Raw genomic sequence first — 57,671 nt, 5'->3', positions numbered from 1 at the left:
CGATCTCGCACGTGCGGTTCGCCGAGAGGTAGGCGTCGTGGTCGCCCGCCAGGACCTCTTCGGCCTCATGCGCCGTGGCCGACTCCGCCAGCTCCTTGTGGAGCATGCCGCGGTCGCCGGCGAATCCGCAGCACTCCGCGTAGACCGGGACGGTCACCTCGTGGGCCACGAACCGGGCCAGCTCGTCGAGCTGCTCCACGTCGCCCAGGTGCCGCATGGAGCACGTCGGGTGGATGACCGCGCTGTCGACCTTGCGGGCGGCGGTGAGATGGGGCAGGAGTTCACCGGCGGCCCATACCAGTGAGTCGATCACGTCGAGCTTCTCGTGCTTGCGCCTGTTCTCCGGCGTCAGGTACGGGATGATCTCCCGTCCGATGCCCAGAGTGCAGGACGAGGCGTCGACGACGAGGGGCAGCCTGCCGCCGTCCGTCCACTCCCATGCCCGTTCGACGGTCTGGTTGGCCATGAACCTGTTGCCGTCGTCGTAGCCCTTGGAGTGCCAGATCGTGGCACAGCAGGAGCCGACGATGTCGGAGGGGACCCAGACGGGGCGGCCGGCCCGCTCGGAGAGCTTCACCACGGCGTCCGGCAGGGAGAGATCCTCCCCGCCCTCCGGTCCGGCGAAGATCCGGTTGACGCAGGCTACGAAGTAGACGGCGACGGCTCCCTCACGCTGCGTCAGGGGCAGGCCGGAGGAGGCGGGTCCGGGGATCGCGCTGATCCACTCCGGCACCAGGTCGGGGGTGACCGCCTTACGGGCCACGGCGGTGGCACGGGTGAGCACGCCGTCCTTGACGTGCCCGGCGACGCCGAGCGCGGCGCGGACGGCCTTCTCCACGGTCGCGAAGTGCTCGGCGACCCGCTCGGCGTTCCGCTCGGCGACGTCACCGTGCCTCTGGTGCCGGAACTCCTTCATCATGGCGCCGGTGTCGATACCGACCGGGCAGGCGATCTTGCACGTCGAGTCGCCTGCGCAGGTGTCGACGGCGTCGTATCCGTACGACTCCAGCAGGCCGTCGGTGACGGGTGAGTCGGCGGGCTGGCGCATCATCTCGCGTCGGAGCACGATGCGCTGCCGCGGTGTCGTCGTCAGATCGCGGCTGGGGCACACCGGTTCGCAGAAGCCGCACTCGATGCAGGGATCGGCGACGGCTTCGATGGTCGGGATCGTCTTCAGGTGCTTCAGGTGAGCGCGGGGGTCCCGGTTCAGCACCACCCCCGGCGCGAGCACTCCGTGCGGGTCGAGGGCCTGCTTGACGCGCCACATGATCTCGGTGGCCTGGGAGCCCCACTCCGACTCCAGGAACGGTGTCATGTTCCGACCGGTGGCGTGCTCCGCCTTGAGGGAGCCGTCGAACCGGTCGATGACCATGGCGCAGAACTCGTCCATGAACGCCGCGTACCGCTCGACGTCTTCGGGCCGGGCCGCGTCGAAGGCGAGCAGGAAGTGCAGATTGCCGTGGGCCGCGTGTCCGGCCACCGCCGCGTCGTAGCCGTAGCGCCGCTGCATCTCCAGCAGCGCCTCGCACGCCTCGGCCAGATGAGTGGGAGGAACGGCGAAGTCCTCGGTGATCAGCGTCGTCCCCGTGGGCCGGGCCTTGCCCACGGCTGTCATGAACGCCTCTCGGGCGTGCCAGTAGGTGCGCACGGTCCGCGGGTCGGTGACGAAGTCGTTCGTCACCGACGGTACCGGGGTCACCAGGGTGAGCCCCTCGGCCACTTCGGCGGCGGCCCGCCGTTGGGCGAGGTGGTCCTCTTCGGTCGCGGCACGGAACTCGACCAGGAGCGCGGTGTTCTCCTGCGGAATGTCCCGCCAGTCCCCGGGTACGCCGTCCACCTCGGCGCAGGCACGCAGGGTGTTGCCGTCCATCAGCTCGACGGCGCGCGCCCCGGCCCGGTTGAACTGCTGCACCGCGGCGGCGGCGGCAGGCAGGTCGGGGAAGAACAACAGCGCCGTGCAGGTCTTCCGGTCCAGCGGGACGGTGTCGAAGACGGTCTCGGCGATGAAGCCCAGAGTTCCCTCGGAACCGACCATGAGACCGCGGAGGATGTCCACGGCGGTCGTACCGTCGAGGAAGGCGTCCAGCCGGTAGCCGCTGGTGTTCTTCAGCTCGTACTTGGCACGTATGCGGGCGACCAGCCCGGCGTCGGCCTCGATCTCCTCCTTGAGCGCGAGCAGAGCCGCGTGCAGGTCCGGTTCGGCGGCCCTCAAGCGGGTCTCGGCGTCCGGGCCGGCCGTGTCGACGACCGTTCCGGACGGCAGGACCGCGGTCAGTGAGGACAGCAGACGGTAGGAGTTGCGGGTGGTGCCGGCGGTCATGCCGGAGGCGTTGTTGGCCACGACGCCGCCGACGGAAGCCGCGATGGAGCTGGCGGGGTCGGGGCCCATGAGCCGGCCGTGCCGGGAAAGCGCGATGTTGGCCCGGCCGATGGTGGTGCCCGGTTTGATCCGCGCCCTGGCACCGCCGTCGATGACGTCCACTCCGGTCCAGTGACGGCGGACGTCCACCAGGATGTCGTCCCCCTGGGCCTGTCCGTTCAGGGAGGTGCCGGCCGCGCGGAAGACGACGTGCCGACGGTTCTCCCGGGCGTAGCGCAGCACGGTGGACACATCGCCGATGTTCTCGGCGATGACCACGACGCGGGGCACCAGGCGGTACGGGCTGGCGTCGGACGCATAACGCACCAGGTCGGAAATCTTGTGCAGGACCTTGCCCGCGCCCAGTTCCGCGAGCAGCGCGTCCCGCAGCCCGTCCGGCGTACCGGACGCCTGGTCGTCGGCCACCCGGTCGACGGACGGTCCCTCCACGGTGTGGGGGCGCAGCATTCCAGGCTTCGGTTCGAGCAGCGGCATGGGTGTTCTCTTCCTCCCGTTTCGTTGGCTGGTGCTGTGGCCCCGTGCCGGTCGCGGCCCGGCCGGCGGGGCGGCCGGCCGGCGCGGAGCCGCCCGGGTGCCCGAAGCGAACTCCTTCGGACACCACGGATACGGCGCGGCTCACCACGGACGGTGCGGGCGCGCGGGTGTCGCCGCGGAGGGCACGTGCCGCTCCGGTCCGTCCGGTGGGTGGTCAGTGACCGGTGGAAACGGCGTGCGCGGCCTTGTCGAGCAGGTCGGCGACGGCGCGCGGGTCGCTCACCGTGGCGGCGTGCGGTGCGTGAACGGTGACCGTGTGCGCCTTGGCGCGCGCGGCCATCCAGCGCTGCGCCTTCGGCGGGATGTTCCGGTCCTCGGTGGCGATGAGGTACCAGGTGGGCACGTTCTTCCAGGCCGCCGCGGTGGCCGGTTCGTTCAGCGCCGCCACGGTGATCGGGCGCTGTCCGGCGGCCATCGTCCGGGCGGTGGCCTTCTCGACGCCGGCCGCGAACTGCTGGGGGAACAGGTCCTGCCTGATGACCAGCTCGTCGCCCTCCCCACCGCCGGGCAGCGGGTACTTCTGGACGACGGTGGTGTCGCCGAGCGAACTGCCCGGGTACTTGCCGCTCAGCTCGGCGGCGCTCTCGCCGGTGTCCGGGACGAAGGCCGCGATGTACACCAGCCCCTTGACCTGGGCGGAACCGACCGCGGCTCGGCTGATGACGGAACCGCCGTAGGAGTGGCCCGCCAGCAGGACCGGACCCTCGATGCTGTCCAGGACGCTGCGTACGTAGGCGGCGTCGCCTGCCACGCTGCGCAGCGGGTTCGGCGGAACCACGACGCGGTGGCCCTGGCGCAGGAGTCGCTGGACCACGGGAGCCCAGCTGGAGGCGTCGACGAAGGCGCCGTGGACCAGCACGATGGTGGGGAGCTGCTTCTTGTGCTTGGCCGCCTCGGCGGTGGCCGAGGTCTCGGCGGAGGCCGAGTGGCCGATGCCCGTGACGCCGAGGGCGGCGGCGCCGGCCACCACGGACCGGGTCATGGTGCGACGCGAGATCGATGTGCTCATCGTTGTCTTTCTGCTCGGGACGGCTCGCCCGCAAGCGATGCGGGCCCGCTGTGGGCACGGCAGGTGAGCCGTGCCGGGAGGGACAGGGAGAGTCGTGGAAGGGACTACGCGGAGGTGGTGTCGATGGCCTGTTCGATGAAGGCGACGACCTTCTTGGGGTGGGCGAGCATGACCAGATGCGAGGAGTCGACCTCGATGGTGGTCATGCCGGCACGCTGGTAACCGAACCGCTCGACATCGGGATTGATCGTGTGGTCCGAGGACGACACCAGACCGAACGACGGCTTCGTCTTCCACGCAGCCGCCGGAGCGACATCCGCGAACGCCTGCGCCGCCAGCGGACGCTGCGAGACCGCCAGCACCCGCGCCAGCTCCGGATCGACATCCGCCGCGAAGATCGCCGGGAACTTGTCGACCTGCACCGACACATCCGTACCCGGAGTGTCCGAACCCTCCACCGGGAACGGCGTGTACACCAGCGCCGCCGCCAGATCCGAGTCCGGGAACCGCCCCTGCAGCTCACCCAGACTCTCGCCCACCTCAAGCGCATAGCCCGACAGGTAGACCAGCGCCTCGACGTTCTCCTCCACACCCGCCACCGTGATCACGGCACCACCGTAGGAATGACCCACCAGCACCACGGGACCGTCGATCTGACGCACCACCGACGCCACGTACGCCGCATCCCCGATCAGACTCCGATTGGGAACAGCCGGAGCCACCACCCTCAGCCCACGCCGCAGCAACTCGGGAATCACAGCGGAATAACTCGACGCGTCGGCAAACGCGCCATGCACCAGAACAACGGTCGGCTTCTCGGAACGCGACATCATCGGGCTCTTTTCTCTTGCTGGTCAGTGAGATCGGTGGATACGGGGAGCCAGGCGGGGCCGGCGAGTCCGACGGCTTCCGGATCTCGCGTCGGTGCGTCCGGAAGCGGGCCCGGTCCGGTGACCGGGGATGCCGATCGGTTGGCGAGTGCCCCGGTTCTCGGCTCCCCGAGCCGGATTCGGCAGCGGGGCCGTCCCTGGGTGAATCCCGCGGGTATGGAAGTAAACGTACTGTTCGCACGGGAGGGGAACTTGCCTCTGTGTGCCCCGGACGTTATCCCTGAGCGCCGCGACGCCCGCCGCTCGCAGGAGAGGGCTGTGGGCATGCGAAAAGCGGCAGCGGCCGGTGACGCACCGCTGCCGCGGGCAGGTGTTCCACGCCTGCCGGTCCGTCGCTCCGGGCAAGGAGGCGTAACGGCCGATCAGCCGTTCCAGCCGTCCAGGAAAGACAGGACTGCCGCGTTGACGACCTCGGGCTTCTCCTCCTGGCAGAGGTGGCCGCACTCGGGGATCGCCAGTCCCCGGACATCGCGGGCGATGCCCTTCCATACGTCCAGGACGTCGTAAGCCTTGCCGACCGCGCTGAAGTCCTCCCCCCACATCGTCAGCACCGGGCAGTCGATGAGCTGGTCCTCGTCCTCGCGGTCCTGCGCGACATCCTCGGCGGCCGCGCGGTAGTCCATGCACGAACCGCGGACCGCGCCCGGCTGCCGGTAGGCACGCACGTAGACGTCGATCTCCTCGGCCGACAGCATGTCCGGGTTGTACGACCAACTCCGGTAGAAGTGCGTGAGCCAGGCTTCCTCCTTGCCCGCGATCAAAGCCTCGGGCAGATCAGGAACTTGGAGAAAGGTGAAGAACCAGTAGCCGGCACGGGCCATCGCGACGTCATAGGTGTCCGCGATGACTCGCGTCGGAATGTTGTCCATGGCGACGAACCGGTCGACCCGGTCGCGATGGTCCTTCGAAAGCCGCGTACCCACACGCGCTCCGCGGTCATGGCCCACCAACGCGATCTTCTCGTGGCCCAGGTGATCCATCAGAGCGATGGTGTCCTGGGCCATGGTGCGCTTGTCATAACCGGACGCCGGCTTCTCCGTGTCGCCGTAGCCGCGGAGGTCGGGCGCGATCACGGTGTACTTCTCCGCCAGAACCGGAATCTGCTTCCGCCAGCCGTACCAGGTCTGCGGGAATCCGTGCAGCAGATAGACCGGCGGGCCCTCACCCGCGGTGACCCAGTGCTGGTTGATTCCGTTGAGCACCGCGGTGTGGTGCGTGATTTCCATCGGAACAGTCATGCTGTCTCTCACGTTCTGGAGGAGGGGTGGCGGCTAACACGCCTCAGGCTTCGACGGTGTCGACGGCCTGTTCGATGAAGGCGACGACCTTCTTGGGGTGGGCGAGCATGACCAGATGCGAGGAGTCGACCTCGATGGTGGTCATGCCGGCACGCTGGTAACCGAACCGCTCGACATCGGGATTGATCGTGTGGTCCGAGGACGACACCAGACCGAACGACGGCTTCGTCTTCCACGCAGCCGCCGGAGCGACATCCGCGAACGCCTGCGCCGCCAGCGGACGCTGCGAGACCGCCAGCACCCGCGCCAGCTCCGGATCGACATCCGCCGCGAAGATCGCCGGGAACTTGTCGACCTGCACCGACACATCCGTACCCGGAGTGTCCGAACCCTCCACCGGGAACGGCGTGTACACCAGCGCCGCCGCCAGATCCGAGTCCGGGAACCGCCCCTGCAGCTCACCCAGACTCTCGCCCACCTCAAGCGCATAGCCCGACAGGTAGACCAGCGCCTCGACGTTCTCCTCCACACCCGCCACCGTGATCACGGCACCACCGTAGGAATGACCCACCAGCACCACGGGACCGTCGATCTGACGCACCACCGACGCCACGTACGCCGCATCCCCGATCAGACTCCGATTGGGAACAGCCGGAGCCACCACCCTCAGCCCACGCCGCAGCAACTCGGGAATCACAGCGGAATAACTCGACGCGTCGGCAAACGCGCCATGCACCAGAACAACGGTCGGCTTCTCGGAACGCGACATGACAATCCTTCGGTAGGGGCTCGGAAGCGGGATGCGGCTCGTCCCCGGCGAGAGGGCGGCGGCCGCCAGCCGGTTTCGCGGGGAAGGCCGGTGGTACGGCTCCACCGCCTCGTCGGCGGCGCGTCGAGCACACTGACCTGACTCTGTACGCGATCCGGGGTTCGGCTTGCCCGGGTGTGCATGCGCCCTGGTCTCTCCGTGCCCTCGCACCACCGTTCGCCGAGGACCTCCCGGTAGGTGGCACACAGGCGTGCGGTCAGGGGAGAAGGACCGCCGTCATGTCGCGGCGGTGAGGCGTGCGAGCCGCGTGCGCGCCTCGCAGAGACGCACCGGGTCCGCGTCGGGGCCGAGAGCCACACAGGCCCGGAAGGCCTCGTCGGCCTCGTCGTCCCGCCCCTGGGCCAAGAGGGCCTCTCCCAGGTAGAGGAGGTGGGTGCTGCGCACGGGGAGGTTGCCCAGAGCGTCGCAGAGGCGCACCGCGTGCTGGATGTGCGTGACAGCGTCGTCCCACCGCTCCAGCAGCGCGTGACTTCTCCCGATCCCGGACACGATGCCGATGCGCGCCCCCGCGGCGATGTGCGGTTCGACGAGGTCTCCGGCCTCGTCCAGGACCGTCAGAGTCTGCTGGTACGCCTCGAGAGCCGCGGCGCCGTCGCCCTGCGACAAGAGGTTGCGGCACAGGCCGTGCCGGGCCTGCAGGACGCCGTGCAGATCGCCCACCGACGCGAACAGCCCCGTGGCGCGCCCGTAGTGTCCGGCGGCCTCCACGAAGCGCTTCATGCTCCGGTTGGCCCAGCCCTGGTAGTAGTGACCCCACGCCTGCTGCCCGACATCGCCCGTCCGGTGCGCCACCGCCAGCGCCTGAGCGGCCACGGGCAGACCGGCCTCGGGACGGCTCTCGCACACGATGAGCGCCCAGGCGTAGTAGTTGAGATGAGTGGCTCGCATGACTTCGTCGCCGAGGAGACCGGCGCTCCGGGCGGCCATGTCGAACACCTCGGTCCAGTGACCCCAGAAGATCCACTGATCCGAGAACCAGTGCAGGGACTCCGCCACCCGCACCACCATCGCGTGTTCTCCGGCCTGGGCCGCGGCACGCAGAGCGGCCAGCCAGTTGGTCCCCTGTATCTGCAGCCACTGCCGGGCCAGTTCGGCGGAGGACAGGTCCACCAGCCCACGCCAGTCGGCAGGAGGCGCCCCGTGGCCGGGCTCGAACCAGAGGCCGGCCACGATGGTGGTCTCCAGCAGCCAGCGGTACAGGCCGGCCCGTACCCGCTCCGTCTCCTCGGGCCCCTCCTCGGCCCTGAGGCGGCCGTTCGCGTACAGGCGCAGCAGGTCGTGCAGGCGGAACCGGTCGCCCTGAGGTCCGAGCAGACCGGCCTCGACCAGCTCTTCGAGGGTGTCCTCCGCCGACGGGAGATCCTGTCCGATGAGCTGCGCGGCACAGGCCACCCCGGCATCCGGACCGGGCACGAGGGACAGCCTTCTGAACAGCCGGGCCGCGTCGGGGGTGAGCTGCCGGTACGACAGGTCGAAAGCGGCCGAGACCTTCCGGCCTCCCGCGACCGGCGAGTCCAGGCGGTGCTCGTCCAGGGCGAGCCGGTCGGCCAGGCGGCGTACCGTCCAGCCCGGCCGGGTCGCCAGCCAGCTGCCGGCGACCCGCAGGGCCAGCGGAAGACGGCCGCACCGGTCGGCCACCTCACGAAGCGCTGCCGCCTCTCCGGAGGCGCGCTCCTCGCCGATCGCGCCGGTGAGGAACGCCACGGCCTCGTGCGGGGCCAGCTCACCCAGGTGGATCCGGTGCACCTTCCGCAGTCCGGTGAGCACTCTGCGGCTGGTCACTATGACCATGCTCCGGCCGCGCTCGGGCAGCAGCGGCGCCACCTGGGCTTCGTCACAGGCGTTGTCGAAGATCAGCAGGCAACGCCGCTCGGCGAGGAGATCCTGGTAGAGCGCGGCGTGTCCCTCCGGGCCGGCTTTCACGAGCTCGGCGTCGGCGACGCGGAACGCCTTGAGGACGCTCAGCATGAGTTCCGTCGCCGAGGCAGGGACCTCGTCCATGCCACGCAGGTCCAGCACCATCTGGCCGTCGGGAAAGTGAGGAACCAGCCTCTGCGCAGCGTGCAGAGCCAGCGCTGTCTTCCCCATGCCGGGTGGACCGGACACTGTCGCCACCATGGGCTGCGACCCGTCGCGCCCTGCGCCGGCCGCAGCAGCCGGGTCCTCGCCCGCCGCCAGTGCCGTCAGCGAGACCAGCTCGGGCAGGCGTCCTACGAAGTCGTCGGTCCGCCGGGGAAAGGTGTGCACGGGCAGGGTGGCAGCGTCGGGGCCGCGTCCCCTACGGGCCGCCGCGAGCAGCCGGTCGCGCTGTTCCGCTTCCAGTCCCAGGCCGTCGGCCAGAGCCGTCAACGTGCGCCGCTGCGGGGCGGCGCGCCGTCCGCGCTCCAAGTCCCCGATGCCCCGGGCGCTCACACCCGACAGCTCGGCCAGGCCCTGGATGGTCAGGTGCGCGTTGAGTCGGAGCCGTCGTAGCAGCGCTCCGAATTCCTGCTCCTCGCCGCTCACCCTGGCCGTCTCCTTCGTGACCGGGCCGTGGTCCGGCTTCGAAGGACGATCTCAGTGGCACCGCGAGCGCTGATCCGAAGTGCGCCGTGACAGGGACCGGCGGCCTCGTCCGCAACTTTAGCTCTCGCGACTTCGCGACGTCGTATCCTCCAGGTCCGCTGTGATCAGCGGCACAGCGTGCCGCTTGCCTGGCGGCGCCTGGATTCTTGCCCCAGGGCGCACAATCGGCGCGGCGCGGGTGCCCGGTCCTGGTCCCTGACCGAGGCAGGTCAGTCGCTGCGACCCGTGAGCAGGGCGAGTTCGCTGTCGATGTCCACGTACGCGCTTTCCGTCCCCGGAGGCACCAACGCGTCGGCGTTCTGCAGGAAGCGCGTGACGTCGGACGCCGGGAGCTCGACCAGCGCGGCGCCCGCGAGGGTTCGCAGGACTATGCGCATGGTGTCCGGAAGACAGCGGTGCCGGGGGAAGACCAGCACGTCTCCGATGCCGGCCGGCCGGCGCAGTCCCTCCGCCAGCAGCGCACGCGCGAACACCCATACGACCGACTCGGCCGCGGGCGCCCCCAAGGAGAGGTGGACGGCATAGGGATCCGCCGCGTCGTAGCGAAGTCGGCTGGGCAGGGGAACCCGCCGGTCTTCCGAGACGCTGACGAAGGCCATGACATCGCACGTGACGGATGTGAGCGGTTGACTCATGGGGTCTCCTGGGAAGCAACGGAGTGGTTGTCTGCGCCTCACCCTAGAAACATGCGCACGTCACTCGTTGTCGCTCAACGCATCCACCATTGCTTCTGGGAGTACGGGTTTCGGCCACTCGTCCGACGAGCGAGGGTCCGGCCGTCCGACGAGCGAGGGTTCGGCACCCTGCGTGATCACGCCTGCCCCGGGCGCCGGCGTCCACACCGCCCCGACGGGCACGCGCATTCGCCCCGCGTAGGGGGAGGAGCCCCTGAGCGCGTCCGGGACACCCCTACGGCCGGCTCTCCCGCTCCGCTCACGACCGGGTGACGCCTTTCTGCCTCCTAGCTGCCTGGAGTCGGACGCCACGGGCGGCTTTGCTGGTCAAAGCGGAGAACCGGACCACATGTCCCCTTTGCGGGGGTGTGGTCCCGGTTCCCCGCTCTTGCCACGCGGCGGGCATCCGCCCGGTCCGTGCGCAGGACGGCTGGGCGGCGGTTTCCGCCTATGGCAGCGGTTCGAGAGGAGGCCGGGTGAGCCCGGTCCTGTTGACTTCCCAGATTCCCGAGGAACAAAGACTCGTCTCCTGGCACAAAGCGGTGGACCGGGAGCTGGTGCCCGTGACAGTCGTGCCGCACGACGCGGGGCCGTTCACCGGGCGGCTCGTCACCGATCGCGTGGGGACCCTGCGGGTCACCACCGTCGAAGCCGACGCCCATCGCATCAAGCGGACGAAGACCCACATCGCGCGCTCGCCGGAACCTCTGATCGCCGTCGGTGTCCAGGTGACAGGCCGGACCGTACTGGTCCAGGCAGGGCGTCAGGTCACCGCCGACCGAGGTGACCTCTTCGTCTACGACACGTCACGCCCCTACTTCCTCGAACGCCCGGAACGCTTCGCCGTCCACGTGGTCCTCATCCCACGCCGGACGCTGGACCTGTCGGACGAGGCGCTCGACAGCATCAGTGGCACCGCGTTCGGCACCGCGCAAGGATGCGCCGCCGTCCTGAAGCCCGTACTGATGACGGTGGTCTCCTCCGCTCACGAGTACTCGGCCGCCGCGACGGGCGGGCTCGTCAACGGTCTCGTCGATCTCTTCTCCACCCTGGTCACGGAGCGGTACGAAGGCCTGATCGAGGGTGCCGGGACCACGCGGGATCATCTCGTGGTGCGCATTTATGAACACATCGACCAGCATCTGGGCGACCCGTCCCTGTCGCCCGATTCCGTGGCGCGGGCGCACCAGATCTCGGTGCGCTATCTGCACCGGCTCTTCGAGGACGAAGGCATCACCGTCGGCCGGCTGATCCAGCGACGTCGGTTGGAGAGGTGCGCGCTCGAGCTGGCCCGCCGCGGCCGGACCATGCCCACCGTGTCGGCCATCGCCCAACGCTGGGGCTTCGTCAATCCCGCGCACTTCAGCCGAGTGTTCCGGGGAGCCTACGGCCTCTCACCCCGCGAGTGGCGCACTCAGCGTCTGGAGAGCGGCGTGACGATGCGTGCGGCGGAGCAGCACGCGGACGGGTGACCGGTGTTGGCCCGCGAGCAGGAAAGCTCCGGTCCCCGCCGCACCGGCGTCGGCGAAGAAGGCCGAGGTCAGCCGTTCAGACGGTCGGCCCAGTCGGCCGGTACGCGTCCGGCGGGGCCGGGCACGGGCTGGTCGGCGGAGTGGCTGTGCGGCGGGGCCAGCCGCGGACCCTCCTCGTACAAGGTGGACGTGTCGTAGTCCCAGAACCAGCTCTCCCCGGGTTCGAAGCTCTGGATGACCGGGTGGCCGCTCGTCCGGGCGTGTGCGGTCGCGTGCTGGGAAGGGGAGTCGTCACAGCAGCCGATGTGGCCGCAGTTCGCACAGCGCCGCAGGTGGAACCACCAGGTACCGGCGGCCTCGCACTCGACGCAGCCGGTGCCGCTGGGCGGGGCGTCCGGGTCGATCGCGTTCGGCGTGCTCATGGGGGTCTCCCTCTGTCGTGGGGTGGGGTGCCGTGGCTGCCTTGCCAGGGCAGGGCGCGGAGCCCTGATGTCGGACCGCGGTGCGGCCGCACCGCCGAGGGATGCCACGGCATCGCGCAGCGTCCGCCGAGGATCGTCACCGGGTGTCGCTGCGGTCTTTCGACGGCGGACCCGAGTTTCCGGGTTCCGGCGGCTCACGGACTCAGCGCCGCCTTCGTCTCGTCCAGGCACGGTCAATCTAGGGACGCCCCTGGCACGAGAGTTGTCCCGGAACGCACTCACGTACGCCCGTCAGCGCACAGCGACCGAGGCGGGCCCGCCGGCGTCCGCGGTCGGAACACAACGGGCCTCCCCGCCGACATGCCCGTCATCTCGCTTGGCGTGGGCGCCCGCGTTCTGCCTGAAGGCCTGCGTGACCCGATGCCTGGCCGGCCTGAGCGAGGTACCGGGCCGCACCGCAGCGGCCCGGCGCCCATTCCGGAGAGTCTCATCGAGTGGCTTCCGCCATCGGACAGCCGTCGGCCACGAGGTGATCCCCTTCTTCTTCCGCGACCGCATCGATCGCGTCGAGACGCGTGATCGCCTCGCGGACGGTCTGTGGATCGGCGTAGGGCCCCAGGGAGACGATGCGGGCGTAGGCCTCCCGTGCTTCCGAGGTCCGCCCCAGGTCGAGCAACATACCGCCGAGCGCATTGAGGTGACGGCTTTCCATTCCGGTGTTACCGGTCTGCCGGCTGAGATCGGTGGACTTCCGCATGGAGGCGACCGCCTCGTCCCACTCTCGCAACTCCTTGTAGGCCGACGCCATACCGCTGTAGATGCCCGCCAGGGCAAAGGTAACGATATGCACCTCCAGGCGGTCGCTCTTCTCTTCGATGAAGGCGAGGGTGTCCTGGAAGGCGCCCAGTGCTTCTTCACTGCGGCCGGACTGCAGAAGGACCAGAGCTCTTCCGTGCAGCGTGGTGAGGCCGCCGTGCAGGTCGTCCGCCGACGCGAAGAGGCGACTCGCCCTGGCCATGTGGTCGGCTGCATTCTCGTATGCGCTGAGCCTTCGGTAGGCGCTTGCCTGGTAGAAGTGCGCCCACGCCTGCTGGCTGGTGTCGCCCGCACGTTCCGCGAGGGCCAGGGCCTGGGCGGAATCGACCAGGCTGTCGCGGTAGCGGCCCTCACATATGAGATGCGCCCACGCCAGGTAGTTGAGCTGGGTCGCCTCCTGGACCGTGTCGCCCAGGGCCTTCGCGCTGGAGGCGGCGGCGGCGAAGACCTCGGGCCAGTGGCCCCAGAAGATCCATTCGTCCGAGAACCAGTGCAGGGACTCGGCCACTTCCACCACCGCAGCGTGATCGCCGGCCTTCGCGGCCTCGCGAAACGCCGCCAGCCAGTTCGCACCCTCCGCCTGCAGCCACGCGCGTCCCTTCTCCGCGGAGGACAGGTCGACCTCTCCCGGCGAGGCGGCGGTCGGGGCCCCGTAGCCGGGCTCGAAGCACCGGCCGGCCACGACCGTGGTCCGAAGCAGCCACTCACGCACAGCGGTCCTGGCGTACGCGACGGCGTCCGGGGCCTCCTCGGCACGCAGTCGCGTCCCGGCGTAGAGCCGAAGCAGGTCGTGCAGTCGGTACCGGTCCCCCGCCACGCCCAGCAAGCCCGTCTCCACCAACTCCTCGAGGGTGTCCTCCGCGTCGAACAGACCCTGCCCGGACAACTGCGCGGCCCCGGCCGACGAGACGTCCGGGCCCGGGATCACGGCAAGCAACCTGAACAGGCGGGCCGCTTCGACGCTGAGCTGCCGGTAGGAGAGACCGAACGCCGTGGATACGCGGGTGTCGCCGACGTCGAGAGCCTGCAAGCGGCTGTCGTCAGGGGCGAGCCGCTCTGCCAGCTGACGCGCGGGCCACGTCCTGTGCGCCGCGAGCCAGCTGCCGGCCAGACGAAGCGCGAGCGGCAGGTACCCGCAGTACCGGGCGATCTTTTCGAGCTCGCCGGCGTCGGTGGACGCGCGTTCCTCGTCGAGGAACGTGCTCAGGAGCGCTGTGGCCTCGCCCGGTTCGAACCCGTCGAGGGGCAGCCGGTGCACCCCCTCCAGGTCGGTGAGCATGCGTCGGCTCGTGACCACCACGATTCCGGCGCCGGAGCCCGGCAACAGCGGACGCACTTGGGCCTCGTCGCGTGCGTTGTCGAGTACGAGCACGAAACGTCGTGCCGCCAGGGTCTGCCGGTACAGGTCGATGCGGCCCTGCGCGCCGACGCGGAGCAGTTCCTTGTCCGGGACCCGCAGAGCGCGAAGCACACCGGTCATCAGTTCGCCCGCGTGCGGTGGTTCCGCGTCCAGTCCCTGCATGTCGACCACGACCTGACCGTCGGGGAAATGGTCCGCCAGCCGGCGGGCCGCGTGCAGGGCCAGCGTCGTCTTGCCTGCGCCGGGCGGCCCGGAGACCGCTGCGAGCACCGGCTGGGCACCCAGGCCGTCCGCCGCCCGGCCGCTGGACATCTCCTCCGCGAGCCGCACCAGCCGTGCCAGCTCCCGTTGCCTGCCGACGAACTCGGGCATTCCTTGCGGTACGGCCTGCACGCCGACGGGCGTGTACCCGTCGCTGCGGCCCGCGCGGGCCGCAGTGAGCAGCTTCTGCCGATCGAGGCCGGACAGGCTCAGCCCCTCGGCAAGCGCGGCAGCGGTACGCGGTCGTGGCGCCGCTCGTCTTCCCCGCTCCAGGTCACCGATGGCACGGACACACACCCCTGAAGCCTCGGCCAGACCCTCGAGGGTGAGCGTCGCCTCCAGCCGCAGCCCACGGAGCAGGGAACCGAAGTCCGGCTCGTCCGCCGACGTCACTGACTCCCCCGCCACCACGCTCTTCGTACCTCGCCCTCTGTCCGACCTGCCTGTCCCCCGCGGACATCGGCCGGTCAGCCCGTTCCCGGACTGTCCTCGGGGATGGGTGCGAGGTCCGGAAGAACTGCCTCGGTTCCGGAGGCCCGCGCGTCGGTGGTGCGGTCACTCACCTCAGCAGACGCGCTGGTCACCGGCCTCTTCGGTTCTCCCGGTCGTGCCCTCACTCCCGAATGCCACGCGGGGGCGGTATGTCGGAATCCTACCGAGACACCACACCCCGGACGGAGCCCGGACCGGATCAGTGCGCTCTGCGACAAGGGGCTGTGCGCTCTCGATCAACCGGTCCGCCGCCGCCCTGTCGGCGCGAGGAGGTCCCGTTTCATGTCCCCCGGGCGCCGGGGCCTCGCTCACCGTGCGGGGACGGCCTGGGCCGGTGCTCCTCCGCTTCCGACTACTGACGCGATGGTCACAGGGGTGCACGACGGCCCCGAGCGGCGGTCGCCCATTCTTCCCATCAAGTGCCTGTACGCCCGCCCGACCTGTTGCTTGACTGATCAAACGGGGAACGGGGCCGCAGAGTGGCTGCCCCGCTCCCCTCATGGCGCGAGACGTTCCGCGCATGAGGACAACCGCACCGCCCAGGTGTCAGCCGGCTCCCGGCGGGTGCGCGCTGTGCGGTACCGCCGGTTCCCGGAGGTACCGCACGGGGGGAGAGGAGAGCCGAATGAGTCCGGTCCTGACAACTGCCTTGGCTCCTGCGAAACACACACTGGAGTACTGGCGTGAGGCCGTGGGCCAGGCTCTCGTGCCGACGACCGTCGTCCCTCAGGGTGACGCCGCATTCGCTGGACGCATCGTCTGCGGCCACGTGGGTGGCCTGCGTACCGCCTCCGTCGAAGGCGTCGCTCAGCGGATGCGTCGGACGGCGGCCCATATCGCGTGCTCACCGGAGCCGCTCGTGGCCCTGTGCCTCCAGGTGGCCGGGCGAACGGTGCTCACGCAGGACAGCCGTGAGGCCACCGCCCACACGGACGACCTCTTCGTCTACGACACCAGCCGCCCGTACCTGCTGGATCATCCGGAACGCTTCCGCACGCACGTGATCCACATCCCGCGCCGCATGATGGCCGTCAACGACGCGGACCTCGGCCGGGCCTTCGGAAGCGCGTTCAGCACGCGGCAGGGATGCGCCGCGGCGCTGAGGCCCATGCTCGTCAACGCGGTCGCCTCCGCACACGAGTTCTCGCCCGCTGTCGCGCATGGACTGGCCAACAGCGTGATCGACCTGCTCACCGCTCTGGTGACCGAGCAGGCGGCGGAACCCGGGCCGAGAAGCGACGCCCCGCGGAGCCACCTCGCGCAGCGCGCCCGGGCGTACATCAACCAGAACCTGGGCGATCCGGCTCTGTCGCCGGACTCCGTGGCGCGGGCCCAGCACATATCGGTGCGTTATCTCCACCGGCTCTTCCAGGACGAGGGCATCACCGTGAGCCGGCTCATCCAGCGCCGGCGACTCGAGGAGAGCGCGTACGAACTGGCCCGGCTCCGGCGTACGGCGCCCACGGTGTCGGCGATCGCCGAGCGTTGGGGCTTCGCCAATCCCACCCACTTCAGCAGGGCGTTCCGGGAGGCTTACGGCCTCTCACCCCGCGAATGGCGCACCGTGCGCCTGGACGCGGGGCGTGAGCACGCCCAGGGACGGTCCGGCACGTGAGCCTGGCAGAACAGGGACCAGTTCCTCACGTCGGCGACGAGAGCCGGCGTGGATCCTGCCCCCCCACCTCCTTGCGCGCCCGAGCCGATGCCGGCCCCCTTCGTCCGCACGGCTGAGTCGGGAGCCGGTGCCGCCACCCCGGCCCGGCGCCTGAGCGCTCGTGGAGAACGAACGTGAGCGTCCGCGGATGTCGCCGTTGGGACATGTCGCACCTGTGCCAACGGAATCGAGTGACAGCGATGTCATCGCCGTCTGATTCTGGCGAGCGAATGAACATCGCATCACGTGTGGGGGAAGGCATGGCAGTGAGAAGACGGATCCGCCTGGCGGCAGCTGTGTCGGTGGGCCTGGCGCTGATCACCGGATCGGTGTCCCCGGTGATCGCCGGCGCCACGGAACCGACGGCGGGGTCCGTCACCACGACGACGTCCGCCGACACGGCTACCGTGCGCCTGATCACGGGTGACAAGGTCGTACTCACCGCAGTCCCGGGCAGCGGACGGCAGACGGCGAGTATCGAACCGGGCCCCGGACGGCGGGGCATCGTGTTTCGCACGGTGGAGCAGGACGGCCATGTGAGCGTCCTGCCTTCGGACGCCGCGGAACTGGTGTCGGCGGGACGGATCGACCCGGCCTTGTTCGACGTGACGGCCCTCGTGGCACAGCACTACGACCAGGCGCACACCGATGCCCTGCCGCTGATCATGAGCGGCTCCGTCGGCGCCGGGAAGCCGTCCGCCCGGGAGCTCGCCGCTTTCGCCGACGACGGCTCCCCGGTCCGTGAGCTGCGGAGCATCGAGGCCCGGTCGGTGCGGGTCGGGCAGGAGCGTCTCGGCCAGTTCTGGAAACGGTTCGCCCCGGACGCCGACGCGGTGACGGCCGGCCAGGTCGCCGCCACCCCGCACGTGTGGCTCGACGGACGGGTGCGACCGGTTCTGGACCGCAGCACGCGGCAGATCGGCGCTCCGGCCGCGTGGGAAGCCGGTTACCGGGGCGAAGGCGTGAAGGTCGCGGTCCTGGACACCGGAGCGGACGCCTCGCACCCGGATCTCGTCGGCCGTATCGCGCAGGCCGAGGACTTCTCCGGCAGCGCGGGAACGGGAGACGTTTTCGGGCACGGCACCCACGTCGCGTCCATCGTCGGGGGCAGCGGAGCGGCGTCCGGCGGCAGCCGCAAAGGAGTCGCCCCGGCCGCCGGCCTCCTCATCGGCAAGGTACTCGGCGACGACGGCTACGGCTCCGAGTCCCAGGTGATCGCCGGCATGGAGTGGGCGGCCTCGGAAGGCGCCGAGGTCGTCAACATGAGCCTCGGTTCGGACCAGGCGACGGACGGCACCGATCCGATGAGTCTCGCGGTGAACGAGTTGAGCCGCGTCACGGGCACGCTGTTCGTCGTGGCCGCCGGCAATTCCGGCGAGCAGGGAGCACGCACGGTCGGCTCGCCCGGCGCGGCGGACGCGGCCCTCACCGTAGGGGCCGTCGACCGGGACGACTCACTGGCGGCGTTCTCCAGTCGTGGGCCCCGACTCGGCGACGACGCGGTCAAGCCCGACGTGACCGCGCCTGGCGTGGGCATTGTCGCGGCACGGGCGGCCGGCACGACGATGGGTGACGCCGTCGACGAGGAGTACGTCGCGGCGTCCGGTACCTCGATGGCCACACCGCACGTCGCGGGCGCCGCCGCGCTGCTCGCCCAGCGCCACCCTGACTGGGACGGTCCCGCGCTCAAGAACGCCCTCATCAGCTCGGCCGTCAGGATCACCGGGCAGGAAGCCACCGAGCAGGGGGGCGGGCGCATCGACGTCGCCGCCGCCCTGGGCCCGGTGTCCGCCACGGGGACCGTCGCCTTCGGCCCCTTCGAGGCCGGTGCCACCGTGCCGCAGACCGCCCCGGTCGCGTACACGAACAGCTCCGCCGAAGACGTCACGCTGACGCTCACGCCCAACTGGTCGGCGTCGGACGGCCGCCCTGTGCCGGCCGGCGCCGTCCGCCTGGGCTCAGCGACCGTTCGCGTTCCGGCCGGCGCGACGGTCGAGGTACCGCTGACGGTCGACCCGGAGCGGGTGCCGCAGGGCAAGTACTACGGATACCTCATGGCCACCGGTGCGGACGGGTCGGCAGCGGTGCACACGACGCTCAGCCTGATCGTGCACGGCCCCGTCCACAAGCTCACGGTCAAGACCTATGACAAGGACGGCAAACGCGTCCAGGCCCTGCCGTCGATCTGGGGAACCGAGGGCTTCGTCACCTACCCGGACCCCACCACGGCCGTCACGGAGGTCGAAGAGGGCGTCTACTCGGTCTCGCACACCTCGCTCGACACCGCCGGTGACGGCGAGGAGTTGCGCGAGGTGATCCTCCCGGAGGTGTCCGTCACCAAGGACACGGTCATCACGCTGGACGACCGGGACGCCCGCGAGGTCGACATCCGGACCCCGAAGCCGGCCGAGCAGCGCGGTGTCCTCAGCTACCAGACGTACCGAGAACTCGACGGCCGCAGTTCCCTGCAGGGCACGATGTACTTCGACAACGCCAAACGCCTCTACGTCAGCCCGACTGCGAAGGTCGAGCACGGCACCTTCGAGTTCTCCTCGCGCTGGCAGCTGGTCGCGCCACTCCTCGACGTGACCGTGCGCGGCTCCGGCGGGAAGCTGGACGCCTACTACATGCCCGCGTCTCCGCTCCTGGACGAAGGTGGAGCCACCCTCAAGGCCGTCGCCGCCGGGGACGTCGGCGCACCCCGTCTGTCCCGCGCCCGCGGAAAGGTGGCGCTCCTGACCAACGACGAGGGCGTCGACGTCGTACCGGCGATCGAGCGAGCTGCGAAGGCCGGCGCCCGGGCCGTCGTGCTGGTGCACAGCGAGGACAACGCGTGGACGCGCTGGACGCCGGACGGGGAGCGCTGGGCCCTGCCTGCGATCCGCATAGGCGCCCGGGCGGGCAACGATCTGCTGGCCCGCATCGCGCGCCGCACCACGGAGTTGTCGTTCGCCGGCACGGCCCTCAGCCCTTACCTCTACGACGTCATGCAGGTGTCCAGGCAACGCGTTCCCGCTCACGTCCGTTACGACGTCTCCGCCGGGAACAGCGCGATCGTCCGGACCACGTACGCGGACAACGGAGGCCCTGGCTGGGCGGCCGAGCAGCGCTTCGGCTGGCGACCGTCCCAGAGCACCGCGTGGCTTCAGTACAGCCGGTACGTGCCGACCGGCTTCGCTCGCACCGAGTACGTCAGCGCCGGAGACACGACGTGGCAGCACCTTGTCCACCACCGCTTGGTGTACGACGTCGACCTTCCCCTGGCTCACGGCATGCGGGACCTTCCTCAGACCTACAGGCCCGGCACCCGTTCGCAGGAGACGTGGCAGGGTGCCGTGGTCCGGCCGTCCATCCCGGCGGGCACCACGACCCCGACCGTCCGGGACGGCGACGTCCTGCGGCTGCGCATCCCGGAGTTCACCGACTCCCAGGCCGGTCACTGGTCACGCCTGGTACCTCCCGACGGCGGAGGGGTGGGTACCTCCGCCGCGCGGGCGTCCGGGGACGCGGTCAAGGCCACGCTGTACCGGAACGGCAAGAGGACTCGTGATCTCACCGACGCCTGGCAGGACGTGGAGGTGCCGGCCGGCTCCGCGCGATACCGGCTCGATCTGACGACGCGGCGCGAAGCCGAGGACTGGCGGTACGGCACGGCAACCGAGACCTCCTGGTCCTTCCGGTCCGCCGCCACGCGCACTCCCTCCGGTCTCGATCTGCTGCAGCTCGACTACGAGGTCCCGGTGACGGCGGCCAACGCGGTCGTGACGGGCGGGAAGTACGGCTTCGTCGTGAGGGTCCGCGCCCAGGACGGGCTGCCGGCCCCCCGCGGCGTCAGAACCCGCGTGGAGACGTCGTACGACGACGGCAGGACCTGGCAGCCCGCTCGTGTCCGGGACGGCGGTCACAACGAATTCCGGGCCACCGTCCCCCGGCCTCCGGCAGCTCACGGCGACACCGCGGTGAGCGTGCGGGTCACCGCCGAGGACGCGGCCGGCAACTCGGTACGTCAGACGGTGCAGAGGGCGTTCCTGCACAACAGGTAGCCCCGGGTTCTTCCCCGGGCGGCGGGTGGGTGAACGGTCGCGCCGTTCACCCACCCGCCGCCCCCGTTTCTCTGCAGTACGCTTTTCAACTGTCTGGTGTGCTGCAGTTCGGGAAGGTGTCCGAGGTGTTGGAAGCGGTGGGGGTCCCGGAGCCGGCGGAATCCGTCTACCGGCTCCTCGTCGTCTCCGGCCGCGCCAGCGCCGAGGATCTCACCCGCCGCACCCTCATGGACCTCACCGAGACCCGGCGAACTCTCAGCCTGCTCGCCTCTCTGGGGCTGGTCAGCCACACCGACGGCGAACCTCGCGTCTACCGTGCCGTCCCGCCTGATGTCGCGCTGCTGCCCCGCATCAAGAGCAGCACCGACGCGCTGGACCAGGCGCGCGCGGAGGCGGCCAGACTGATCGAGTCCTACCAGGAGACGGCCCGACGCCACCACGCGGGCCACCTCCTGGAGGTCATCACGGGAGCCGAGGCCCTGCGCCAGCACCTACGGCAGATACAGACCTCCGCGCGCGAGGAGATGCTGTGGTTCTGCAAGGCCCAGTACGTGGCCATGCCGTCCGGCAGCAACGCGGAGGAGTTCGCCGCTCTGGCACGTGGCGTCGAGTATCGGGTGCTGTACGAGAAGGCGTTTTTCGACGACGAGGGCGCCGTGGACAACGTGGTGGCCGGCGTGCGCGCCGGCGAGACAGCCCGAGCGGTCCCTCATCTGCCGCTGCGCCTGGCGATCGCCGACCGCTCGGTCGCGATCTTCCCGCTGGTCCCCGGTGGCCCGGGTGGAAGCCCCGACGAACCCACCACCGCCTTGGTCCGGGACAGCAACCTGCTCAGCGCCCTGCTCGCCCTTTTCGAACGCTACTGGGAAGACGCCGTTCCGCTGAACGTCGACGACACGGCGATCAGCGGCCTCGACGGCGCAGCCGAAGGCTTCTCCCTCTCGGCCACCGACCGCCAGCTGCTCTCCCTGCTGGTCGCCGGCGTCGCCGACAAGGCGATCGCCTCCCACATGGGCCTCAGCAGACGCACGGTACAGCGGCACATCCAACGCGTGATGGAGCGCGCCGGAGCGGGCACGCGCATGCAACTCGCGTGGCAGGCAGCACGTCGAGGGTGGGTGTGACGCGGCTCCAGGCACGTGTCCGACCAGGCGAGCCGCGGGAGAGTCCAGCCCCGGGTCGAGCCGCCGGGGGCACGAAGACCTCCGTACGGCGAGGCGCTGTCGCGCCGCACACGGAGATCTCCGTCCGTGGCCGAGGCCCGCGTCGACCACGCACGTGGTCGACGCGGACGCCCCTTCCCACCGCCTGCGCTGTGACTGCCGGCGGCTGGTGGCAGCCCTTCGCTCCCGAGGACAGTGCCCGTACGCCGGCGCGTGCCGGTCGGACAGGGTGGCGGGACGAGCTGGTCAGCCGGTAGCTCGCGCAGCCGCGATGACCGTGTCCGTGACCGTGTCCGGACGGGTGATCAGGGACAGGTGACCGGCCGGCACCTTGACGATGTGAGAGCCGGCCCGCTGGGCCATGGCGAGCTGTTCGGCCGGGGGGATGACGTGGTCCTGGGTACCGACGACGGCCCAGGAGGGCAGCGTCTTCCACGCCGGAGCACCGGAGGGCTCAGAGCCCGCGCTCACGGCGAACGGACGCTGGCCGGCCGCGAGGAGGCTCGCCTGATCGCTGGGGACCCCGTTGGCGAAGCACGAGTCGAACCCCTGGTAGACACCGTTGGGCGCGGTCTTGAGATAGGCGTCGGCGTCGCCGGAGGCGGCACCCGGGTAGGGAACCAGATTGAGGAACGCCGAGGGGTCGACGTTGACACAGGACCCGGGTTCGGCGGCGTTGATCTGGAACACCGTCTCGTTCTGGGCGGGAATGTAGGCGTCGTCGTAGACCAGCGCCTTGACGTTGGGCAGCGAGGTGGCGGCGTTGGTGATGACCATGCCGCCGTAGGAGTGGCCGACCAGGACGACCGGGCCGGGGATGGTGGCCACAAAGTCGGCGACGGTCTCCGCGTCGGAGGCGACGCCACGCAGCGGGTTCGGCGGCGCGTAGACGGTGTAGCCGGCGCGCTGGAGACGGGACATGACCGGGTTCCAGCTGGAGGCGTCGGCCCAGGCACCGTGTACCAGCACGATCGTCGGCTTGGCCGCGGAACCGGCCTGGGTGGCCTTGGCCGCCACAGCGGTACGCGGCGCCGCGGTGGTGGGGACGGCGAACGCGAGGGATCCGGCCGTGACAGCCGTGAACGCGGCGACGAGGACGCGTCGGGAAGGACGAGGCATGGTGTGTCTCCTGGAGAGAGGTGGTTCGTGCGACTGGAGGATCGCGGAATCAGGTCGTGCGGTCGGTTCGTCGAGGCGCAGCCGGACGCTGAGGCCTGGGCTGCCTTCAGGGCGCCATGCGACACGGTGCGGTGTCTGGCGCAATGGCCCTGCGGCCGGTGATCGGCGTGGGCTTGGGACATGAGAAAGGGCCGCCCCGAAGAGGGGCTGCTCACTCGTGTTCCCACGCATTCCCGGGTGTTCCGTCGACCCCTGAAAGTTAGGACCTCACGAGGCGGACGAGTAGCCCCTTTGTGTACACCCTTTTGTTCTCCGAGGAACAAAGCGACGTCCGCAGATCAGTCGACGCGCGAATAGCGATGCAGCTTCAACCGAATGACGTTCACGCCAGGGCCGCCCAGGTTTCGCGATGCAGGTGCCCGGATGGTTGCCCGCATCCGGGAAATCAGGGAAGAGCAGCTGGAGAAACCCTGCGCATTTCATGGCGCAGCCAGCTTCGGACATACAGCCTGTACCGCTTACGCACGCCCATGGGCTGTGCGTCTCTTTGTGCGCTTTGCGGACAGAGCGAGTGCGCGTGCGGAACACGTACGGCCGTTCCTGCTTTTAGTGTGGAGGGACAACACAACGCACCGACAGCAGCAGGAGATATCCGTGTCCGACATCATCGAGCCGGTTCCGCCGGTGCTGGAACCCGCCGCCCAGGCGTTCGCCGAGGCTACCGCCAATCCGCCTTATCTCTTCGACCTCGGCCCCGTCGACGGACGCAAGGCCGTCGACGAGGTGCAGTCCGGGGACATCGCCAAGCCGAGCGTGGACGAGGAGTGGATCACCGTCTCGGGCGGCCCCACGGGCAACGTCCGGGCCCGGATCGTCAAGCCGGCCGGCGCCGAGGGAACCCTGCCGGTGATCCTCTACATCCACGGCGCCGGCTGGGTGTTCGGCAACGCCCACACCCACGACCGTCTCGTACGCGAGCTCGCCGTCGGCGCCCGCGCCGCGGTCGTCTTCCCCGAGTACGACCTGTCGCCCGAGGCGCGCTACCCCGTCGCCATCGAGCAGAACTACACCGTCGCCCGGTGGATCGTCGAGCAGGGCGCCACCAAGGGCCTGGACGCCACGCGCCTCGCCGTGGTCGGCGACTCGGTCGGCGGCAACATGGCGGCCGCCCTCACCCTGATGGCCAAGCAGCGCGGCGACCTGCCCCTGGTCCAGCAGGTGCTGTTCTACCCCGTCACCGATGCGAACTTCGACACCGGCTCCTACCACCAGTTCGCGACGGGTTACTTCCTGCGCCGCGACGGCATGCAGTGGTTCTGGGACCAGTACACCACCGACGAGAAGCAGCGCGCGGAGATCACCGCGTCCCCGCTGCGCGCCACCACCGAGCAGCTCACCGGACTGCCTCCGGCCCTGGTCATCACCGGTGAGGCCGACGTCCTGCGCGACGAGGGCGAGGCCTACGCCAACAAGCTCCGCGAGGCCGGCGTCCCCGTGACCGCGGTCCGCCTCCAGGGCATCATCCACGACTTCGTGATGCTCAACACCCTGCGCGAGACCCACGCCGCCCAGGCCGCGATCACCCTCGCCGTCGCGACGCTTCGCACCGCCCTGCGAACCGACTGACCGACGGCGTGACGGTCGCCGTGGCGACCACGCGAAGAAGGCGGCACCACCGGCTCGTACGGTGGCGCCGCCTTCTCGTACGTCTGCTGCCGCACCGGGCGAGGTTCGCCCGGTCGCGCAGGCCCGCACGGCGCACGAGGGCCTCGACGGCGACGTCCTGGCCTCGTCAACGAGGAACTCGGGTACCGCCTGATCCGCGATGCCGGCCCCGTACGTCTCCTCCCCCTTCGCGCGAAGGGGGAGGAGACGTACGGGGGCCTGCCTACGCCTCTGCGATGCTCGCCCGGTCCTGGTCCGCGGTGGCCGTGACCACGGGGCCGGCCGACGCGTCGAAGGCATGCGTCACTTCCGGGTGCGTATCCGGTACGAGGAGGCGGCGGACACGCTCTTCGATGTGGCGGTCGGTCGCTGTGAGACGGCCGTGATGCTGAGCCAGGTGCTCCGACCACGACGCGACCAGATAGTTCTCGGTGAACCGTTCGGGACGCCGGCCGTCCTGGTACAGGCCCCAGGTGAGTGCGCCCGTGCGGCGCCGTGAACGGGCGAGGTCCCTCATGCGGTCGGTGAAGGCGGCCTGATCACCGGGAGCGACCTGGTAGGTGAGGGAGACGAGCACCGGGCCGTCGGCCGGTCCCGGCTCGAACACCAGGGGCGGGGTGGGCCAGTGGTCGGAGAGCTGCGGATCGATGCCGGCGGTCGTGTGCAGCGGCCAGCGCCGCACGCTCACGGCCGCTGCGAGCAGCAGGACCGTGCCGGTGAGCAGAGAGACCGTCAGCCCCAGTCCGTCGGCGAGCGCACCCCACAGCGGTGCCGTCAGCGCTTGCCCGCCTTGGAACACCACCAGGTAGAAGGCGAGCCCACGGGCCCTGACCCAACCGGGCAACCGCTGCTGGATCGCCGCGTTGAGGGTGGACAGGACCCCGATCCAGGCAAGGCCCGCGGGCAGCAGCGAAGCGGCCGCGATCCACGGGGAGTGGACCACGGCCAGCACGGCGAGGCAGACCGCGAACACGACCGCTCCCCCGGCCAAGGTGCCGTTGGCTCCCAGCACCCGACGGATCCTGGGCAGGACGAAGGCTCCGCTCACAGCGCCGATCCCGACCGCCCCGAGCAGGAGTCCGTAGCCTCCGGAGCCGAGCCCGAGAGAACGGCTGGCCACGAGGGGGAGCAGCGACCACAACGCCGCCCCACCAGGAATGAACAAGAGCGTACGCACGAGGACCCGACGTACGCCGGGCGCGTGCCAGACATAGCGCCGGCCCGCGAGCACGGCCGCCAGCAGTCTCTCGTCCCCGGCAGGTGGCCGTTGCGCACGTGGTCGTTTCCACAGCAGCAGGACGGCGGCGATGCCGAGGTAGGAGAGGGCGTTGAACGCGAAGACCCAGCCCGCGCCGGCTGCCGCGACCAGGGCACCGCCGAGGGCCGGCCCGACCGCGCGAGCCAGGTTCATGTTCACGGCCCCCAGTGCGGCGGCCTGCCCCAGCTGGTTCCGTTCGACCAGTTCCGGCTGGATGGCCTGCCAGGCCGGCCCCATCAGGGCGGTTCCACACCCCAGGAGGAAGGTGAGGGACAGCAGCAGGGGGGCGGTGAGCGCGTCCTGGAAGGCCAGCACCGTCAGCGCGGTGGAGACGACGAGCATGGCGAACTGGGCGGCCAGGATCACCGACCGGCGGTCGTAGCGATCGGCCAGCACACCGGAAGGCAGGGCGAACAGGACGACCGGGAGGCTCGCCGCGGTCTGCACGAGCGTCACCAGCGCCGCGCTGTGGCCGACGAGCAGCCATTGGGCGCCCACCGTCTGCATCCAACTGCCGGTGTTGGAGACCAGTTGTGCGATCCACAGAGCACGAAAGACCCGGGCGGCCAGCGGGGCCCAGGCTGAGGCCTCGACGCGCTTCATGACCGCGGCCGTGCCAGGAGACCGGTGGGCTGCGGGAGCACACCGCCGGTGACCCCCGCCACGACCGGTGTCAGGGGCGGCAAGAGGCCACGAGGATCATCCTTGGGCGGCCCCGAGGTGCGGATACCGTCGCTCAGCAGCCGGTGCATGGAGGGTCCTTTCGTCTGTGCGCGCCGCGGCCATCGGCTGCCGCAGCACCGTGCGAGCGAGCTGCCTCCGCGTGCGGGCGGACCACCACACCGCTGGTAAGGGCCACAGCGGCCAGGAGCGCCGCTGACGACGCATGCCGACCGGGGAACGACCGAATCGTGTGCTCGGGAACGGCGAAGACGGCGACGCGTACCGGCGCTTGCCCGCACGGTGCGAACTCGTGGAAACGTTGCAACGCCAAGCTATGCCGGACTACTCGGCCGGATGTCCGGTGAGCGCACCGGGCCATCACCGACAGCGCACTGATCGACGCCGGGCCGGCCGGAGTGCGTCCTCACCGCCGTGCGGCTCGTCCCGCCGGCGCGCTCTCCGCGTCCGGCCGGACATGCGCAGGGCGCGGCCGGCCCAGCGGATGGTCGTGCGTGCCCGACGGGCCTGGATCACCGCATGAGGGATTCCAAGGGGGAGGTACGACGAAGCGGGCCCCCCGGCGCGCAAGCGCCGAGGGGCCCTTCGGAGGACTCCCGGATCAGCCGGTCAGCCGGCGTACTGGGCGAACACCTTCGTGTATTCCCAGGGTTGCTGGGAGACGCCCGAACAGGTGTCGGCACCGCCGCCCGTGCACGGGCGGTCCCGGTTGACCGACCAGAAGGTCAGCCGGGCGAGGTGCCGCTGCTGCGCGTACCCGAGGATGGTGCGGAAGTCCGCGACCGTCACGGTCTCGCTGTTGTCGGTGATGCCGTTCATCGACGAGATGCCGGTGTGCCGGTAGGCCTGGTCGTCCGAGTAGCCGTAGGCGCTCTTGACGGTGTTCTTCAGCCCTTCGGCCGCGCTGACGGTGAGGGCCCCCATGTTCTGGCCCGCCCCGCCGAAGTCGAACGGCATGATCGTCCAGCTGTCGACGGTCAGGCCCGACGCGGCGGCCTTGCCGATCAGGCTGCCGTCGGGGCCGTTCTGACCGGTGCCGAAGGTGACGTAGACCTTGAGCCCGGGATTGGTGGCCTTGACCGTCTTCAGCGCGTCGACCGTGCGCTGCTGGACCGTGGCGCTGGCGTACGCCTCGGCCTCGATGTCGATGTCGATGGCCTTGAGCCCGTAGGCGTTGATGACCTTCTGGTACGCGGCAGCCAGCTCACCGGCGCTGGAGCAGGAGCTCTCCAGCTTGTTGCCGCTCCAGCCGCCGAAGGACGGGATCACGTCGCCGCCCGCGGCCCGGACGGTGTTCACCGTCTGCTGGTCCACCCCTCCGGTCAGCGGTCTGCCGCCGTCCCACTGGGGGTTGCAGTAGCCGTTGCTGAGGACGAAGGCGAGGGTGAACCACTTGACGCCGGTGGCGTTCATGACCGTGGTCGGACTGGGCGGGCTGCCCCAGCCGTTGTAGAGGTACGGGGCGACGGCCATCGCACCGGCGGGCGGCGTCGGGTCTCCCCCGCCGCCGGTGGGCGCGGTCCACTTCTGGTTGGCCGCGCCCGTGCACGTCCAGATCTGGAGCCGGGTGCCGTTGGCCGAACTGTTGCCGGTGACGTCCAGGCACTTGTCCGCCTGCGGGTTGACGATGTCGTGCGCCGCGGTGACGGTCCAGCGCTGGGCGGCGGAGCCGTTGCACTCCCACAGTTGGACGGCGGTGCCGTTCGCCGTACCGGCCGACGTCACGTCCAGGCACTTCCCGAGGGCCTTGACGCTTCCGTCCGAACCGACGTCCCACTGCTGTGCGTTGGTGCCGTTGCAGTCGTAGAGCTGCACCGGCGTGCCGTTGGCGGTGCTCGCGCCTGCGACGTCGACGCACTTGCCGGCGAGGCCCGTGATCTGTCCGGTCGCCGCGGCGGCGCCCAGGGCAGGGGATCCGGTCAGGCCGGCCATCAGCACCGCGGCGACCCCCGCGCCGAGCAGGCTCCGGACGGCCGGCACGCGCTCACCCGAGAGACGACCGCGCATCAACGGGTCACCGTCCACTTCTGGTTGGCGGTCCCGCCGCACGTCCAGATCTGGAGCCGGGTGCCGTTGGCCGAACTGTTGCCGGTGGCGTCCAGACACTTGTTCGCCTGTGGATTGACGATGTCGCGCGCCCCGCTCACGGCCCAGCGCTGAGCGGCCGAGCCGTTGCAGTCCCACAACTGCACGACGGTGCCGTCGGCCGTTCCGCCCGAGGCCACGTCGAGGCACTTGCCGAGGGCGCGGATCGTACCGTCCGCGTTCACACTCCACCGCTGGGCGTTGGTCCCATTGCAGTCGTAGAGCTGTACGGGGGTGCCGTTGGCGGTGGCCGCCGCTGCGACGTCCACGCACTTGCCGCCGATACCGGTGATCTGTCCGCCGGTCTGCGGCTGGGTGTCGCTGGTGGTGACGCGCACGTGGTCGACGACGAGCTGCTGGGGGAAGGCGGTGTTGCCGTCGGGGTCGCCCGGCCAGTAGCCGCCGACCGCGAGGTTGAGGATGAGGAAGAAGGGCTTGTTGAACGCCCACGTGTTCCCGCCGGTGTCGGCGGGCGTGCGGTGCTGGTAGACGGTGCCGTCCACGGACCAGCTCACCGAGTTGGGGGCCCAGTCGATGGCGAACGTGTGGAAGGCGTCGGCGAATGCCTGCCCGTTCGGCAGGGTGTATCCGGCGCCGATGCCGGCGGAGCCGGAATAGCCGGGACCGTGCAGGGTGCCGTGGACGGTGGAGGGCTCGAAGCCGACGTTCTCCATGATGTCGATCTCGCCGGAGTTGGGCCAGCCGACCTGTCCGATGTCGTCACCGAGCATCCAGAAGGCCGGCCACATGCCCTGCCCGCGCGGGATCTTCATCCGCGCCTCGACATGGCCGTAGGTCTGGGTGAACTTCCCCGAGGTGTTGAGCCGGGCGGAGGTGTACTGACACGTGCCGTACCAGCACTGGTAGTTGTTCGGGTTCTCCTTGCGCGCGGTGATGACCAGATGGCCCTGGCCGTCCAGCGCGGCGTTGCTGTTGCCCGCCGTGTAGTACTGCCGCTCATGGTTGTTGACGTTGTCGCCGGTCTCGATCTGCCACTTGCTGCCGTTCACCGCCGAGCCGGCGGCGCCGTCGAACTCGTCGGCGAACGTCGTGACGGCGGCGGCCGCCGCGGTGTCGGCCACCGGGGCGGCGGATGCGGGTCCGCCGCCACCCGCGAGGGTGGTGGTGACCAGGGCAAGTGTGAGAACCGAGAGTACGGAGTGCAGCAGGCGCCGCGTACGGCGTGGGGAGTCCATGACTCTCCCTTCCGGTGCGTGAGGGGGGAAAGGGAAACTGTCATGCATATGACAGACATATCCGTGACAGACACAGGGCGCGGGGGGACATCGGAGAGCTGCGCCGACCGGGGTGGGGGTGGCACGTGAGGCACGCGCGCGGATGTGACGGTGGAGCCGCTTAGTTCACTCGGTGATTTAAGAAGTGAACTAAGCGGGTGTCAAGACCTTGGTCCATACCACTGGCCGAGGCGGCCGATACACGCCCCCGGAATGCGGCGAAACCTCCACGCAACCCGGCCGCCGCGCGTCCGGGACCCCCGGCCGGGAGGGCCCTCCGGCCAGGCGCCACCCGCCGGGACACCGCGCCCGCGGCCGGCCCCGGACCGCCGCGCTTCACCCCTGCCGGGGGAGCCCGCGCCGTCGAGCCGTCCCCGGCGGATTAAATCGACTCAGCCCCGGCGTTATGCCTGGTCGGAGCGGATTCGTAAGCATACGGACCGGCGGAAGTGGAGGCATGGCTGTGCACGGTGAGTACAAGGTCCCCGGCGGCAAACTGGTCGTGGTGGACCTGGACGTCCGGGGTGGGGCCCTGCGCGACGTACGGGTGGCGGGTGACTTCTTCCTGGAGCCGGACGAGGCCATCCTCGACATCGACGCGGCGCTGGAGGGGGCGCCGGCCACCACCGACACCGCGGGCCTGGCGGCCCGGATCGACGCGGCCCTCCCCGGGTCGACGGTGATGCTCGGGCTCACGTCGGAGGGGGTCGCCGTCGCCGTACGCCGCGCGCTGGCGCACGCCACGGAGTGGAGCGACTACGACTGGCAGCTCATCCACGACGCCCCGCAGTCCCCCGCGCTCCACATGGCCCTCGACGAGGTCATCACGGCGGAGGTCGCCGCCGGCCGGCGGCCCCCCACGCTCCGGGTGTGGGAGTGGGACTCCCCCGCGGTGATCATCGGCAGCTTCCAGTCCCTGCGCAACGAGGTCGACCAGGCGGGCGTCGACCGTCACGGTGTCACGGTCGTGCGGCGCGTCTCCGGCGGGGGCGCGATGTTCGCGGAGCCCAGCAGCACCATCACCTATTCGCTGGCGGTGCCTCAGAGCCTCGTCTCCGGCCTCTCCTTCGCGGACAGCTACGCCTATCTGGACGACTGGGTGCTCGAAGCACTCGGCGACATGGGGATCAAGGCCTGGTACCAGCCGCTGAACGACATCGCGACCGAGGTCGGGAAGATCGCGGGGGCGGCGCAGAAGCGCGTGGTCGGGCCGGACGGCGGCCCCGGCGCGGTGCTGCACCACGTGACGATGTCGTACGACATCGACGCCGACAAGATGCTCGACGTCCTGCGCATCGGCAAGGAGAAGATGTCCGACAAGGGAACGAAGAGCGCCAAGAAGCGCGTCGACCCCTTGCGCCGGCAGACGGGCCTGCCCCGGCAGGCCGTCATCGAGCAGATGATCGAGTCGTTCCGCAAGCGCCACGGCCTCACCCGGGGAGACGTGACCCCCGAGGAACTGGCCCGGGCCGAGGAGCTCGTCCGCACCAAGTTCGGCACGGCCGAGTGGACCGCCCGGGTGCCGTAGAGCCGGTTGCGGCGCCCCAGAGACGGTGTCCGCTGCGGGCGGCGGCGGGCACGGCGGCCAGCACGGGGAACGCGCCCCGTACCGGATCACGGACGAGGACGTGGCCGCCTGGCTCGCACCGCCGTTCACCGACCACTGCCTGGTCCATCTGACCGCGTTCGGCGCGACCTGTGCCGTGGGGCGCGTGGAGGCCACGCTCACCACGGGGACGAAGGAGCGCGCCTGACATCCGCAGGGGTGAGGGGTGACCGTCCGCCGGGCCGTGCGGCCGTCAGTACCTGGCCGGCGGGCGGTGCTCGTACCAGCGCCGGTCGGCCTCCAGTTGGGCGGCGAGCGAGATGAGCCGTTCCTCGCTGCGGGAGGGGCCGAGCAGCTGGGCCCCCACGGGGAGGCCGTCCGGGGTGAAGCCCGCCGGGACGTTGATCCCGGGCCAGCCGAGGACGTTCCACGGCCAGGCGTACGGACACGCCTCGGTGATCGCCACATCGGTGCGCCAGGCGCTCAGCCCGTCGAACCTGCCGATCCGCGGGGGCGGCAGGGCGGTCGTCGGGGTGAGCAGCACGTCGAACCCCGGGCGTCCCGATCCGGCTCTGCCACGGACCGGGTGGAACAGGGCGCCGATCCGCCGGTGCTGGCGCACCTCCCGCTCCCTCGCCGCCCTCAGCACCCGGCCGCCGAGCCGGGTTCCGGTGCGCAGGGCGCTGCGGGTGCGGGCGTCCAGGAGCGCGGGTTCCGGGTGCAGGGCGGCGAGTTCGGCGATGCCGGCGGTGGCCCGGGGGAGGAAGCCGAAGCCGATCAGCCCGTAGCGGGGCCGGGCCTCCTCGACGTGGTGGCCGAGCCGGGCCAGTGCCTCGGCGACTTCGGTGACCGCCCGGCGGACGTGGGGATGGGGCGCCGTGCCGGTGAGGGTGAGCGGGGGGCGCCAGGCGAGGGCGATCCGCAGCCGGCCCGGATCACGGCGGGCGGCGGCCGAGGCCTGGACGGGCGGCGGGCGGTGCGGGTCGTCGGCGTGCGGGCCCGCGACCGCGTCGAGCAGGAGGGCGGCGTCGGCGACGGTCCTGGCCAGGGGGCCGTTGACGGTGAGCCCCTGGAAGGCGTCGCTGTGGGGGTGCACGGAGATCCGGCCGCGCTGGGGTTTGATGCCGACGAGATGGGTCCACGCGGCGGGGATGCGGACGGACCCGGCTCCGTCGGAGCCGAGCGCGGCGGGCACCAGTCCGGCTGCGACGGCCGCCGCCGAACCGCCGGACGAACCGCCCGGGGTGTGGGCCGTGTTCCACGGGTTGCGGGTGGCGCCGAAGGCGGGCCCTTCGGTGAACGGCCACTGGCCCAGTTCGCAGGAGTTGGTCTTCCCGACGATCACGGCCCCGGACGCGCGCAGCCGGCGTACCGACTCGCTGTCGGCGATCGCGTCGGGCCGCTCCCCCGCGCAGCCGAAGTGGGTGGGCATCCCGGCGACGTCGGTGTCGTCCTTGACGGCGACGGGCACCCCGAGCAGCGGCAGCCGCTCCCCCGCCGCGAGCCGGCGGTCGGCCTCGGCGGCCTCGGCGAGCGCGGCATCGGCGCGCAGGTGCCGGAAGGCGTTGAGGGTGTCCTGGCTCGCCTCGATCCGGGCGAGGGCCTCGGTGACGAGCCGGGTGGCGGTGGTGCGGCCGTCCGCGAGGGCCCGTGCGCTGTCGGCCAGGCCGGCCGGGGTCTCGACGTCCGTCCCGGTGAATTCCGTTGAGGACATGGGCTGCCCGCCTTCCTCGTGCCCCGTCAGGCGTGCGCCTGTCCGACATCCGACCGAACGAACTTACTGGAGGGTAACGAGTCGGGGCCGCTCGCTCAACCGCTCGGCGGAGAGCGACGGGGCCGGGTCGCGGGACAGCCGCCCGCGCGGTGCCGCTCCCGCTCGAACGGCACCACCCGAACGCCGCAGGCCCTACGGCTGGACGGTGATCTCGCCGATGCCCGTGCCGATGCCGGCACAGTGCGCGGTCGACTGGCCGGACTGACCCGGGTTCAGCGTGACGTGCTCACCGTCGACGTCCGGGGACCAGCCGCAGACCAGGTGCACCCAGAAGGTCTGGGCGGCGGCGCCGTTGTTCCGGCACAGCGCGTAGCCGGTGTAGTCGTCGACGGCGTGCTTGCCCGTGTCGCAGGAAAGCCCGGGCGGCGTCGCCGCCGGAGCGGCGGCCGAGGCGGCCGTGGCCAGACCGGTGGCCACCGCGAGCGCCGTGGTCAGCCCGGCGACGGCGGCGCCCCGCACGACGGCCCTGGACAGACTCCCCATGGACTTCTTCATGTTTCCCTCTCGGTCGTGACTCGGGCGTGACGAACGGCCGTGATCCGGACGTCACCAAGGCGGTGCCGCGGCAACCGTCCCCCGGCCCCCTTCAGCGAAAACACCGCAGAACATCACGCTGCGTACATACGGGAAGCGCTCCGCACGCAGGCGCCAGGCCTTTTAGGGACCCCGCTCCGCCGGGCGACCGCCCCTCCTGCGGCGTACGCTCGGATGACCGGGCCGCAGACCCGGGCAGCCCCGCCACGACCCTTCGAGGAGGCGACGTGACCGGTCCACACCTCGGCACACGTCCGGCCGCGTGGACTGCGGCGATCGTGCTCTCCGTCACCGGCGGCGGCCTCATCGGCAGCGGTGTGGCGCACGCGGAGGACATCGACACCCTGACCGCGCAGCAGATCGCCGACCGCTCCCGTGACGCGCTGCTCAGCGCGCGTTCCCTGCACCTGAGCACGAGGGGCGACCTCGGCCGGGGCAGCACCCCCATGTCCCTGGAACTCACCCTGGACCGGGACGGCGACTGCAACGGTTCGGTGGACCTCGGCAACAGCCAGGGATCGGCGCTGATCGTGAAGCGGGGCGACGACATCTGGATCAAGCCGGACGCGGACTTCTGGAAGAACCAGGTCCCCAACGGCGGTTCCGCCTTCGCCGCGATCGTGGGCGACCGCTACATGAAGGGGTCGGCCGACGACCCCCGGCTGAGCGCCCTGACCGAGACGTGCGACCTCAACACCTTCCAGAAGCTGGTCAGCGACAACGCGAACGACGACACGGGCACGCTCAACAAGGGCGCGAAGACGACGCTCGGCGAGGCGTCCGTCATTCCGCTGACCAGGATGCGGGACGGGACCACGCTGACGCTCGACGTGGCGGCCACCGGCAAGCCGTATCCGCTGCGCCTCGCCGTCAAGGGTGACGGCGCCGACGCGGTCGTGGGCTTCTCCGCCTTCGACCGGCCGGTGCCCCGGTCCACGCCGCCACCGGACGAGACCTTCGACGTCAGCGCGCTGCTGGGCCGCTCGACGAGCCCGGTGTGACGCACCGGGCGTCCGGTGGCACCCCATACGGCACCGGTGCGGCCTGCGGCTCGAAAGCGAGCCCCCTTCCGGGAGCGGCTCAGGATCGCAGCGGTGCGGACAGCGGTGGCAGGCGGCTGTTCCGCCGGTGTGCGGCGGTCCTCATCTGACCGGCCGTGCGGTGATGATCACGGCGACAGCAGCTGGCCGGGCGGGCTTTCGTCGCGGAAGCCCGCCCGGCCTGACGGTGTGACTACCGGACCTCGTAGGCCCGGGTGATGGTCTGGCTGACCGCGTTGCCGTGGGCATCGGTGAAGCCGGCCTTGATCGTGACCTGCTTGCCGCCGGCGCCGGAGTGGTCCAGGACGGCCGTCCACTTGCCGTCCCGCTGCTGGGCCGGCGCCTGGGTCCAGGTGGCGCCGCCGTCGTAGGAGTAGGACAGCGAGGCCGCCGTGATCGCGCCCGGGGTGTAGCCGGCGTGGCCTTCGACCGACAGGCCGACCTCGATGCCGCTCCGCGCCAGCAGGGTGTTCATGCCGTCCACCGGCATGTCGTAGACCGGGAAGAGGATCGGCAGGCCGCGCGAGAAGACGTCCGGTTCCAGGTGGGAACGGAAGCTCCAGGCAGTGGTGACAGCCGTGGAGCGCAGCCAGTTCCGGTCCGAGGAGGGGATCTTCTCCAGGTACTGGGTCAGTTCGTACGCGGAGTCCTGGTCCGGCACGCTGAACACGCCGTACGGATACGCGCTGGAGGCCACCTGCTGACCGTCGCGCTTCAGCGTCAGTTTGCCGAGGTCGCCGAACGATCCGCCGTAGGACCAGTGGTCGCCGGATCCGTCGAGCCAGAGGGCGGTCTGAATGCCGATCAGGCCGGCCTGCCGCTCGGCGGCCAGCACCGGCTTGCCGTCGGCGTCGCGTGGGGCGGCCGGGCGCACGGGCCCGCCGTACCACTCCTCGGCGCCCCGTTGCCCGGCCCGGTAGACGCGGTCGCGGTCGCCCAGGGACGCGGAGAACGGGAAGCTGGTCATCGCGCTGTGACTCCAGGCGGTGTCGCCCGTCGTGTAGTAGGCGGTGCGGGTGCCGGGCACGTGGACCGTGCCGAACGGGCTCACGGGGATGTAGGCGCCGCCGCTGTCGGCGGGGCGGGCGAACATGGCGTCCAGGTAGTCGGCCTCCTTGCCCATGGCGTGCCACGTCTCGGTGACCTGGGCCAGCTCGGAGTCGTCGGGCTCGTAGACCTGGTCGGCGCGGAGCGGGCCCTGCGTCGGGAAGGACACGTTGTAGACGTAGGACGAGCCGCCCTCGGAGCCGGTCGCACGCCAGCTGGGCCGGAACTCGAAGGTGCCGTTCCGGGCACGTCCGTCGATGTCGGCGTAGAACTTCTGGACGGTGCTGCCGGCCATGAGCGATCCGGAGATCAGCCAGGTGTCGTCCCACGTGCGGGTGTAGCTGAACGTGGTGCTGTCCACCGTCGAGGCGTGTGCGGTGCACAGGCTCAGCCGGTGGGCCTTGCGGGCGTCGAGGACGACGGTGGTGTCACGGGTGATCCGCAGCTGCGGGTTCGCGAGGTAGCTGACCGACTCCGGCGCGTCGGCCGCGTCGTAGCTCCCCACGAAGCTGCTGAGGGCGTAGTCGCCCGGGCGCACGCGGTACGTCTGGTCGGTCGCGCCGCTGTTGCGGCGGCGCTCGCCCTTGTCGGTGTCGAGGCTGACCAGGTCCAGGGAAGAAGAACCGGCCGCGGGCTTGCCGTTGCGGTCGATGACCTTGACCCGGAGGGTGACCGTCTCCGGCTGGACGTGGAGCGTGACGGGCACGGAGACGTGCGCACGGCCCGCGGTGGCCAGGATCCGGCCGGTGACCGCACCGTACTGGGCGTCCTTCAGACGGGCGGTCGGGTCGATCCGCAGCGGCACCTGAACGGTGCCCCCGGCGGGGACCTTCACCTTGCTCCGCCCCAGCTTGACGATGCCGGAGTGGACATCGCTGCCGTCGTTGCCGTGCACACCGCTGACCTTCAGGTTCAGGGTGACATCACCGGCGCCGGTGTTGGTGAACGGCACCTGCACGGTGGTGCGGTCCGAGGCGTCCTGCGGCCAGTTGTAGTCGCCGGCCTGGACGGCGGGAGCGGAGAGCACCTGCTGGTTCACCGCGCCGAACACGTCGAGGACCCCGCCGCCGGTCTCGTCGGCGCCGGCCACCTTCCCGCCGACGCGGGCGGAGGAGACCAGGGCGGCCTTGACCTGCTGTGCGGTCCAGTCGGGGTGGGCCTGGCGGACGACGGCGGCGGCGCCCGCGACATGCGGTGTGGCCATCGAGGTGCCGGACATGGTCCGGTAGGCGTAGACACCCCGGCCGCCCGCGCCGGCCGCCGAGATCTCGACGCCGGGGGCGGCGATCTCGGGCTTGAGGGTGTGGGTGACGGCCACGGGACCGCGGCTGGAGAAGGGCGCCGTGGTGTCGTCGCGGTCGACGGCGCCGACGGTCAGCACGCCGGGCACGCAGCCGGGCGAGGAGACGGTCTCCGTGCCGGAGCCGGCGTTGCCGGCGGCGACGACGAACAGCGTGTGGGTGTTCTGAGCGAGCTGCCGCGTCGCCTGGGCCATCGGGTCGCCGCAGTCGCCGATCGAGGGGTTGCCCAGGCTCATGGAGACGACATCGGCCCGCTGGTCGACGGCCCACTGCATACCCGCGATGATCCAGGAATCCAGGCCGTAGCCCTGGTCGTTGAGGACCTTGCCGACGAGCAGCGAGGTGCCGGGGGCGACACCCTTCTTACGGCCGTCACTGGCCGCTCCGGACCCGCCGACCGTGGAAGCGGTGTGCGTCCCGTGGCCTACGTGGTCGTCGGTGCTGTCGGAGTCGGTGAAGTTCTTGGAGCCGGCGACCCGGTTCACCAGGTCCGGGTGCTCGGCGTCCACACCGGTGTCCAGCACGGCGACCTTGGTGTGCGAGCCGTCGTAGCCGGCCCTCCAGGCCTCCGGCGCGTGCACCTGTGCGGTGGACCGGTCCAGCGTGGCCTCCACCTTGCCGTCCAGCCACAGCTTCTTCAGCGTGGCGGCGGAACGTGAGCGGGGGTCGGTGACGTCCTGCCAGAAGGTGGCGGCCGTGTCCTTGCCCGCCTTGAGCGCGACGCCGTCCACGACGGGCAGGCTCAGGCCCCGCTCGGAACCCCGGGGGGCCGCCGGCGTGCTCGCGGCGACGTTCACACTGCTGCGGTAGGTGGCGATGAGCGGCAGCGTGTCCGTGTGGGTGTCGTCGTATCCCTGACGGATGAGCCCGGTGACGTTGAACAGCTGCTCGTCGACTCTGCCCTCGGCGATGGCCTGGGAGGCGTCCTCGGGGTAGACGTAGAGGTCCGTGCCCCTCTGGTAGGTCTGCACCATCGGCTGCGTGCCGTCCGCACGGGGCAGTACGGCCGCCGAACTGCGGCCCGACGGGTCCGTGGTCACGAGCACCTTGTCGCCGGTGACGAGCGTGACCGGGACCTGCTTGCCGGCCGTCGCCGCCGCCCCGCTGCCGATGACGGGCCTCTTCCCGGGGGCGCCGCCAGGCGGCGCATCCGCCGCCCCGGACGGCGCGACCGCCGTGACGCCCAGGCAGGCGGCGGTCGCCACACCCAAGGCTATATGCGTGATGGAACGCATGAATCTCCCCACTCGATACCGTGCACAAGCCGTGCTGACGCGCAGCCTGGCAGACCCGCGGAAGGCGTGGGGACGCCGCGTGTGACGGGTTTCCCGCATGTCGGTTACCCGTCACGCGGTCACCTCCGCGCTGGTTCGTCAGCTCCATGGGGCACCCCGCGACGGCCGTGCTCGCCGGGCCGCGGGCAGGGGAAAACGACTCACGCCGGGCGGAAGCCGGGTGGCCCCCGGGCTGCGCGGGAGAAGGTCAGAGCCAGCCCGCACGCGCGGCGTGCCACCCGAGCTGCAGGCGTGAATCCGCTCCGGCAAGGACCATCAGGCGGCGGGTCCGCCGCTCCACGGTGCGTATCGAGAGGCCGAGTTGGGAGGCCGCCCGCCGGTCGGAGATCCCCGCCAGCAGCAGTGCGAGGACTTCCAGTTCCTTCTCGGTCGGCCGCTGATCGGCCGTCGCCTCCGCGCGTACCCCCGTGGTGGTGGTGTACAACGGCCGCGCCTGGGCCCATTCCTTCTCGAAGAGCTGGACCAGGGCGGCCAGCAGACCGCTGCGGTGCACCACGATCGCGCTCGGCTCGCCGCCGGAGTCCGCCAGGTCCAGGGGCACCATGGCACGCTCCCGGTCCGACACGAGCATCTTCAGCGGCAGCGTTTCGGCCACGCGCAGCTCGATGCCCGCCGTGATGCCCGCCCGCACGTCCCGCGTCACGTCGGGATCGTCCAGGTAGTCCTTGGTGGCCACGATCCGGAAGTCGACTCCCCGGTCCAGCGCGGAGCTCTCCGACATGTCGGTGTCCTCGCGCGGCACCGCGGTGGGCTCGCCGACCAGGAAGCTCAGCAACTCCCGTTGCGCGCCGAGCTGCAGTTGGTGGAACCGGTGTGCGACCTGTTCCACGCCGACGACCACCTCCACCACGCTGCCGGCGGGGTGGGCGGCGGTACTGCGGTACTGCTCGGTCAGCATCGAGAACGCGGCCTCGGCCCGCTGCAGTGCGCTGCGCTGCTCGACGAGGAGCGGGGCCAGGGCCACCGAGGGCGGCGTGAGCCGGTAGCGGTCGGCCGACCCGGGCGCCCCGTTCCCCGCCTCGGGGGCGGTCGCCACCAGACCGCGGGCGGCCAGGTCGAGCAGGATGCGGTCCGTCTCGCCCCTGTCGAGTCCGGTCTGCCGGGCGAGATCCTGAGCGGAGCCTGTCGGGCGGGCCAGCAGGGCGGTGTAGACGGCCTCTTCGGCAGGGCTCAGTCCCAGTGCCTGCAGCATCCAGCTCCCCCTTCGGGCGGCCGCCGTGTCTGGCCTCGTAGCAGCTCAGGTGGACCGAGCAGAGTCTTCGTCGTCGCACGGTATCCCACGGTCCGGGCGGCCCCCTGAGCCGTGTGCACCGCCGTGCGCCAGGGACGTGTCCGCCGGTTCACGGCTCCTCCTCAGAGGGAACGACCACGATCTCGCGCTTGAGGATCTTGCCCGTCGGACCCTTGGGAAGCTCGGCCACGAACGTGACGATCCTCGGGTACTTGTACGCCGCGATCCGCTCCTTGACGTAGTCGCGGATCTCGTCGGCCGTCGCAGCGGCGCCGCCGCGGAGGGCGATCACCGCGGCGACCTCCTCGCCGTGCGCGTCGTGGGGCACACCGATGACCGCGACCTCGGCCACGGCGGGGTGCTCGTACAGCACTTCCTCGATCTCGCGCGGGTACACGTTGTAGCCGCCGCGGATGATCAGGTCCTTCTTGCGGTCGACGATGAAGTAGAACCCTTCCTCGTCGACGCGGGCCAGGTCGCCGCTGTGGAACCATCCGTCGCGCATCGCCTCGGCGGTCGCCCCCGGCTGGTTGACGTATCCCCGCATCACGTTCTCGCCGCGGATCGCGATCTCGCCGACCTCGCCCGGGCCTGTGCGGGAGCCGTCCTCCGCGACGAGTTTCATCTCGACGCCGCGGATCGGCACGCCGATGGAGCCGGCCTTGCGCGGCCGGTCCGGGTGGTTGAACGAGGCCACCGGTGACGTCTCGGAGAGGCCGTAGCCCTCCAGCACCGTGGCGCCGAAGCGTTGTTCGAAGCCGCGCAGCACCTCGACGGGTATCGCGGCGCCGCCCGAGACGGCCACCCGCAGCCGGGAGGCGTCGAAGCCGTCAGGGAGTTCGGCGTGGAGCAGCGCCGCGAACATGGTCGGTACGCCGAGGAACACGGTGACCCCGTCGCGGTGCACCACCTCCAGCGCCCGTTGCGGATCGAACCGCGGCAACAGGGTCAACGTGGCTCCCGCGGCCACCGATGTGTTGAGCGCACAGGTCTGCCCGAAGGCGTGGAACAGTGGCAGACCGCCGAACAGGACGTCGTCGGGGCCTGCCTGCACCAGTGTCCCGGCGGTGGTGGCCGTGTTCGAGACCAGGTTGCCGTGCGTCAGCTCTGCGCCTTTGGGCGTGCCCGTGGTGCCCGAGGTGTAGAGGATCAGCGCGGGGTCCGCGTCTTCCCGGCCGACGGCGCCGGACAGCGGGGCGGCGGCCGTGAGCAGGTCGTGGAACTCCCGGGGTTCCGTCACCAGGCACTCGGCCCCCGCTTCCGCGGCGGCGTGCGCGACCTCGTCCGCGAAGAGCGGGAACGCCACCGCGACCCGGGCGCCGGAGTCACGGAGGACGTACGCCGCTTCACGGGCCTTGAGCAGGGGGTTCATCGGCACGACCACGCCCCCGGCCCGCAGGATCCCGTAGTAGACGACGGGGAACAGCGGCACGTTCGGCATGGTCATGGCCACGCGGTCACCCGGCCGCACGCCGCGGTCCCGCAGCACGGCGGCGAACCTGGCGCTCAGGTCGTCCAGTTCGGCGTAGGTCAGGGCGGTGTCGTCGTGGCGCACGGCGACGTGGTCGCGGCGGTTCGCCGCGGAGTTCAGCAGAAATGCGGCGAGGTTCGTCATGGGCGGCAGTCTCCCTCTGTTCGTCTCAGCCGTCGGCACGGTGCCGACGGCGGTCCTCGCATGGGCCGGCGGGGCGGGCGGGGCGCAGATTCCGGGGCCGGACGATGTCGAGGGGGGTGACCCCACGGCGGATCTCCAGGGCGCGGGGACCGCGAGCGCCCGCACCCGGCGGTCCGGTGTCCCCGCGCCGGGCCAGCCACATGCGCAGCAAGTGACGGCCTCGCCCGGGTGGACCGACGTCCTCGAACGCCGAACGGGCGTGCAGGACGGCGTGGTTGTCGACCAGCAGCAGGTCGCCGGCTTCGAGGCGGAGGTCGAGCCGGAGCCGGGAGGAGCGGGCCAGGGCGTCGACCAGGTCGTAGAGTTCCGTGTCCGCCTGCTCTGGCCCGGGCACACCGGCGAGGTCTCGCGCGGCCTCCAGCCGGCCGCGGTCGTAGCGCAGGCTGAGTTCCGCGCCGTACGTGGTGGCGAGCGGGGCGGCCGCGTACGGAGGCTCGCCGGGGGCGTGCGCGTCACGCCGGTCGAAGAAGTGGGTGCGGTACAGGCGCTCCGCGAGGTCGGGTCGGCGGTCCACCACCGCGTTGTGGAGCGCGGCCGAGCTGACGAGGGAGGTGTCTCCGCCCGAGCGGGCCGGCCTGAGACAGAGCAGGCCGAGCAGGTCCGCCTCGTCGGTGTGGAAGGGCACCCCTGCCCGCGACCGGAGGACGGACACCGCGGGGCCGGCCGCGGCGGCTGCCGCGTCGCGGACGTGGCAGAGCGTGCGGCCCTCCGCGTCCTGGGGCACGGGCCGCCCCAGGTACTGGCAGATGCCTCGCAGGACGGTGCCGGCATCGCGGTCACTGAGCTCGCCGACCCCGATGCCCTTGACCAGGACGAACCCCCGTCCGGTCGCCAGCTCCGCGGCGGCGCCCGCCAGCTCATCGGCGAGGGTGGGGAGCGGGAAGTCGGCGATGGTCATCCTCAGCAAGGGGGTACCGCGTCCGCGTGCCGTCCGCAGTGCCGTCCTCAGCTCACCGATCCGCCGGGGCGAGAGCCGGAGGACCCAGTCCTCGCGGCCCGCCAGATCCGGGCCGCGCCAGACGGCCGGGCCGGTGAACGGCCTTCGCGCCAGATCCCTGATGTTCGGTATGCCGGGCATGTGTGCCTCCGTGTCATGACAAGCGGGTCCGAACCATGGACCGGCTTCCGTCCCCTGACGCGTCCGGGGACGTCGCGTGCCGGGACCGCATGGAGGGGATGCTAGAGCGCGCACACCCCTGATGCTTGACGTGAGGGGACGGGAAACTTAACTTCTGGGGACCGAGCACCTGGAGTGGTCATGAGGCCCCTTGTCCGCACCGCAGCGCTGAACGGCTACGTCGAGCTGAGCCGCTCCCTCGGCGTCGACCCGCGCGCGCTGATGAAGCGCGTGGGTCTGGACACCGCGGACCTGGCCGTCCAGGACCGGTGGATCTCCGGTCCGGCCGCCGTCCGCCTCCTGGAACTCTCCGCGGCCGCCTCGCACCACGACGATTTCGGCCTGCGCATGACCGAGCTGCGCCGCTTCTCCAACCTCGGCCCCATCAGCCTGGTCGTCCGCGAGGAGCCCGACGTACGCAGCGCGCTGGGCCTGCTGCTGCGCCACGAGCACATGTACAACGAGATCCTGCACGCCCGCCTGTCCGAGCGGAACGGCCTGGCCACCATCAAGGTGGAGCTCCGGCTCGGCGAAACGGCGCCGGCCCGGCAGGCCACGGAACTGATCGTGGGCGCCTTCACCCGCATTCTGCGGGGCTTCCTCGACACGCGGTGGCAGCCTCTCTCGGTGTGGTTCACCCACAGCGCTCCGGCGGACTCCGGCAGGCACCGCCGCCTCCTGGGCCCCGGCCTCGAGTTCGACCGTGAGTTCAACGGCATCGTCTTCTACGCCGATGCCCTGGACGCCCCCAACGCCATGGCGGACCCGCAGCTGCGGAACTACGCCCGGCAGTACTTCGGCGCCATCACCGCCACCCCCAGGGACACCTCGGCGGCGGATCGTGTGCGCGAGCTCATCGAGGCCCTGCTGCCCACCGGCCGGTGCTCCATCGAGCAGGTCGCCCGCAGCCTCGGCGTCGACCGGCGCACCGTTCACCGTCATCTGGCCCACTCCGGCGAGACGTTCTCGTCCATGCTCAACGCCACACGCATGCGGCTCGCGGGGCAGTTCGTGGCCCAGCCCCGTCGATCGCTGACGGAGATCTCCGACCTCCTGGGCTTCTCGTCCCTGAGCGCGTTCTCCCGCTGGTTCCACCAGCAGTTCGGGTGTAGCCCGAGGGCGTGGCGCAAGGAGAAGGGCCGGGAGCAGCACTCCGGCCTGGGCTGACGCCCACAGCACCACGAGGCACCACGGCACGCCGGCTGCATAGGCCCACGGTCGCCGGTCATGACGGCACGCCGGCCCTCCAGCCCCACGGCCGCCGGTCACCGCTGTCCCCAAAGGACAAGTCATCCGTCACCAGGGGTCAAGCACCCGTGCTCGGCCGGTCCTACCTTTGCTGCATCGCACACGGCGGTCGGCTGCCGGAGGTGAGCCGGGGCGTCCCCCCGCCCCGCGCTCCCTCCGGACCAGTCGGTCGCCCCCGGGCCCATGCGCCCGGCGTTCTCCCCGGCCCGCCCGCGCCGGTCCCCGCCCTCCCCGGCCCCGACACCGCGGCCGCCGACGGAACGACCGGTGATCATCCGTACGCGAAGGAGAAGGACCATGCACTTCCACGACGACTCACTCTTCCCCGAGAACCAGGAGAAGCTGGTCATCCAGGCCGCCCCGTACGGGCCGGAGTGGCTGCCCGGCGACGCCGACGACCTGCCCCTGACCATGGACGAGCACGTCCAGGCGGCCGTCGACTGCTACAACGCCGGTGCCACGGTGCTCCACATCCACGTGCGTGAACTCGACGGCAAGGGTTCCAAGCGGATGTCCATGTTCAACGAACTGCTGGGCCGGCTGCGTGAGGCGGTCCCGGACATGGTCCTGCAGATCGGTGGCTCGATCTCCTTCGCACCCGAGGGCGAGGGCGGGGACGCCAAGTGGCTCGCCTACGACACCCGCCACCTCCTGGCCGAGCTCACGCCGGCTCCCGACCAGGTGACCATCGCCATCAACGCCAACCAGATGAACATCGTCGAGATCATGACCGACGACGACCTGGAGGGCACCTCGATCGCGAAGCCGGAGTACTACCGCGCCTACCGGGACATGGTCGTCGAGGCCGGTCCCGACTTCTACCTCGAACACCTCGAGCGACTGCACGCGAACGGCGTCCAGCCCCACTTCCAGCTGGCCACCATCGCCCAGCTCGAGACCGTCGAGCGGCTCATCCGCACAGGCGTCCACACCGGCCCGCTGGTCCTCAACTACGTCGCGATCGGCGGCGGTTTCGCCGGGCGGCACCCCGCCGACCTGATCGAGTTCATCCGCCGCGTACCCGACGGCGCCGTCCTCACCATCGAGAGTTCGATGCGCGCCGTGGCGCCGATGAACGCGATCGCCATCGCACTCGGCGTGCACGTCAGGGTGGGCAACGAGGACAACCTGTGGCGGCGCAAGGGCGAGCCGATGTCCTCCGTCGAGCAGGTCGAGCAGATGGTACGGATCGCGGACTCCCTCGGCCGCGACATCGCGACCGGGCCGGAGGCCAGGAAGATCTACAAGATCGGCGAGTACTACGCGGACGCCGACGAGGCCATCGGCCGTCTCGGCATGGTCCCGAACCGCCGGGCCGGACAGCGCGGCTTCATGCTGCGCGATCTCACGAGCTGACCCGGCCACTCGCCGCCCGCAGTCCCCCGCCCGCCCAAGCAAAATCGGAGCAACCCTGTGGCCCACGCCGTCCGCTTCTACGAAACCGGTGGACCCGACGTCCTGACCTGGGAAGAGGTCATTGCAGGCGACCCGGGTCCGGGCGACGTGCGCATCCGGCACATCGCCGTCGGCCTCAATTTCGCCGACACGTACTTCCGTACGGGTCTCTACCCGGCCCGGCTGCCCGAGGGAATCGGCGTCGAGGCCTCCGGAGTGGTCGAGGGCGTCACCCACGTCGCCGAAGGCGATCGTGTCACCTATACCGGCAGCCCGTTGGGGGCGTACAGCACGGAGCGGGTCATGCCCGCCTCGCACCTGATCAAGCTGCCGGACGAGATCGGCTTCGAGACCGCCGCGGCCATGACCATGCGCGGTCTGACCTCGGCCTACCTGCTCCGCCGCATCCACCCGCTGAAGGCCGGTGACACCGTGCTGCTCCACGCCGCGGCGGGCGGGGTCGGCCTGATCGTCAGCCAGTGGGCCAGGCTCCTCGGCGTCACCGTGATCGGAACGGTGTCCAGCGAGGAGAAGGCGGAACTCGCCCGTGCGCACGGCTGCGAGCACGTCATCCGCTACCGGCGCGAGAACGTCGCCGAGCGGGTGCGCGAGCTGACCGACGGCGCCGGGGTGCCGGTCGTCTTCGACAGTGTCGGCAAGGACACCTTCGCCGGCTCGCTGGCCTCGCTGTCGCGCCGCGGACTGCTGGTCTGCTTCGGCACGGCCTCCGGTCCGGTGCCGCCGATCGACGCCATGCGACTCGCCATGAACGGTTCGCTCTTCGTCACCCGTCCGGCTCTGGCCGACTACATCGCCGAACCGGCGGAGCGGGACGCCCTGGCCGGCGAACTCTTCGGTCACGTCGCCTCCGGACGCATCAAGATCGAGATCAACCAGCGCTACTCCCTCGAGGACGCCGCACGGGCACATCGCGCCCTGGAAGCCGGACGGACCACAGGGTCCTCCGTCTTCACCCTCTGAGGCGGCCCCCACCACACCCCAGGAGTGAGCACCATGCCCAAGACCCTCCGGCCGCAGCAACGCACTCCGGCCCTGGTGCGCCCGGACGCGCTCCGCACCTCCCTCGGCGTCGAGCCGCTGACCTGCACCATCGGCGCCGAACTCTCGGGCGTGAGCCTCGCCGACGCCGCTCGTGACGACGACCTCTTCGCCGAGATCAAGAGCCTGCTGCTGCGGTACAAGGTGCTGTTCCTGCGCGACCAGGACATCACGCGTGCCGACCACGTCGCCTTCGCCCATCGCTTCGGGCCGCTGGAGGACCACCCGGTGGCCGGCAGCGACCCGGAGCACCCCGGCCTGGTCCGAATCTACAAGGACCTGGACAGCGCACCCGAGCACTACGAGAACGCTCTCCACACCGACGGCACCTGGCGTGAGAACCCTTCCATGGGAGCCGTGCTCCGCTGTGTCGAGTCGCCCCCCGTGGGCGGCGACACGATCTGGGTCAACATGGTCGAGGCCCACCGCCGCCTCCCGGAGCACGTCAAGGCGCAGATCCAGGACCTGCGCGCCCGGCACAGCATCGAGGCCACCTTCGGGGCGGTCATGCCCGAGGAGCGGCGCCGCGCGTTGGCGGCCCAATTCCCGGACGCGGAGCACCCGGTGGTGCGCATCCATCCGGAGACCGGCGAGGAGATCCTGTTCGTCAACGCCTTCACGACCCACTTCGTCAACTTCCACACGCCCGCGAACGTCCGCTTCGGCCAGGACTTCGCACCGGGCGCCGGTCACCTGCTGAACTACCTGGTCAGCCAGGCCGCGGTGCCCGAATACCAGGTCCGCTGGCGCTGGCAGAGGAACAGCGTGGCCGTCTGGGACAACCGTTCCACCCAGCACTACGCCGTCCAGGACTACTGGCCCGCCGTCCGCAGGATGGAGCGCGCCGGGATCGTCGGCGACAGGCCCCTGTGACCTCTCCCTTTCCACCCACAGCAGTCGAGGTGATGACAATGGGGTTTCTCACCACTGCGGCACCCGCCCCGCGCAGAGCCGGCGCCGGCTCCCTCCGATGGCCCGTGTCCCGGCGCTACGCCTGGACCGTCTTCGCGCTGAGTTTCGCGCTCCTGCTCTCGGACTACATGTCCCGGCAGGTCCTCAACGCCGCCTTCCCGATCCTGAAGGCCGACTGGCTGCTCTCGGACGCCCGGCTGGGCTCGCTCAGCGGCATCGTGGCGGTCATGGTCGGCCTGCTGACCTTCCCCCTCTCCCTGGTGGCCGACCGGTGGGGCAGGGTGAGGTCCCTCGTCGTCGCCGCCACGCTGTGGAGCCTGGCGACCCTGGGCTGCGCGGTGGCGGCGAACTACGGCCAGATGTTCGTCGGCCGGCTCTTCGTGGGCGTCGGTGAAGCCGCCTACGGCAGTGTCGGCATCGCCGTGGTGCTCAGCGTCTTCCCGCACGTCCTGCGGGCGACGCTCTCCGGGGCCTTCATCGCCGGTGGGGCGTTCGGCTCGGTCCTGGGCATATCCATCGGCGGCGCCGTGGCTCAGGCGTACGGCTGGCGCTGGGCGTTCGGCGTGATGGGCGTCCTCGGCCTGGTGCTCGCCGGCGTCTACGCCGTCGTGGTGACGGAGAAGAGGCTGACCCCTCGGACGGAACCTGCCGAGAGCGAGGTGGGCGGCACCGGCACGAGCGGACGGCTCCGCGTGCTCCTGCCGCGGCTGTTCTCCTCCGTCTCGGTGGTCAGCGCCTACATCGGCAGCGGTCTGCAGCTCTTCGTCGCGGGCGCCCTGATCGCGTGGCTGCCCAGTTACTTCAACCGCTACTACGAGATGCCGACCGCGAAGGCCGGTGCGACGGCGGGGCTCTTCGCCCTGGTGATCGGCATCGGGATGATCACCGGTGGAGTCGCATCGGACCGGTTCAGCCGGCGCGACCCGATCCTCAAGTGGTCCGTCGCCATCGGCTGCAGCGTGGGCTCCCTCGTCCTTCTGACGACCGCGTTCCACCTGCCGGCCGGCCGGACGCAGCTGCTGGTGCTGGCCCTGGGAGCCCTGCTGTGCGCCGGTACGGCCGGGCCCGGAGCGGCCATGGTGGCGAACCTGACCCCCGCGGCCATCGCCTCGACGGCGTTCGCCACGCTCACCCTGGCCCAGAGCCTGCTCGGGCTGGCCCCCGGTCCGGCGGTCACGGGCATGCTCGCGGACCGGCTCGGTCTGCTCGGCGCGCTGCGGATCGTCCCGCTCGTGGCGATCGCGGCCACCGCGGCCTTCCTGATCGGCCGCCGCCACTACCGACGCGATCTCTCCCGCCTGACCGCGTCCTGCGGGGCGGCGGAACGTGGAGATCCGGAGGCGTCGTCATGACCGGGACCGCGGCGCCGGCCATCGTGATCGTTCCCGGCCTGCGGGACCACGTCGAGGACCACTGGCAGACCGTTCTCGCCGGGCGGCTCGGCGATGCGGGCCGCACGGTCCACACCGTCCCCCCGCCGGTGGGCGACCGGCTCAGCCGCGACGCGCACGTCGCCGACGTGGCCCGGGTGATGGTGCGCACGGCCGGGCCTGTGCTCATCGTCGCCCACAGCGCGGGCGTCATGACCACGGTCCAGTGGGCCCAGGGGCACGGCGCGGACGTCCGGGGCGCCCTGCTCGCCGTGCCCCCGGACTTCGGGAGACCGCTGCCGGACGGCTACCCCACCCCTGCCGAGCTGGCGAGGCACGGCTGGACACCGGTGCCACGGAAGCCGCTGCCCTTCCCCAGCATCCTCGCGGCCAGTTCGAACGACCCCCTGGGATCCCTGGGGCGCGTCACCGGACTCGCGCGGGACTGGGGAAGCCGCCTGGTGCGCATCGGGCCCGTCGGACACCTCAACCCCGCCTCGGGACACGGTCCGTGGCCCTATGCCGAGGAACTCCTCGACGCCCTGGAACGCGGTGGGATCCCGACGGTCCCCGGCCCGCCGTACCCCCGCCCACGGAAAGGCAACGATGAACACTGAGACCGATCTCCTGTGGTCGCCCGGTCGCCGAGAGCTCGAGGACTCCAACGTCGCGGTCTTCATGCGATGGCTCGAAGAGGCCCGGGGGCTGCGCTTCGCCGACTACGGCGAGCTGTGGCGGTGGAGCACCGCCGACCTGACCGGATTCTGGTCGGCAGTGTGGGAGTTCTACGGGCTCGACGCCGTCACCCGGTACGACGAGGTGGTGGGCGACCCATCGATGCCGGGCGCCTCCTGGTTCCCCGGCGCCCGGCTGAACTTCGCCGAGCGGTGCTTCGACCGGGCCACCGGCGCGCGTCCCGCGCTGGTCGCCGTGGCGGAGTCCGGCACGCCCGTCGAGATTTCGTGGGAGCAGCTCCGCCGCGAGGTCGCGGACGTCGCGGCTGCCCTGCGGCGGATGGGGGTGGGGCCCGGCGACCGCGTCGCCGGCTACCTGACCAATGTCCCGCAGGCGGTGGTGGCCCTGCTGGCCACCGCCGCCGTCGGCGCCGTGTGGACGGCCTGCTCACCGGACTTCGGCACGCCCAGCGTGCTCGCCAGGCTGCGCCAGGCCCGGCCCACGGTCCTCGTGGCCACGGACGGGTACCACTACGGGGGCAAGGAGTACGACCGGCGCCCTGCGCTCGCGGAACTGGTGGACGGTCTGCCCACCGTCCGTCATCTCCTCCTGGTGGAGCATCCGTTCAGGGAACCGGCCGACGCCTGCGCCACCCGTCCGGACATCGAACGGCACGTCTGGTCCGCGCTGCCGGCGGCGGGTGAGCCGCTCGTCTTCGCCGACGTGCCCTTCGACCACCCGTTGTGGATCCTGTGGTCGTCCGGCACCACGGGGGTCCCCAAAGGGATCGTGCAGAGCCACGGCGGCATCGTGGTGGAACTCCTCAAGGCCCTCGGTCTCGGCGTCGACCTGCGCCCCGACGACCGGTACCTGTTCCTCACCTCCACGAGCTGGATGGTCTGGAACCTTCTCGTCGGTGGCCTGCTGCACGGCAGCACGGTCATCCTGTACGACGGCAGCCCCACCTTCCCCGACGCGGACGGCGCCTGGCGGATCGCCGAACGGACGCGGGCGACGATGGTCGGCGCCGGCGCGGCCTATCTCGCGGCCCTCGAGAAGACGGACGCGCATCCCGCCGCCGAGCTCGATCTCGGTCCACTGCGCTCCATCCTCCAGACCGGGTCCACGATGGCGCCGAGCACCTGGCGCTGGGTCCACGACCGGCTCGCCCCCGGCGTCTGGGTGCAGTCGATCTGCGGCGGCACGGACGTCTGTTCCGTGCTGGCGGGCGGCTCCCCCCTCTTGCCGGTGCGGGTGGGCCGGATCCAGTGCCCCGCACTCGGCGTGGCGCTGGCCGCGTGGGACGAGTCGGGACGGCCCCTGACCGGCACGCAGGGCGAGCTCGTGGTGACCGCCCCGCTTCCGTCCATGCCCTTGCGGTTCGTCGACGACCCTGGCGCAGAGCGCTATCGCGCCAGCTACTTCGACACCTACCCCGGGGTGTGGCGCCAGGGCGACTGGGTCACCGTCGATCCGGACCTGTCGGTCGTCGTGTCCGGCCGTTCGGACTCCACACTCAATCGCATGGGGGTGCGAATGGGCTCCGCCGACATCTACGCCGTGGTGGAGCACCTCCCGGAGGTCGCCGACAGCCTCGTCGTCGGCGTCGAACAGGCGGACGGCGGGTACTTCATGCCGTTGTTCGTCGTGACCACCGGGGGCACGGCGCTCGACGCCGGGCTGCGGGAGCGGATCACCACGGCCATCAGGAACCAGCTGTCCCCGCGCCACGTGCCCGATGTGATCCTGTCGGTCCCGGCCGTGCCTCGGACGCTGACCGGCAAGAAGCTCGAGGTGCCCGTCAAGCGTGTCCTGCAGGGCGCGCAGGTCGCCGACGTCAGCAGCGAGGGCGCCGTCACCCACTTCGGGATGCTGCGCTGGTTCGCCGACTTCGCGGCGCACAGGGCCGAGGCCGCGGGCTCGTAGAACTGCCCGAGCAGCACCCCCGGCCCTGTGCGCTCGTCCCTTCGTCCGGGACGGGCCGTGCGGGGCGGGGGTGCGTACGGCCCCGAGGGACGCCGAGCGACGACGCGGTCAGTCGGTGAGTGCGGGGATGACGGTGGAGCCGTAGGCGTCGATGGTCGCCTCGCGGGCGTCGTGCATGTTGTAGACGGCGAACTGGTCGACGCCGAGGTCGCGCAGCGTGCGGAGCTTCTCGATGTGCGCCTCGGGCGGACCCAGCAGGCAGAAGCGGTCGACGATCTCGTCGGGGACGAAGGTGGTGTCGGGGTTCCCGGCGCGGCCGTGGTGGCTGTAGTCGTACCCCGAGCGTCCGGCGATGTACGCGGTCAGGGCCTCGGGGACGAGACCGGAGTGCTCGCCGTAGCGGGAGACCAGGTCGGCGACGTGGTTGCCGACCATGCCGCCGAACCAGCGGCACTGTTCGCGGGCGTGGTCGAGGTCGTCGCCCACGTAGGCGGGCGCGGCGACGCAGATGGTCACGGAGTCCGGGTCGCGTCCCGCCTCGGCTGCCGCGTCCCGGACGGCTTTGATCATCCACTCGGTGAGGAAGGGGTCCGCGAGCTGGAGGATGAAGCCGTCGGCCTTCTGCCCGGCGAGCGCGAGCGCCTTGGGTCCGTACGCGCCCATCCAGACGGGCAGCCGGCCGTCCTTCACCCAGGGGATCTGGATCGGCTGCCCGTCGACGACCGCCTCGCGGCCCTCGGCGAGGTCGCGGATGACGTCGATGGCCTCGCCGAGCCGGGCCAGGGTGTTGGGACGGCGTCCGGCGACACGCATCGCCGAGTCGCCGCGGCCGATGCCGCAGACCGTGCGGTTGCCGTACATGTCGTTGAGGGTGGCGAAGGCCGAGGCGGTCACCTCCCAGGTGCGGGTTCCCGGATTGGTCACCATGGGGCCGACCACGAGGCGTTCGGTGTGTTCGAGGATGCGGCTGTAGATGACGAAGGGCTCCTGCCAGAGCACCGCCGAGTCGAAGGTCCAGCCGTAGCGGAAGCCGTTGCGTTCGGCGCGGCGCATCAGGCCGACGACGGCCGAGGCGGGCGGGTCCGTCTGCAGGACGAGTCCGAAGTCCATACCAGGTGCTCCTAGTCCAGGTACTGACAGGTGGAGCGCGGGGTGTCCGTCCGCGGCCGGCGCGGCCGGTCAGGGTCCGGCGGTCGACCGTGACGCCCTCACCCCGCGAAGCGCGTACCGCCCTCTCCCGGACACCGGCCCCGGATACCGAGCGCACGTCGGCAGAGGTGCCGGGGCGCCGCCCCCGAGTGCTGTGCTCCGGCAGATCCTTCCACAACGGGTCGCACCGAGCGGTGTACGACGCCGTGCCCGGCGCGAGTCGCGGGGGGGATGATTCTGGCCCCGGTCCGGGGGTCTTGGGAAGAGGCCCTCCGTACATTCCGGCTGATCGCCGGCCGGTGCCCGGCCCACGGCGAAGAAGGGGTGGTCCGTACGGGCGGATGCCCGCGACACCGTGCCGATCGGCCCGGGGATGCCCGTCGGCCCTGGAGCTGATCGTTTGGCGGGGTGTGTCGCGGGCACTTCGAAGGATCGAAGCGCGACCATCGATGACGGAGCGCGACCCGACCTGATCACGAAGCGCGAGGTAGTGATGAGCGACCAGAACATGGCGGACGACGTCTACCAGCCCACCGGCGACAACGAGGAGCAGGAGGACGCTGCGCCGCTGGACCTCCAGGACGCGGTGGACGAGCGCACCTACGACGACATGCTCGACGAGGGCTACTCACCGCCGGAGAAGCCACTCGGTGTCGACAAGACGGGTACCACGGCCGCGGAGCAGCACGAGGGCGAGTCGCTCGACGAGCGCCTGCGGCAGGAGGTGCCGGACACGGAGCAGCCCGACGGGGACGGCATCGGTGACCTGCCGGGCGGCGAGGGCGAGCCTCTCGACCCGGAGGCCGGCCAGAGCCGCGCCGGACGTCTGGTGGCTCCGGACGAAGGCTCCCGCCCGGACACCACCAAGGAAGTCGTGGCCTCGGACGAGGGTATCGACGGTGGCGCGGCCGGCGCCGAGGAGGCCGCGGTCCACATCGTCCGCGAGGAGGACCTGCCGCCGGCCCCCGACACCGAGGACTGACGCGCGGCCCGGCGAGCGGCAGGGGCCACTCGCCTGCCGTCAAGGGCCATGACGGCGGGCGAGGCGACGGACGGGGGCGCACCCCGCACGCGGGCGGGCGGCCGCAGGGGTCGCCCGCCGCCCCGGGGCCGTGCCTCAGCGGGTGACGGTGTGCCGTTCGTTGGGGACGCAGTGCGTCATGGTCAGCCCGTTCACGTCGCGCGGCGGGTTGTCCCCCAGGCCGGCGAGCCGCTTGCGGTCCTCGTCGCTCAGGTCCTGGCTCGCCAGCGGCTGGAGTGCCGCGACGTCCTGGGCGCCGATGCCGAGCCCCTCGCCGACCTTGAGGCCCAGCTCGTTCTCCACCAGGAGGAAGTGCCAGACCATCCGCTCCTGGACCGCCCGGTCGCACTGGGAGAGCATGCCGACGAGGTTCCGTACGAGGTCGTCCCGCTCCCACTGATCCATCAGCAGGTAGCGCTGCCCCGCCTGCAGGTAGTCGTTGGCCCGCGGGATGCGCTTGCGCGTGAGCCTGCCGCGGAGCTCCGGCCCCACCTCGTCGTGGGTCGGGTACTGCGCCTCCCGCAGCCCGCCGGTGATCGACGGCTCGTAGTTGACGAGGGGGTTCTCACCGCCTCCGTCGACGTGATAGGTCATCAGGCCGTCGCGCTGGTTCGTGCGCACGACGGCGTTCTTGGCCTGGTTGACGGGGAGTTGCAGGTAGTTGGGGCCTACGCGGTAGCGCTGCGTGTCGCTGTAGGAGAAGGTGCGGCCGACGAGCATCTTGTCGTCGGAGAAGTCGAGCCCGTCGACGAGCACACCGGTGCCGAAGGAGATCTGGTCGTTCTCCGCGAAGTAGTTCTCCGGCATCCGGTCCAGCACCATCCGGCCGACGGGCTTCGGGGGGAAGTCCTGTTCGGGCCAGGTCTTCGTGTCGTCGAGGGGATCGAAGTCCAGCTCGGGGTGGTCGTGGTCCTCCATCACCTGGACGAGCAGCTCCCACTCCGGGTGGTCGCCGCGCGCGATCGACTCGTACAGGTCCTTGGTCGCGTGTCCCAGGCCTTCGGCCTGTACGTTGGCCGCGTCCTCCTCGGTCATGCTGCGGACGCCCGCCTTGGGCATCCAGTGGTACTTCACGAGCAGGGTCTCGCCCTCTTCGTTGACCCACTTGTACGTGTTGACGCCGAAGCCCTGCATGTGCCGGTAGTCCGACGGGATGCCGCGCGGGCTGAACAGGTTGACCAGCATGTGCATGGACTCGGGCGTCTGCGACATGAAGTCGAAGATCCGCCGCGGCTGCTGCTCGAAGGTCACCGGGTCCGGCTTGAGCGCGTGGATGACGTCGGGGAACTTGATCGCGTCCCGGATGAAGAAGACGCCCAGGTTGTTGCCGACGAGGTCCCAGTTTCCGTCCTCGGTGTAGAACTTGACCGCGAAGCCTCGGGGGTCGCGGGCGGCCTCGGAGGAGTCACGGCCGCCGATGACGGTCGAGAAGCGCACGGCGACGTCCGTGCGCTTGCCGCGCTCCTGGAAGAGCTTGGCGCGGGTGAAGCGGCCGATGGGCTCGTCGCCGAAGGTGCCGTACGCCTCGAAGTATCCGTAGGCGGTCACCCCGCGGGCGTGGACGACGCGCTCGGGGATGCGCTCGCGGTCGAAGTGGCTGATCTTCTCGAGGAACTGGTAGTTCTCCAGCGTGGCCGGTCCGCGGGCGCCGACGGTGCGCTGGTTCTGGTTGTCGTAGACCGGATGGCCCTGCCGGTTGGTGAGCGTCTCGCGGTCGTCACCGGAGGCGGGGCCCTTGCTCGCTACGTCCGTCACGTTCGTCGACTCCTTCGACCCATGTGTTCCTATAGTCCGGTTTACCACGGTATGCGAGCTTTGGGCTTCGAGCGGGACGAACGGCCGGTCGGGCCGGTGACCGGGGGTGCATCGGCCCTGTCCGGCTCAGCGGTCCGGGCCGTCCTCGCCGTCGTCGTCGATCCCCCTCGGCCTGTGACGGGGTGGTGCGCGGCGGCTGAGGGCGGCCCGACTCGCTCCCTTCCTCACCGGTCACGTCGTCGCGGTCGCCTTCGGCTTGGGACGAGGTGTCTTCGCTCATGTGTCCTGTCTCCGATCCTCACTGAGATCCGTGGTGCGGCTGGGCCGCACGGGTCTCATGGTCGTCGCGGCACGGGTCGTGTCATCCGTGCGTGCCGGTCGCTGCGTGCCCGGCCGCCCCCTGACCGCGCGTGCGGACGGAGACCCGGGTGTGTGCTTCGCCTTCTCCCACCCCGGCGCGCGGCCTCCGGCCCTGCGGTTCTTCCGGGGGCCGCGTCCGGGTCCGGGCGCGGGTCGGGCGAAGACGTCATGACTCCAAGTTCGCCGATCGCACCGGGACGTGCCCGCTCAGCGCAGCCGATCGCCGCACGCGTCGCCTGTCCGGAACCAGGGGCGTCCGGCCGTGCGCGGGGTCCCGGAGCGTGCCGGGGGACCTCGACGGCGGCGTGGTGGGCAGGGGCCCGTGCGCCGGCTCGCCCGCGGGGCGGAGGCCGGCGGCGGCCCTGGGAGCACCTGAGGGGCGTTCACCCCCCAGACGGAAGGTGGCACGCCTGCCCTTGCGGTATAAGGGAAATCCGGCAGCGCCCGGGAGGCGCGCCAGGGTTGGGACAGGCGGCCGGCCGGTGTCGAAGGCGACAGGGCGGGTACCGGTCTCTGCCTGGGGCAGTAATCGTCGAAGACTGCCGGACTGCACGGTCAGTGCGGCAGCCGGCGGCCGGAAACGGAGCAGCAGGTGACGCAGAACGCGGAAGGCACCACTCCTGACGGACGCACGCCCGTCACCGAACTGCGTCCGGCGGGCGGGACCGGAGGGTCCGCCGGAGGGTCGTCGCACCACGAGGTCCCCTCGGAGGAGCTGCCGCCCGACCTCAACCAGGCGATCCTGGAGGCGGCCAAGCAGGTCGCCGCCATCCTCAAGAGGCACGGGCACGCCTTCGCCCTCGCCGGCAGCGTCGCCGTCTACGCGCACGGCGGGACCGGCAACCTCCGGCACGACGCCGACTTCTGCATCAGACCCGAGGACGCCGAATCGGTCGTGGCCACCCTGCAGGGGGCCGGCCTGCCGGTCTTCACGCCCCCGGAGGACTGGCTGGTCAAGGCCAAATGTCTCGGCCAGGACATCGACCTCATCTTCGAACTGGCCCACCGGCCGGTCACGACGGAGTTGCTGGGCCGGGCCGTGGAACTGCCGGTGGACTCGGTCCGCATGCCGGTGCTGGCGCCGACCGATCTGATGCGGGCCCTGCTCTCCGCCTTCTCCGAGCACCACTGCGACTTCGGCGCCGTGCTGCCCATCGCGCGGCAACTGCGTGAGATGGTCGACTGGCAGGCTGTCCGCGACGAGTGCGGCAACGCACCCATGCCGGCGGCCTTCCTCTATCTCCTGGAACGCCTGGACGTCATCGCGCCGCGAGGAGGAGAACGATGAACGATCCCGCCAACGCCGAGTACCGCATCGCCCACCTGAAGGAGCGGCTCGCCGCGGAGGAACTGGGTGAGCTCGGCATCCGTATCGAGAACCGCGGGTCGTCCGTCTCGGTCATGGGAACCGTCCCCACGGCACACTGCCGCGGCGAACTGCTGCGTACCGTGAACGACGAACTCGCCGGACTGACCGTCCACGTCGACGTCGTGGTGGCCGATCCCGCAGCCCCGGACCATCCGGAGGAGGTCGCATGATCCGCGTCGCGGCCGTGGGGGACATCCACATGGGCCTCGACAGCCAGGGGGTGCTCCGGCCCGCCTTCGAGACGCTTCCCGACTGCGCGGACCTGCTCCTGCTCGCCGGGGACCTCACGCGCCACGGCACGCCCGACGAGGCGCGGGTCGTCGCCCGGGAGGTGGCCGGCCTGCCGGTGCCGGTCGTCGCCGTGCTCGGCAACCACGACCACCACGCGGAGCAGCCGGAGGAGGTCACCGCCATCCTCCGCGAAGCGGGCGTACGCGTGCTGGAAGGGCAGGGAACCGTCATCGAGGTCGGTGGCACGCGCGTGGGCGTCGCGGGCACCAAGGGTTTCGGCGGCGGCTTCGCCGGCCGGAGCGGCAGCGAGTTCGGCGAGCCCCTGATGAAGGAGTTCATCCGGTACACCCGCCGCTGCGCCGAAGGGCTGCGGACCTCCCTGGCCGCGCTGGCCGAGCAGGGGTGCGGGACGAGGGTCGCGCTCACGCACTTCGCCCCGGTGCCGGACACCCTGGCGGGCGAACCCCTGGAGATCTACCCGTTCCTCGGCAGCTATCTGCTGGCGGAAGCGGTCGACGCGGCCGGCGCGGACCTGGCCGTCCACGGCCACGCGCACGCGGGCACCGAGCACGGGATGACCAGCGGCGGCGTACCCGTACGCAACGTCGCCCAGCCCGTCATCGGCAAGGCGTTCCACGTCTACCACCTACGAGGCGACCGGAGCGAGAAGAGCGCGGCGGCCGCGCACAGCCGTGAGGAACGCTAACTTGATCTTTAACCTCAGGGCCCGAACGATCTCTCGTACTTGATCACTCGGACTGGTAACTGCGGTGCACGCAGGCGGCCTTCGGCTGAG

General features: G+C 71.0%; 39 protein-coding genes and 1 pseudogene (1 of these 40 running past the window's edge). 19 read left to right on the top strand and 21 right to left on the bottom strand.

What is annotated here, in order from left to right; genetic code table 11:
* The 7 genes from ABZ454_RS34980 to ABZ454_RS34950 form a co-directional block, all read right to left on the bottom strand.
* Positions 1–2,854, bottom strand: the 5' portion of a protein-coding gene (locus ABZ454_RS34980; protein WP_359543555.1) for an FAD-binding and (Fe-S)-binding domain-containing protein. 74 nt of this gene lie to the left of the window's left edge; only the first 2,854 of its 2,928 coding nucleotides appear in the window; it begins with the start codon at positions 2,852–2,854; its stop codon lies beyond the left edge, outside the window.
* A gap of 214 nt (positions 2,855–3,068) precedes the next feature.
* Positions 3,069–3,923, bottom strand: coding sequence for an alpha/beta hydrolase (locus tag ABZ454_RS34975; protein ID WP_359543554.1), 855 nt, complete (start codon positions 3,921–3,923; stop codon positions 3,069–3,071).
* 104 nt (positions 3,924–4,027) lie between these two features.
* Complete coding sequence (locus ABZ454_RS34970) at positions 4,028–4,753, bottom strand: alpha/beta hydrolase (protein WP_359543553.1); 726 nt, start codon at positions 4,751–4,753, stop codon at positions 4,028–4,030.
* A 422-nt stretch (positions 4,754–5,175) separates the two neighbouring features.
* The gene (locus ABZ454_RS34965; RefSeq protein ID WP_356325295.1) at positions 5,176–6,039 is read right to left on the bottom strand and encodes an alpha/beta hydrolase; all 864 of its coding nucleotides are present in this window, start codon (positions 6,037–6,039) and stop codon (positions 5,176–5,178) included.
* A gap of 55 nt (positions 6,040–6,094) precedes the next feature.
* Positions 6,095–6,820 (bottom strand): alpha/beta hydrolase, encoded by a 726-nt coding sequence (locus tag ABZ454_RS34960; protein ID WP_359543552.1) that lies wholly within the window; start codon positions 6,818–6,820, stop codon positions 6,095–6,097.
* Positions 6,821–7,096: 276 nt separating this feature from the next.
* Positions 7,097–9,385 (bottom strand): tetratricopeptide repeat protein, encoded by a 2,289-nt coding sequence (locus ABZ454_RS34955; RefSeq protein WP_359543551.1) that lies wholly within the window; start codon positions 9,383–9,385, stop codon positions 7,097–7,099.
* Between the two features lie 269 nt (positions 9,386–9,654).
* Positions 9,655–10,080 (bottom strand): SsgA family sporulation/cell division regulator, encoded by a 426-nt coding sequence (locus ABZ454_RS34950; RefSeq protein WP_359543550.1) that lies wholly within the window; start codon positions 10,078–10,080, stop codon positions 9,655–9,657.
* 515 nt (positions 10,081–10,595) lie between these two features.
* On the opposite strand from ABZ454_RS34950, the gene ABZ454_RS34945 reads away from it, so the two are divergent.
* The gene (locus ABZ454_RS34945; protein ID WP_359543549.1) at positions 10,596–11,591 is read left to right on the top strand and encodes a helix-turn-helix domain-containing protein; all 996 of its coding nucleotides are present in this window, start codon (positions 10,596–10,598) and stop codon (positions 11,589–11,591) included.
* Between the two features lie 68 nt (positions 11,592–11,659).
* On the opposite strand, the gene ABZ454_RS34940 is transcribed toward ABZ454_RS34945, so the two are convergent.
* Complete coding sequence (locus ABZ454_RS34940; protein WP_359543548.1) at positions 11,660–12,013, bottom strand: UBP-type zinc finger domain-containing protein; 354 nt, start codon at positions 12,011–12,013, stop codon at positions 11,660–11,662.
* A 487-nt stretch (positions 12,014–12,500) separates the two neighbouring features.
* A complete protein-coding gene (locus tag ABZ454_RS34935; RefSeq protein ID WP_359543547.1) occupies positions 12,501–14,858 on the bottom strand; it encodes an NB-ARC domain-containing protein in 2,358 nt (785 codons plus the stop codon).
* Between the two features lie 709 nt (positions 14,859–15,567).
* Here ABZ454_RS34935 and ABZ454_RS34930 point away from each other — a divergent pair.
* The 3 genes from ABZ454_RS34930 (at position 15,568) to ABZ454_RS34920 (ending at position 21,763) form a co-directional block, all read left to right on the top strand.
* On the top strand, positions 15,568–16,557 hold the full coding sequence (locus ABZ454_RS34930; RefSeq protein ID WP_356325281.1) for a helix-turn-helix domain-containing protein: 990 nt from the start codon (positions 15,568–15,570) through the stop codon (positions 16,555–16,557).
* Positions 16,558–16,856: 299 nt separating this feature from the next.
* Positions 16,857–20,639: a S8 family serine peptidase gene (locus tag ABZ454_RS34925; RefSeq protein ID WP_359543546.1), complete on the top strand. Its 3,783-nt coding sequence runs from the start codon at positions 16,857–16,859 to the stop codon at positions 20,637–20,639.
* Between the two features lie 98 nt (positions 20,640–20,737).
* On the top strand, positions 20,738–21,763 hold the full coding sequence (locus ABZ454_RS34920) for a LuxR C-terminal-related transcriptional regulator (protein ID WP_359543545.1): 1,026 nt from the start codon (positions 20,738–20,740) through the stop codon (positions 21,761–21,763).
* A gap of 285 nt (positions 21,764–22,048) precedes the next feature.
* Here ABZ454_RS34920 and ABZ454_RS34915 read toward each other — a convergent pair whose 3' ends face one another.
* The gene (locus tag ABZ454_RS34915) at positions 22,049–22,921 is read right to left on the bottom strand and encodes an alpha/beta hydrolase (protein WP_359543544.1); all 873 of its coding nucleotides are present in this window, start codon (positions 22,919–22,921) and stop codon (positions 22,049–22,051) included.
* A gap of 654 nt (positions 22,922–23,575) precedes the next feature.
* Here ABZ454_RS34915 and ABZ454_RS34910 point away from each other — a divergent pair.
* Positions 23,576–24,547: an alpha/beta hydrolase gene (locus ABZ454_RS34910; protein ID WP_359543543.1), complete on the top strand. Its 972-nt coding sequence runs from the start codon at positions 23,576–23,578 to the stop codon at positions 24,545–24,547.
* 262 nt (positions 24,548–24,809) lie between these two features.
* On the opposite strand, the gene ABZ454_RS34905 is transcribed toward ABZ454_RS34910, so the two are convergent.
* From ABZ454_RS34905 to ABZ454_RS34895, 3 genes are all read right to left on the bottom strand, one after another.
* Entirely contained in the window at positions 24,810–26,447 is a 1,638-nt protein-coding gene (locus tag ABZ454_RS34905; protein WP_359543542.1) for an MFS transporter, read from the bottom strand.
* Between the two features lie 687 nt (positions 26,448–27,134).
* Positions 27,135–28,532, bottom strand: coding sequence for a ricin-type beta-trefoil lectin domain protein (locus tag ABZ454_RS34900; RefSeq protein WP_359543541.1), 1,398 nt, complete (start codon positions 28,530–28,532; stop codon positions 27,135–27,137).
* On the bottom strand, positions 28,532–29,806 hold the full coding sequence (locus tag ABZ454_RS34895; protein WP_359543540.1) for a family 16 glycosylhydrolase: 1,275 nt from the start codon (positions 29,804–29,806) through the stop codon (positions 28,532–28,534). Before ABZ454_RS34895 ends, ABZ454_RS34900 begins: the two co-directional genes overlap by 1 nt.
* A gap of 502 nt (positions 29,807–30,308) precedes the next feature.
* On the opposite strand from ABZ454_RS34895, the gene ABZ454_RS34890 reads away from it, so the two are divergent.
* Positions 30,309–31,373 (top strand): biotin/lipoate A/B protein ligase family protein, encoded by a 1,065-nt coding sequence (locus ABZ454_RS34890; protein WP_356317240.1) that lies wholly within the window; start codon positions 30,309–30,311, stop codon positions 31,371–31,373.
* A 73-nt stretch (positions 31,374–31,446) separates the two neighbouring features.
* A pseudogene (locus tag ABZ454_RS34885) lies at positions 31,447–31,599 on the top strand (DNA-binding protein); the annotation flags it as partial.
* A 45-nt stretch (positions 31,600–31,644) separates the two neighbouring features.
* Here the strand turns inward: ABZ454_RS34885 and ABZ454_RS34880 are convergent.
* Together ABZ454_RS34880 and ABZ454_RS34875 are read right to left on the bottom strand one after the other, a co-directional pair.
* Positions 31,645–33,105 (bottom strand): amidase, encoded by a 1,461-nt coding sequence (locus ABZ454_RS34880; protein ID WP_359543539.1) that lies wholly within the window; start codon positions 33,103–33,105, stop codon positions 31,645–31,647.
* A 192-nt stretch (positions 33,106–33,297) separates the two neighbouring features.
* The gene (locus tag ABZ454_RS34875; protein ID WP_356317215.1) at positions 33,298–33,660 is read right to left on the bottom strand and encodes a hypothetical protein; all 363 of its coding nucleotides are present in this window, start codon (positions 33,658–33,660) and stop codon (positions 33,298–33,300) included.
* A gap of 266 nt (positions 33,661–33,926) precedes the next feature.
* Here ABZ454_RS34875 and ABZ454_RS34870 point away from each other — a divergent pair, with 266 nt between their 5' ends.
* A complete protein-coding gene (locus tag ABZ454_RS34870) occupies positions 33,927–34,700 on the top strand; it encodes a hypothetical protein (RefSeq protein ID WP_356317213.1) in 774 nt (257 codons plus the stop codon).
* Positions 34,701–34,932: 232 nt separating this feature from the next.
* On the opposite strand, the gene ABZ454_RS34865 is transcribed toward ABZ454_RS34870, so the two are convergent.
* The 4 genes from ABZ454_RS34865 to ABZ454_RS34850 all read right to left on the bottom strand — a co-directional run bounded on the left by ABZ454_RS34865 (position 34,933) and on the right by ABZ454_RS34850 (position 42,366).
* Positions 34,933–38,322 carry a S8 family serine peptidase gene (locus ABZ454_RS34865; protein WP_359543538.1) on the bottom strand — a complete coding sequence of 1,130 codons (3,390 nt, stop codon included), beginning with the start codon at positions 38,320–38,322 and terminating at the stop codon, positions 34,933–34,935.
* A 247-nt stretch (positions 38,323–38,569) separates the two neighbouring features.
* Positions 38,570–39,574, bottom strand: coding sequence for a helix-turn-helix domain-containing protein (locus tag ABZ454_RS34860; RefSeq protein ID WP_359543537.1), 1,005 nt, complete (start codon positions 39,572–39,574; stop codon positions 38,570–38,572).
* A 148-nt stretch (positions 39,575–39,722) separates the two neighbouring features.
* Positions 39,723–41,228 carry a long-chain fatty acid--CoA ligase gene (locus tag ABZ454_RS34855; protein WP_359543536.1) on the bottom strand — a complete coding sequence of 502 codons (1,506 nt, stop codon included), beginning with the start codon at positions 41,226–41,228 and terminating at the stop codon, positions 39,723–39,725.
* Positions 41,229–41,253: 25 nt separating this feature from the next.
* Positions 41,254–42,366: a TauD/TfdA family dioxygenase gene (locus tag ABZ454_RS34850; RefSeq protein WP_359543535.1), complete on the bottom strand. Its 1,113-nt coding sequence runs from the start codon at positions 42,364–42,366 to the stop codon at positions 41,254–41,256.
* Positions 42,367–42,546: 180 nt separating this feature from the next.
* Between ABZ454_RS34850 and ABZ454_RS34845 the strand changes: the two genes are divergently transcribed.
* From ABZ454_RS34845 to ABZ454_RS34815, 7 genes are all read left to right on the top strand, one after another.
* A complete protein-coding gene (locus tag ABZ454_RS34845; RefSeq protein WP_359543534.1) occupies positions 42,547–43,572 on the top strand; it encodes an AraC family transcriptional regulator in 1,026 nt (341 codons plus the stop codon).
* A gap of 378 nt (positions 43,573–43,950) precedes the next feature.
* Positions 43,951–45,009 carry a 3-keto-5-aminohexanoate cleavage protein gene (locus ABZ454_RS34840; RefSeq protein WP_359543533.1) on the top strand — a complete coding sequence of 353 codons (1,059 nt, stop codon included), beginning with the start codon at positions 43,951–43,953 and terminating at the stop codon, positions 45,007–45,009.
* A 57-nt stretch (positions 45,010–45,066) separates the two neighbouring features.
* Complete coding sequence (locus ABZ454_RS34835) at positions 45,067–46,029, top strand: quinone oxidoreductase (protein ID WP_359543532.1); 963 nt, start codon at positions 45,067–45,069, stop codon at positions 46,027–46,029.
* 33 nt (positions 46,030–46,062) lie between these two features.
* Positions 46,063–46,980, top strand: a complete 918-nt coding sequence (locus ABZ454_RS34830) for a TauD/TfdA family dioxygenase (protein WP_359543531.1) — start codon at positions 46,063–46,065, stop codon at positions 46,978–46,980.
* Between the two features lie 38 nt (positions 46,981–47,018).
* A complete protein-coding gene (locus ABZ454_RS34825) occupies positions 47,019–48,371 on the top strand; it encodes an MFS transporter (protein WP_359543530.1) in 1,353 nt (450 codons plus the stop codon).
* On the top strand, positions 48,368–49,006 hold the full coding sequence (locus tag ABZ454_RS34820; protein ID WP_359543529.1) for an alpha/beta hydrolase: 639 nt from the start codon (positions 48,368–48,370) through the stop codon (positions 49,004–49,006). Before ABZ454_RS34825 ends, ABZ454_RS34820 begins: the two co-directional genes overlap by 4 nt.
* Positions 48,996–50,990, top strand: a complete 1,995-nt coding sequence (locus tag ABZ454_RS34815; protein ID WP_359543528.1) for an acetoacetate--CoA ligase — start codon at positions 48,996–48,998, stop codon at positions 50,988–50,990. The genes ABZ454_RS34820 and ABZ454_RS34815 overlap by 11 nt, the downstream gene beginning before the upstream one ends.
* A 108-nt stretch (positions 50,991–51,098) precedes the next feature.
* Here the strand turns inward: ABZ454_RS34815 and ABZ454_RS34810 are convergent, their stop codons facing one another.
* Positions 51,099–52,100, bottom strand: a complete 1,002-nt coding sequence (locus ABZ454_RS34810; protein ID WP_359543527.1) for a TIGR03842 family LLM class F420-dependent oxidoreductase — start codon at positions 52,098–52,100, stop codon at positions 51,099–51,101.
* A gap of 532 nt (positions 52,101–52,632) precedes the next feature.
* Here ABZ454_RS34810 and ABZ454_RS34805 point away from each other — a divergent pair.
* Entirely contained in the window at positions 52,633–53,121 is a 489-nt protein-coding gene (locus tag ABZ454_RS34805; RefSeq protein ID WP_359543526.1) for a DUF5709 domain-containing protein, read from the top strand.
* 135 nt (positions 53,122–53,256) lie between these two features.
* Here the strand turns inward: ABZ454_RS34805 and ABZ454_RS34800 are convergent, their stop codons facing one another.
* Positions 53,257–54,915, bottom strand: coding sequence for a catalase (locus ABZ454_RS34800; RefSeq protein WP_359543525.1), 1,659 nt, complete (start codon positions 54,913–54,915; stop codon positions 53,257–53,259).
* A gap of 952 nt (positions 54,916–55,867) precedes the next feature.
* Between ABZ454_RS34800 and ABZ454_RS34795 the strand changes: the two genes are divergently transcribed.
* From ABZ454_RS34795 to ABZ454_RS34785, 3 genes are read left to right on the top strand one after another with little or no spacing between them, the layout of a single operon-like run.
* Positions 55,868–56,563, top strand: a complete 696-nt coding sequence (locus tag ABZ454_RS34795; RefSeq protein ID WP_356317201.1) for a hypothetical protein — start codon at positions 55,868–55,870, stop codon at positions 56,561–56,563.
* Positions 56,560–56,814 carry a hypothetical protein gene (locus tag ABZ454_RS34790; protein ID WP_356317199.1) on the top strand — a complete coding sequence of 85 codons (255 nt, stop codon included), beginning with the start codon at positions 56,560–56,562 and terminating at the stop codon, positions 56,812–56,814. The genes ABZ454_RS34795 and ABZ454_RS34790 overlap by 4 nt, the downstream gene beginning before the upstream one ends.
* Positions 56,811–57,581: a metallophosphoesterase gene (locus ABZ454_RS34785; protein ID WP_359543524.1), complete on the top strand. Its 771-nt coding sequence runs from the start codon at positions 56,811–56,813 to the stop codon at positions 57,579–57,581. Before ABZ454_RS34790 ends, ABZ454_RS34785 begins: the two co-directional genes overlap by 4 nt.
* The last annotated feature ends 90 nt before the right edge of the window (positions 57,582–57,671 follow it).

Origin of the sequence: Streptomyces sp. NPDC005803 (assembly GCF_040630435.1) — a bacterium.
Classification (GTDB): Bacteria; Actinomycetota; Actinomycetes; order Streptomycetales; family Streptomycetaceae; genus Streptomyces.
This window is presented reverse-complemented; position numbering and strand designations above follow the sequence as displayed.

Bases quoted from the DNA above. Each gene is read 5' to 3' on its own strand.
- ABZ454_RS34975 (WP_359543554.1), bottom strand. From the start codon at position 3,923: ATGAGCACATCGATCTCGCGTCGCACCATGACCCGGTCCGTGGTGGCC.
- ABZ454_RS34900 (WP_359543541.1), bottom strand. From the start codon at position 28,532: ATGCGCGGTCGTCTCTCGGGTGAGCGCGTGCCGGCCGTCCGGAGCCTG.
- ABZ454_RS34830 (WP_359543531.1), top strand. From the start codon at position 46,063: ATGCCCAAGACCCTCCGGCCGCAGCAACGCACTCCGGCCCTGGTGCGC.
- ABZ454_RS34825 (WP_359543530.1), top strand. From the start codon at position 47,019: ATGGGGTTTCTCACCACTGCGGCACCCGCCCCGCGCAGAGCCGGCGCC.
- ABZ454_RS34805 (WP_359543526.1), top strand. From the start codon at position 52,633: ATGAGCGACCAGAACATGGCGGACGACGTCTACCAGCCCACCGGCGAC.
- ABZ454_RS34840 (WP_359543533.1), top strand. From the start codon at position 43,951: ATGCACTTCCACGACGACTCACTCTTCCCCGAGAACCAGGAGAAGCTG.
- ABZ454_RS34905 (WP_359543542.1), bottom strand. From the start codon at position 26,447: ATGAAGCGCGTCGAGGCCTCAGCCTGGGCCCCGCTGGCCGCCCGGGTC.
- ABZ454_RS34810 (WP_359543527.1), bottom strand. From the start codon at position 52,100: ATGGACTTCGGACTCGTCCTGCAGACGGACCCGCCCGCCTCGGCCGTC.
- ABZ454_RS34855 (WP_359543536.1), bottom strand. From the start codon at position 41,228: ATGACGAACCTCGCCGCATTTCTGCTGAACTCCGCGGCGAACCGCCGC.
- ABZ454_RS34845 (WP_359543534.1), top strand. From the start codon at position 42,547: ATGAGGCCCCTTGTCCGCACCGCAGCGCTGAACGGCTACGTCGAGCTG.
- ABZ454_RS34815 (WP_359543528.1), top strand. From the start codon at position 48,996: ATGAACACTGAGACCGATCTCCTGTGGTCGCCCGGTCGCCGAGAGCTC.
- ABZ454_RS34965 (WP_356325295.1), bottom strand. From the start codon at position 6,039: ATGGAAATCACGCACCACACCGCGGTGCTCAACGGAATCAACCAGCAC.
- ABZ454_RS34820 (WP_359543529.1), top strand. From the start codon at position 48,368: ATGACCGGGACCGCGGCGCCGGCCATCGTGATCGTTCCCGGCCTGCGG.
- ABZ454_RS34895 (WP_359543540.1), bottom strand. From the start codon at position 29,806: ATGGACTCCCCACGCCGTACGCGGCGCCTGCTGCACTCCGTACTCTCG.
- ABZ454_RS34950 (WP_359543550.1), bottom strand. From the start codon at position 10,080: ATGAGTCAACCGCTCACATCCGTCACGTGCGATGTCATGGCCTTCGTC.
- ABZ454_RS34790 (WP_356317199.1), top strand. From the start codon at position 56,560: ATGAACGATCCCGCCAACGCCGAGTACCGCATCGCCCACCTGAAGGAG.
- ABZ454_RS34875 (WP_356317215.1), bottom strand. From the start codon at position 33,660: ATGAAGAAGTCCATGGGGAGTCTGTCCAGGGCCGTCGTGCGGGGCGCC.
- ABZ454_RS34925 (WP_359543546.1), top strand. From the start codon at position 16,857: ATGGCAGTGAGAAGACGGATCCGCCTGGCGGCAGCTGTGTCGGTGGGC.
- ABZ454_RS34940 (WP_359543548.1), bottom strand. From the start codon at position 12,013: ATGAGCACGCCGAACGCGATCGACCCGGACGCCCCGCCCAGCGGCACC.
- ABZ454_RS34960 (WP_359543552.1), bottom strand. From the start codon at position 6,820: ATGTCGCGTTCCGAGAAGCCGACCGTTGTTCTGGTGCATGGCGCGTTT.
- ABZ454_RS34860 (WP_359543537.1), bottom strand. From the start codon at position 39,574: ATGCTGCAGGCACTGGGACTGAGCCCTGCCGAAGAGGCCGTCTACACC.
- ABZ454_RS34785 (WP_359543524.1), top strand. From the start codon at position 56,811: ATGATCCGCGTCGCGGCCGTGGGGGACATCCACATGGGCCTCGACAGC.
- ABZ454_RS34915 (WP_359543544.1), bottom strand. From the start codon at position 22,921: ATGCCTCGTCCTTCCCGACGCGTCCTCGTCGCCGCGTTCACGGCTGTC.
- ABZ454_RS34930 (WP_356325281.1), top strand. From the start codon at position 15,568: ATGAGTCCGGTCCTGACAACTGCCTTGGCTCCTGCGAAACACACACTG.
- ABZ454_RS34865 (WP_359543538.1), bottom strand. From the start codon at position 38,322: ATGCGTTCCATCACGCATATAGCCTTGGGTGTGGCGACCGCCGCCTGC.
- ABZ454_RS34850 (WP_359543535.1), bottom strand. From the start codon at position 42,366: ATGCCCGGCATACCGAACATCAGGGATCTGGCGCGAAGGCCGTTCACC.
- ABZ454_RS34970 (WP_359543553.1), bottom strand. From the start codon at position 4,753: ATGTCGCGTTCCGAGAAGCCGACCGTTGTTCTGGTGCATGGCGCGTTT.
- ABZ454_RS34880 (WP_359543539.1), bottom strand. From the start codon at position 33,105: ATGTCCTCAACGGAATTCACCGGGACGGACGTCGAGACCCCGGCCGGC.